Annotated in this window: 42 protein-coding genes (1 of these 42 running past the window's edge); 22 read left to right on the top strand and 20 right to left on the bottom strand. The window is 42.8% G+C overall.

What is annotated here, in order from left to right; genetic code table 11:
* From RMX69_RS24165 to RMX69_RS24150, 4 genes are all read left to right on the top strand, one after another.
* Positions 1–1,990: the 3' portion of a serine/threonine-protein kinase gene (locus RMX69_RS24165; protein ID WP_322638947.1), read on the top strand. Its footprint begins 71 nt before the window's first position; the window shows 1,990 of its 2,061 coding nt (coding positions 72–2,061); the start codon falls outside the window, past its left edge; the stop codon is at positions 1,988–1,990.
* Between the two features lie 389 nt (positions 1,991–2,379).
* Entirely contained in the window at positions 2,380–3,642 is a 1,263-nt protein-coding gene (locus RMX69_RS24160; protein WP_322638946.1) for an O-antigen ligase family protein, read from the top strand.
* Positions 3,639–4,784: a glycosyltransferase family 4 protein gene (locus RMX69_RS24155; RefSeq protein ID WP_322638945.1), complete on the top strand. Its 1,146-nt coding sequence runs from the start codon at positions 3,639–3,641 to the stop codon at positions 4,782–4,784. Before RMX69_RS24160 ends, RMX69_RS24155 begins: the two co-directional genes overlap by 4 nt.
* A gap of 310 nt (positions 4,785–5,094) precedes the next feature.
* Positions 5,095–5,610, top strand: a complete 516-nt coding sequence (locus tag RMX69_RS24150) for an ester cyclase (protein WP_322638944.1) — start codon at positions 5,095–5,097, stop codon at positions 5,608–5,610.
* Between the two features lie 179 nt (positions 5,611–5,789).
* Here the strand turns inward: RMX69_RS24150 and RMX69_RS24145 are convergent, their stop codons facing one another.
* The 5 genes from RMX69_RS24145 to RMX69_RS24125 form a co-directional block, all read right to left on the bottom strand.
* Positions 5,790–8,417: a chloride channel protein gene (locus RMX69_RS24145; RefSeq protein ID WP_322638943.1), complete on the bottom strand. Its 2,628-nt coding sequence runs from the start codon at positions 8,415–8,417 to the stop codon at positions 5,790–5,792.
* 220 nt (positions 8,418–8,637) lie between these two features.
* Positions 8,638–9,951, bottom strand: a complete 1,314-nt coding sequence (locus RMX69_RS24140) for a TldD/PmbA family protein (RefSeq protein ID WP_289797458.1) — start codon at positions 9,949–9,951, stop codon at positions 8,638–8,640.
* A gap of 351 nt (positions 9,952–10,302) precedes the next feature.
* Positions 10,303–11,163, bottom strand: coding sequence for a Tab2/Atab2 family RNA-binding protein (locus tag RMX69_RS24135; RefSeq protein ID WP_322638942.1), 861 nt, complete (start codon positions 11,161–11,163; stop codon positions 10,303–10,305).
* Positions 11,164–11,478: 315 nt separating this feature from the next.
* Positions 11,479–12,123 (bottom strand): HAD family hydrolase, encoded by a 645-nt coding sequence (locus RMX69_RS24130; RefSeq protein ID WP_322638941.1) that lies wholly within the window; start codon positions 12,121–12,123, stop codon positions 11,479–11,481.
* Positions 12,124–12,355: 232 nt separating this feature from the next.
* A complete protein-coding gene (locus RMX69_RS24125; protein WP_289797455.1) occupies positions 12,356–13,549 on the bottom strand; it encodes an NAD(P)/FAD-dependent oxidoreductase in 1,194 nt (397 codons plus the stop codon).
* Between the two features lie 196 nt (positions 13,550–13,745).
* On the opposite strand from RMX69_RS24125, the gene RMX69_RS24120 reads away from it, so the two are divergent.
* The gene (locus RMX69_RS24120; RefSeq protein WP_322638940.1) at positions 13,746–14,732 is read left to right on the top strand and encodes a methyltransferase domain-containing protein; all 987 of its coding nucleotides are present in this window, start codon (positions 13,746–13,748) and stop codon (positions 14,730–14,732) included.
* Positions 14,733–14,954: 222 nt separating this feature from the next.
* On the opposite strand, the gene RMX69_RS24115 is transcribed toward RMX69_RS24120, so the two are convergent.
* The 9 genes from RMX69_RS24115 to RMX69_RS24075 form a co-directional block, all read right to left on the bottom strand.
* Complete coding sequence (locus RMX69_RS24115) at positions 14,955–16,040, bottom strand: HAMP domain-containing protein (protein ID WP_322638939.1); 1,086 nt, start codon at positions 16,038–16,040, stop codon at positions 14,955–14,957.
* Between the two features lie 321 nt (positions 16,041–16,361).
* Positions 16,362–17,030, bottom strand: coding sequence for a response regulator transcription factor (locus RMX69_RS24110; RefSeq protein ID WP_322638938.1), 669 nt, complete (start codon positions 17,028–17,030; stop codon positions 16,362–16,364).
* Positions 17,008–18,612 (bottom strand): sensor histidine kinase, encoded by a 1,605-nt coding sequence (locus tag RMX69_RS24105; RefSeq protein ID WP_322638937.1) that lies wholly within the window; start codon positions 18,610–18,612, stop codon positions 17,008–17,010. Before RMX69_RS24105 ends, RMX69_RS24110 begins: the two co-directional genes overlap by 23 nt.
* Positions 18,613–18,962: 350 nt before the next feature.
* Complete coding sequence (locus RMX69_RS24100) at positions 18,963–20,990, bottom strand: serine/threonine-protein kinase (RefSeq protein WP_322638936.1); 2,028 nt, start codon at positions 20,988–20,990, stop codon at positions 18,963–18,965.
* A gap of 553 nt (positions 20,991–21,543) precedes the next feature.
* Entirely contained in the window at positions 21,544–22,638 is a 1,095-nt protein-coding gene (locus RMX69_RS24095) for a serine/threonine-protein kinase (RefSeq protein WP_322638935.1), read from the bottom strand.
* A 473-nt stretch (positions 22,639–23,111) separates the two neighbouring features.
* Positions 23,112–23,672: a hypothetical protein gene (locus tag RMX69_RS24090; protein ID WP_322638934.1), complete on the bottom strand. Its 561-nt coding sequence runs from the start codon at positions 23,670–23,672 to the stop codon at positions 23,112–23,114.
* Positions 23,673–23,799: 127 nt separating this feature from the next.
* Entirely contained in the window at positions 23,800–25,023 is a 1,224-nt protein-coding gene (locus tag RMX69_RS24085) for a type II secretion system F family protein (RefSeq protein ID WP_289797447.1), read from the bottom strand.
* 75 nt (positions 25,024–25,098) lie between these two features.
* A complete protein-coding gene (locus tag RMX69_RS24080) occupies positions 25,099–26,226 on the bottom strand; it encodes a type IV pilus twitching motility protein PilT (protein WP_322638933.1) in 1,128 nt (375 codons plus the stop codon).
* A gap of 103 nt (positions 26,227–26,329) precedes the next feature.
* Entirely contained in the window at positions 26,330–28,333 is a 2,004-nt protein-coding gene (locus RMX69_RS24075; RefSeq protein ID WP_322638932.1) for a GspE/PulE family protein, read from the bottom strand.
* A 369-nt stretch (positions 28,334–28,702) separates the two neighbouring features.
* On the opposite strand from RMX69_RS24075, the gene grpE reads away from it, so the two are divergent.
* Together grpE and dnaK are read left to right on the top strand one after the other, a co-directional pair.
* The gene (gene grpE / locus RMX69_RS24070; protein ID WP_289797444.1) at positions 28,703–29,449 is read left to right on the top strand and encodes a nucleotide exchange factor GrpE; all 747 of its coding nucleotides are present in this window, start codon (positions 28,703–28,705) and stop codon (positions 29,447–29,449) included.
* Between the two features lie 227 nt (positions 29,450–29,676).
* A complete protein-coding gene (dnaK, locus tag RMX69_RS24065; protein ID WP_289797443.1) occupies positions 29,677–31,635 on the top strand; it encodes a molecular chaperone DnaK in 1,959 nt (652 codons plus the stop codon).
* 254 nt (positions 31,636–31,889) lie between these two features.
* On the opposite strand, the gene RMX69_RS24060 is transcribed toward dnaK, so the two are convergent.
* Positions 31,890–32,168: a hypothetical protein gene (locus RMX69_RS24060; RefSeq protein WP_289797442.1), complete on the bottom strand. Its 279-nt coding sequence runs from the start codon at positions 32,166–32,168 to the stop codon at positions 31,890–31,892.
* Positions 32,169–32,335: 167 nt separating this feature from the next.
* Between RMX69_RS24060 and dnaJ the strand changes: the two genes are divergently transcribed.
* The 6 genes from dnaJ to RMX69_RS24030 all read left to right on the top strand — a co-directional run bounded on the left by dnaJ (position 32,336) and on the right by RMX69_RS24030 (position 38,530).
* Positions 32,336–33,466 (top strand): molecular chaperone DnaJ, encoded by a 1,131-nt coding sequence (gene dnaJ / locus RMX69_RS24055; protein ID WP_094347888.1) that lies wholly within the window; start codon positions 32,336–32,338, stop codon positions 33,464–33,466.
* Positions 33,466–33,723 (top strand): sulfurtransferase TusA family protein, encoded by a 258-nt coding sequence (locus RMX69_RS24050; RefSeq protein ID WP_289797440.1) that lies wholly within the window; start codon positions 33,466–33,468, stop codon positions 33,721–33,723. The genes dnaJ and RMX69_RS24050 overlap by 1 nt, the downstream gene beginning before the upstream one ends.
* Positions 33,720–34,934, top strand: coding sequence for a small ribosomal subunit biogenesis GTPase RsgA (gene rsgA / locus RMX69_RS24045; RefSeq protein WP_322638931.1), 1,215 nt, complete (start codon positions 33,720–33,722; stop codon positions 34,932–34,934). The genes RMX69_RS24050 and rsgA overlap by 4 nt, the downstream gene beginning before the upstream one ends.
* Positions 34,935–35,004: 70 nt before the next feature.
* Positions 35,005–35,724 (top strand): Uma2 family endonuclease, encoded by a 720-nt coding sequence (locus RMX69_RS24040; RefSeq protein WP_289797438.1) that lies wholly within the window; start codon positions 35,005–35,007, stop codon positions 35,722–35,724.
* A 43-nt stretch (positions 35,725–35,767) separates the two neighbouring features.
* Positions 35,768–36,337, top strand: coding sequence for a Uma2 family endonuclease (locus RMX69_RS24035; RefSeq protein ID WP_289797437.1), 570 nt, complete (start codon positions 35,768–35,770; stop codon positions 36,335–36,337).
* Between the two features lie 603 nt (positions 36,338–36,940).
* Positions 36,941–38,530: a glycoside hydrolase family 57 protein gene (locus RMX69_RS24030; RefSeq protein WP_289797436.1), complete on the top strand. Its 1,590-nt coding sequence runs from the start codon at positions 36,941–36,943 to the stop codon at positions 38,528–38,530.
* A 57-nt stretch (positions 38,531–38,587) separates the two neighbouring features.
* Here RMX69_RS24030 and RMX69_RS24025 read toward each other — a convergent pair whose 3' ends face one another.
* From RMX69_RS24025 to petC, 4 genes are all read right to left on the bottom strand, one after another.
* Positions 38,588–39,274, bottom strand: coding sequence for a Uma2 family endonuclease (locus RMX69_RS24025; protein WP_322638930.1), 687 nt, complete (start codon positions 39,272–39,274; stop codon positions 38,588–38,590).
* Between the two features lie 146 nt (positions 39,275–39,420).
* Positions 39,421–40,152 carry an RNA ligase family protein gene (locus RMX69_RS24020; protein WP_322638929.1) on the bottom strand — a complete coding sequence of 244 codons (732 nt, stop codon included), beginning with the start codon at positions 40,150–40,152 and terminating at the stop codon, positions 39,421–39,423.
* Positions 40,153–40,484: 332 nt separating this feature from the next.
* On the bottom strand, positions 40,485–41,486 hold the full coding sequence (petA, locus tag RMX69_RS24015; protein WP_181932931.1) for a cytochrome f: 1,002 nt from the start codon (positions 41,484–41,486) through the stop codon (positions 40,485–40,487).
* A gap of 98 nt (positions 41,487–41,584) precedes the next feature.
* Entirely contained in the window at positions 41,585–42,124 is a 540-nt protein-coding gene (gene petC / locus RMX69_RS24010; protein WP_289797433.1) for a cytochrome b6-f complex iron-sulfur subunit, read from the bottom strand.
* Between the two features lie 229 nt (positions 42,125–42,353).
* Here petC and RMX69_RS24005 point away from each other — a divergent pair, with 229 nt between their 5' ends.
* Positions 42,354–42,662, top strand: coding sequence for a DUF3067 family protein (locus RMX69_RS24005; RefSeq protein WP_289797432.1), 309 nt, complete (start codon positions 42,354–42,356; stop codon positions 42,660–42,662).
* Between the two features lie 135 nt (positions 42,663–42,797).
* On the top strand, positions 42,798–43,355 hold the full coding sequence (locus RMX69_RS24000) for a hypothetical protein (RefSeq protein ID WP_322638928.1): 558 nt from the start codon (positions 42,798–42,800) through the stop codon (positions 43,353–43,355).
* Positions 43,356–43,894: 539 nt separating this feature from the next.
* On the opposite strand, the gene tatC is transcribed toward RMX69_RS24000, so the two are convergent.
* Positions 43,895–44,689, bottom strand: a complete 795-nt coding sequence (tatC, locus tag RMX69_RS23995; protein ID WP_322638927.1) for a twin-arginine translocase subunit TatC — start codon at positions 44,687–44,689, stop codon at positions 43,895–43,897.
* 314 nt (positions 44,690–45,003) lie between these two features.
* On the opposite strand from tatC, the gene RMX69_RS23990 reads away from it, so the two are divergent.
* The 7 genes from RMX69_RS23990 to RMX69_RS23960 all read left to right on the top strand — a co-directional run bounded on the left by RMX69_RS23990 (position 45,004) and on the right by RMX69_RS23960 (position 57,651).
* A complete protein-coding gene (locus RMX69_RS23990) occupies positions 45,004–45,234 on the top strand; it encodes a hypothetical protein (protein ID WP_289797429.1) in 231 nt (76 codons plus the stop codon).
* 43 nt (positions 45,235–45,277) lie between these two features.
* The gene (locus RMX69_RS23985) at positions 45,278–46,135 is read left to right on the top strand and encodes an SDR family oxidoreductase (RefSeq protein WP_289797428.1); all 858 of its coding nucleotides are present in this window, start codon (positions 45,278–45,280) and stop codon (positions 46,133–46,135) included.
* Between the two features lie 580 nt (positions 46,136–46,715).
* Positions 46,716–47,465, top strand: a complete 750-nt coding sequence (locus RMX69_RS23980) for a PPC domain-containing protein (RefSeq protein WP_322638926.1) — start codon at positions 46,716–46,718, stop codon at positions 47,463–47,465.
* Positions 47,466–47,634: 169 nt separating this feature from the next.
* Positions 47,635–48,417, top strand: a complete 783-nt coding sequence (locus RMX69_RS23975) for a peptidylprolyl isomerase (protein ID WP_322638925.1) — start codon at positions 47,635–47,637, stop codon at positions 48,415–48,417.
* Between the two features lie 1,149 nt (positions 48,418–49,566).
* Positions 49,567–50,898, top strand: coding sequence for a P-loop NTPase fold protein (locus RMX69_RS23970; RefSeq protein ID WP_289797424.1), 1,332 nt, complete (start codon positions 49,567–49,569; stop codon positions 50,896–50,898).
* Complete coding sequence (locus RMX69_RS23965) at positions 50,874–56,144, top strand: eIF2A-related protein (protein ID WP_322638924.1); 5,271 nt, start codon at positions 50,874–50,876, stop codon at positions 56,142–56,144. The genes RMX69_RS23970 and RMX69_RS23965 overlap by 25 nt, the downstream gene beginning before the upstream one ends.
* Before the next feature lie 355 nt (positions 56,145–56,499).
* Complete coding sequence (locus tag RMX69_RS23960) at positions 56,500–57,651, top strand: IS4 family transposase (RefSeq protein ID WP_322638923.1); 1,152 nt, start codon at positions 56,500–56,502, stop codon at positions 57,649–57,651.
* The last annotated feature ends 20 nt before the right edge of the window (positions 57,652–57,671 follow it).

Here is a 57,671-nt window from a genome sequence, read left to right as displayed (position 1 = left end):
TAGAGCGGAATTGATACCCCTGCTAGGAGGTCGCTATCGTCCCACTCAGGTTTTATCAGACGAAGGCGGATTTGGTAGAACCTATCTAGCCAAAGATGTACACAAACTGAATGAATGCTGTGTTGTTAAGCAATTCGCGCCAAAACTTCAGGGAACTGGACCACTAACTAAGGCCGTTGAATTATTTAAACAAGAAGCGAGCCGACTGCAAGAACTGGCAGAACATCCACAAATTCCAACTTTATTGGCTTATTTTGAGCAGAATAGCTATCTCTTTTTGGTGCAGCAGTTTATCGATGGGCAAAACTTACTCAAAGAATCGGAAACGCGGGCAAACTATAACGAAACGGAGATTCGCCAACTTTTGCTAGATTTACTGCCGGTACTGAAGTTTATCCATCTGCGGGGAGTGATTCACCGGGATATCAAGCCACAGAATATTATTCGTCGTCAAAGTGATGGGCGATTAATCCTCATTGATTTTGGAGCTTCTAAGCTGCTGACAGCAACAGTACAAACTAAAATGGGCACTGTGATTGGCTCACACGGTTACACTGCACTTGAACAGATGCAAGATGGAAAAGCTTACCCAGCCAGTGATTTATTCAGTTTGGGGGCTACTTGTTTTCATCTCCTGACTGGGGTTCGCCCATCTCAACTGTGGATACAGCAGGGTTATGGTTGGGTTGCATCTTGGCGGCAACATTTAACCAGTTCAGGTAGAGAGGGGATTTCTATATCTGTAGAGTTGGGTGAAGTTTTGGATAAGCTGTTGCAACTAGACATCCAAAAGCGTTATCAATCGGCTGATGAAGTCATCAATGACTTGACACCTCAAATACCACCATTGTCATCAGTGCCCCCAACTATACTTACACCAACATTTGCAGCTACCCCAACAAACAAGGTGCCAGTTTCACCAAAATCAAATAACAATCTGAAAAGTCAACTGCTGTTAGTTTCTAGCATTTTAGTGTTGGGATTAGGGGGAGTTTGGTATTTTCAGTCTCGTCCCCAGACAGTCAGCGAGGCTCCTCAACCTATTTCTCAGCCTATTCAGCCCCAAAAAAACGTCTCAGAAAATTCTTATCTACCCAAACCCTTCAAGGGGCATTCTAGTGACGTGAATTCCGTAGCTTTCAGTCCTGATGGTACAACCCTTGGCAGTGCCAGTGATGATAAGACAATCAAGCTATGGAATCTGACAGGTGGGCAGGAAATCCGCACTTTAGAAGGACATTCCAATTGGATTTGGACTATAGCTTTCAGTCCTGATAGCAAAATCCTCGCTAGTGGCAGTGCGGACAAGACAATTAAACTGTGGAATCTGGAAACAGGAAAGTTAATCCGCACTTTGGAAGGAAATGGCGACGGAGTTACTTCCGTAGCTTTCAGTCCTGATAGCAAAACCCTTGCCAGTGGCAATGCTAGTAAGGATATGAAAATTAAAATATGGAATCTGGAGACAGGAAAGTTAATCCGCACCTTAGAGGGACATACCAATGGTATTGCATCTGTAGTTTTCAGTCCTGATGGTAAAACCCTTGCCAGTGGTAGCTGGGATAGAACAATTAAATTGTGGAATCTGGGAACAGGAAAGTTAATCCGCAGCTTAGAGGAAAGTCCAGAGTCGATTCTTTCAGTCGCTTTTGCTCCCAATGGCGTCATCCTTGCCAGTGGTAGTAAAGACAAGACAATTAAATTGTGGAATCTGAAAACAGGAAAGTTAATCCACACTTTAAAAGGACATAATGATAAGGTTAATTCTGTCGCCTTTTTGCCAAGGATAGGTTCAAATGCTATCACCCTTGTAAGTGGCAGTAGTGACAAGACAATCAAACTTTGGAACCCAGTCACCGGAAAGGAAATCCGCACTTTAGAGACAGGTTCTGGATATATTTATGCCGTTGCCATTAGCCCAGATGGACAAACCATTGCCGGTGGTGGAAGTGGTGAGAACATTCTCAAAATTTGGCAGATGATTAATTAAAAATATCTGATAGTGTACATTCGGAATAGATTGCGACTTTGTTGGGTTCTACCTCAGAAAGAATATTTAGCTGTGCAAAAATATCAAATTAATCATAGCTTCAAAAGATGATATTGGCGAAGACTGTATTATGGTAATATTCTCTACGTGTTCAGGATTATAGCTTGAAAAAAATATCAAAATCTATCCATAAACCTGCAAAAGTGGGTTTATATAGGTTTTATTCTGTCAAAAAAATATCGTAATAATTCAGGAGCCAGGAGCCAAAATAATTGTAAAATCAAGCGTATAATAACTTCTTGATTTTATTAAAATTATTAAGTTTGGGTATTAACGTCTTCTAACTTCTGGATTCTGAATTCTTACAAAATATCTTGAAATAAAAGTTTATGATTAATATATTTTTTCTACTCATACTATTTTCTTCACTTTTAGGCCGAATTAAATTTCCAGGAATAAATATTGGTATTCATTATTTATTACTTCCTGCATTTAGTTTTGGAATCATTAGTTTATCTTTCAAATCTCTACCAGAAGTTGTTAAGAAGCATAAAATAATTTTGATATCTATAAGTCTCATGTATTTGTGGATGTGGCTGTCCTCATTAATGAGCGAGTTTCCAAATATTGCTATTACTTATAGTCTAAAATACTCAAGTTATTATATATTGTTTTTTGCTTTTTTAATATTAACGTTTAAGAAGATAACACTACCATCTCTAACATTTTATTACCGTTGCATATTGCACTTACTACAGATAATTGCAGGTTTGGGTTTTTTAGAGGTTTTCCTTCCCAACAACTGGATTTTTAAATTCTTAAAGTTCCCTAGCTTTTATCCTGAGATTGGTTCCATTATGCAAAACCCTAATCAGTTTGGGGTCATAGTCGCCATTGGATTATGTTTAAGCCTGATTTTAGAAAAACAGAATAAAATTTCTAAAATTGAATTAAATATAAGCGAATTCATTTTTATAATTCCCTTAGCTTTGTCTGCCAGTGGGAATGGGTGGGTAATTTTTTTAATTGGGATATTTCTTTTGCTGATATATAAAATTATTAGTTTTAGAAAAATGATTTATCTAATAAGCCTGTTGTTTTTATTCATTGTAACTGCACCAGTTTCTACATGGAGACTTGGTTTAGCAGACAGTAAAATATTTCCATTAATTAATTTATTTTTAGAAAATTCAAATTCAGTAAATCCAAACGAAAAAAAGCCTCATACTCTTGTATTAACAGGTTTTTCAAGGTTTCAAATCTGGCAGGCAGCTATTAATGAAACTATTAAAAGACCACTTACTGGTATAGGTATAGGGGTTTTTCCAGACCAGATAGGAGTCAATGTTTGGGGAAAGAAAGGTTATCACGCACACAATATATTTTTAAATGTGTCGGCAGAACAAGGAATTCCTGGATTATTACTATTTACTAATTTTTTAGCGAAAATAGCATTTAAAGTTAAATATGCTAATCCTTTAATTACTGTTCCGATTATTATGTTTTTAGTGTCTCAAATTCTAGATTTTTTTGCTGAAGACTATACTTTTACAACTATTGAGTTTTATTTTATAGCAGCAGCTATCAATTTTAGAAAAGATGTTGTCACGCAATTACAACCTGAAATTATTGAAAATACCAAGAAACTATGAGTGCTAAACCTCGTCTTTACCTAATATTTCCGAATATATTTGATTTCAAGGGAGGTATTCAAGTTTACTCAAAATTTTTGCTGAAAGCTTTACAAGATATATATCCTGAAGCTGATTATGATGTGTTTCTCAAATATGATAAGTATAGTTTAAAACAACTAGATAAATTGCAGTTTTTAAATTCAACAAGATTTCATTATTTTGGAGATTTACCAAAATTATTACAACCAATTTTATTTGCCGCAAAAATAACTATTTTAGCTATTCTTCAACATCCCATTATAGTTATTTCTACTCATGTTAACTATGCGATTGTTTGTTATATTCTCAAATTTTTCACTGGAACTCCTTACTGGGTCGTTGCTCATGGCTTAGAAGTTTGGGATATCGAAAATAAGGCAACAAAATTCGCTTTAGAAAAAGCAGATAAAATCATTAGTGTTAGTAATTACACTCGCCAGCGCTTGCTTCAAGATACAAATATTGATTCAGAAAAAATAGTTATTTTACCTAATACATTTGATGCTAGTAAATTTTTAATAAATTCTAAACCTACCTACTTACTTAAGCGATATAACTTAACAGATGAACAGCCTGTAATTTTAACAGTAACGCGGCTAGGAAGCATGGCAAAATACAAGGGTTATGACCAAATCCTTCATGCTTTAATTAAAGTGCGATCGCATCTCCCTAATGTTCACTTCATTCTTGCAGGTAAAGGAGATGATATACCTCGAATTAAAGCTTTAGTTACCAACTTAAATCTACAAAATTGTGTGACAATTGCCGGCTTTGTTCCAGATCAAGAATTGTGCGATCATTACAATCTCTGTGATGTTTTTGCTCTGCCTAGTAAAGGAGAAGGATTTGGAATCGTTTTTCTAGAAGCTTTAGCTTGTGGTAAACCTGTATTGGCGGGTAATCAAGATGGTTCTATAGATCCCTTAGCTGACGGGAAGTTGGGATGTTTGGTCGATCCTGATAACGTTGAAGAAATTGCCGATAATCTAATTCAAATCCTGCAAGGTGATTGTGCTAATCCAATAATTTACCAACCAGAATATTTACAACAAAAAACTATTGAAGCTTTTGATTTTAGTCAGTTTCGCGCAAGTTTAGCAAAGTTAATTAGTGATAAATAGTTACAATTTAAGAAAATTTGGTAAAAATAATGGACGACTCAGTATTTGTTATATTTCTTGCCTTTGGATTTCTTTGGGTTTTGATGGGAGTTGTAGGTTGGATTGCGTTTCTCAAATCTGAGGGTGAGGAAATTAAGTTTGGTAAGTGGGGGCTTATAGTTGCTATTCCAATCTTAATACCAATAATTTTTACTCTGATTATTGGTGTATTTTATCATTAATAAAATGGGCGATCGCTGGGCAAAACAGCATAATAGACGGACAATGAATGGGACAATAAATTACTTAGATAAGCTATTTGTCAGATTGTATGTGTAGAGAAATAAGTCCAACTGAACAAAATAAAGATATCGTTCTTCAGTTCTATGGAGCTTTCGACAGGCGAAATATTAGCCAAGCCCTGGCGCTTCTGTCACCCAATTTTGTTGCTCATATGGCTGGTACACCTGCTCCTCTTGATGGTGAAGGTTTTAAACAGTTTGGCATGGCTTTTTACTTAGCCTTTACCAACGGTCAACATACATTTGATCAAGTACTTGTTGAAGGAGATAAAGTTGTTACTTGTGGAACATTTACAGCTAGGCATCTAGGTGAATTTCAAGGTCTTCCTGCAACAGGTAAAGAAATTAAGTTATCAATCATGCATATTGATCGCGTTGAAAACGGTAAAATTGTAGAGCATTGGGGGCAAGGCGATGCACTTGGATTAATGCAACAGTTGGGTATTATCTTTTTACCAGGGCCTGCCCTTTTTCCGCATATTTTGAAAAGTCTTTTATCCAAGCTGTTGAATAAGCCAATAGGAATTAATAACTTAGGAGTATGATGTTTATTCTTAACACCAATGTTATGAAACTACTAGTTTTGTAACAGCGATCGCAAGAAGGTATCAATTGAGCTATAGCAATCCTAATTGAGTTGTGAAAATGCGCGATGTCCAGATCCCCGACTTCTCGAAGAAGTCGGGGATCTAATTTTTCACGAATGATTTAGGATTGCTATAGTTTATTTTTGAATCGCACCCCTGACCAAAATCACTGTACTTTCGACACCAGAAGCGATCGCTTCGGGAATATTACCTTGAATCGCTTGCTGTAGCAATCCCTCGCGGGAAGCTCCCAAAACTACAACGTCGTAACCTTCGGTTTGCACTAGCTTAATCACACCTTCGGCGACTGAATTAGCTTGCACGGGGAGAGCAACTACAGTACTCGACAATTTGCGGCGACGCATTAAATGACGGATGGCTTGTTCTGAAATTGACATATCTGGCTTGAGTTCAGATGGCTTAAACACCTGTGTCAGGCGAATTTTCGGATCGTTTCCCAATGTAATTAAAGCCGGTAGCAATTTAATTGCCAGTGGTGAATTGGGGCCACCAGCCACTGGAACTAGCCAACGGTTAAAGGAGTGCTGAGTGGGGAGTGGGGAGTGGGAAGTAGTGCCTAATTTTACTAACACGACTTCGCAGGTGGCTTGGCGAATTATGGTGTCAACAACGTTACCAAAAATACGACCAGGGGTAGATGTGTTACCTTTCCATCCCATTAAAATTAGGTCGATGTGTTGTTCGTTGATTGTTTCCAAAATTGCCTGCGCCACATCGTGGGTAACTCGAATCTGCGTGTGCAAGGGAATTTTCCACTTTTTTGCTAAGACTTCTGCCTGTCGTAACAAGCGGCGACTTTTTGCTGTTCTTACCTGTGTTTCTGATGGGGAACTGTGGCGGGGTATCAGCATCACTTGCACGCAATCTATTTCATAATGGCGATCGCGGGCAATAGCTGCTGCCATTAGTAATAAAACACCTGCTGTTTCGGGATTTGCTACGGGTACTAATAATCTACCTCTACCAGTGCTGGGCGATCGCGTCTGGTAAACTATGTATGAAGGTTCTGGTCGCAGTTTCGGTGTCGCATTTTCACAATTGAGATGATCTGCCTCCGCCCGAATAATATCTGCACGAGTAATAATCCCAATCAGTTTTCGTCTATCTACCACCGGTAAGCGACTGATTTGATAGCGATCGAGTAAATATAGTACATTACTCAGGGTGTGAATTGGTGATACTGTCATCGGGACAGATGTCATAATTTCTTTTAAGAAAATATCGGCTAAATTGCGATCGCGCAGTGTGTGATTTGTACTCTCGCGGATTTTTAACAAATCTGATTGCGTTACAATCCCCACTAACTTGCTATCTTCTACCACAGGGAAACCGCGATGATGAGAATGAGCAAAAGCTTGCATTGCTTCTTCCAAGCTCATCTCTGCATCTAGAGTTTCTACCCGTTCTTGCATTACATCTTTGGCAGTTAACTTGCTTAATGCTCCTTCCATCGCAACTTCTTTGGTGAGAGTAATACCTTTTAACTCCAAAAGTTTCTCATAAAGCGAACCAGGCACTACCTTATCCGCAACCAGGTAAGCTGCGACAGAAACAATCATCAAAGGTAACACTAGGTTGAAATCTGTAGTCATCTCAAAGACAATCACAATTGCTGTGATTGGCACTTTCGAGACAGCACTAAAAAATCCACCCATACCCGCTAAGGCATAAGTAGTAGGAGAACCAGATCCAGTAATATATAACTCAGATACACCGATGATGTGTCCTAAGCAAGAACCCAAAATCAGACTGGGAGCGAATAATCCCCCCGGCGCTCCCGAACCAAATGCAATCAGTGTGAGGATGAACTGAGCCGCAAAGGCGATCGCGGCGACGCTAGGATGGGAACTTCCAGTAATTAATGACTCCCGTAGTCCCGTATTATCACGGAAGGATGGGGGGAGCATGGCCACGACAACACCAGAGATAAATCCAGCTAAAGCTACCTGCAACGGTAAGCTGATGTGTAATCTTCGATAAAATTTAATACTAAATATGATGCCGCGATTAAACAATGCACCAAACAAGCCTGCCAAAATACCTAACAGGATGAAAAAGGGAATTTCTGGAATGGAGAATTGGCTGGAAGATTTTACTAATTGCAAGTTAAGGTCAAGAGAGCCACCACCCAAAAGTCGGGATATCACGCCACCAATAAAAGAGGCGATAATGGCAGTCCCGAGAGTCAATCCTGATAAATCTTGGAGTAACTCTTCAACGATAAATAATACACCTGCGATCGGGGCATTGAAAGCAGCAGCCAAACCCGCACCCGCACCAGCTGCAATCATTTGCCGTCGATGATCTGGGGAAGTGGGAACCCAACGACTCATTCCTGCTGCCAAACCTGCCCCCACTTGGACAGTAGGGCCTTGCCGTCCCAGAGTCATGCCAGAACCAATGGCGATGATGGCACTGAGTAACTTCACACCTGCTACCCGCCAAGATAATGTCACAGGCACATTGGCAAGAGATGCTTTGACTTGTGGAATACCGCTACCAGAAGCCTCTGGTGCTAATCTATCCACCAACCATCCAGCTAGAAATCCCAGGACAAGACCAATTGCAGGTAGTACCAGCCATGCCGGCAAAAGGTGGGTAGTATGCACTCGCCATGTCCCCAACCATCCCGATCCTACTTTCAGGAATACCGCAGATAGAGCAGCAACCAGACCGATAATACAGGCTTCGGCGATCGCTAAACCTCTTCTAGGCTGCCACCAGGTGCGAAAACGCTGATTCATACCAGTTTTGGATTTTAAATTTTGGATTACAAATCTTTCCTAAAAAGCTGTTTAGTGGAATCTTAGAGGATGGTTTAAAAGTCTATATCAAGGCTCATATCCCCGACTTCTTAAAGAAGTCGGGGATATTATTATTCACAAATAATTTAGGATCGCTATACAAAAGCACTCTCCCCAATTACGAATTACGTTAGCGTAGCGGGGCGTAGCCCATTACGAATTAATTACTTCTCCCCGTAGTGGATAGCCCTTCTACTATCAGAGATGGAGTATAACAAGAACCATTCCAATCAACATCGTTGCCTAGTGTAACCAATTGCTTCAGGGCTGTGTAAACATTACCTGCAACCATAGTATCCTTAACACGCCCAATTACTTGACCATTTTGGACGCGATAGCCTAAATCGACATTGATCGAAAAATCTCCAGAAATACTGCCGCCACCACCCAACATTTGATCGACAATCAAGCCATCATCTAATTGTTGAATCAAATCTGGTAGCGATGCCGAACCTGGCTGGATGAGAAAATTAAATAAACCAGGGGTGGGATAGCTACCTAAACCAGGGCGAAAACCATTTCCAGTGGTGTTAGTACCCAGTTGAGAGCCGGTAGTGCGATCGCTATAGAAATGCTGTAAAGTCCCGTTTTGGATAAATACCAGAGATTGAGTCGGAGTCCCTTCATCATCAAAAGGGCAACTGTAAGGGCCAGCTTCTGGATCTTGGTACATGGTGAGACTGGGTGCAACTACTTCTTTACCCAAACGTTCTGCCCAAGGTGAAGCTGCTTCTAAAACTCGCTTGCCATTCAAAGCGGCTTGTACAGTACCCCAAAGCATATCGGCGGCTTTAGAAGTGAACAAAATCGGCACACGACCAGTAGGAGGTGAGATATTTTCTTTAGACCAAATTAACCGTTGTAAAATTTGGTTAGCTAATCTCTCTGGATCGAGTTCCCCCCGCTTAGTTTGACCATCAGCAACACTTAAAAAATCATCACCACGCACCCATTCTGCTGATATATAGCAGCTGAGGGTAGTGTCTGTATAGTGACAATCTAAACCTTTGGTGTTGACTAGTCTAGTGGTTTCAATATCACATTCCCAGTCACCATTGCATACAACATCGGGATAAGCATCACGGATGAGTGCGATCGCTTCTTTGCCCCAGTCCACCAAAACCTCTATCGGTAAACTTTCTCCTAAATCGGGGTAGTCAGGCTGAAAGTTAGAGCCTAATTCTACAGTTTCCGGTTGATTTAGTTGACTTAGAGCCAGAGCTTTTTCCACCATTACTTCGGCTAAGACAGAACCGTAAGCCACCGTTAGTCCCGGACGCCCATTTCGCCAAAGCCGTAGTGCTGTGCCTTCAGATTGGTTAGTTTCTAGCTGTTTGAGTCGGTTTGCCTCAAAAAACACTGGGCGAGAAAGCGATCGCGATTGATACACTTCAGCAGCTTCTGCTCCAGATTTTATAGCTAGTTCCAGCAACTGTTCGGCGAGTGTATCTTGTGACAAATTTTCAGAACCCATGACCCTTAGTGAATTGTGGATTTTGAACCGCATATCAACGCTGTCTCAACAGAAGTGCGATGTCTACGACGGGCTACGCCTACGCACTTTCCAGTGATGAACGCAGATAACTATCCAAAAATCATCAGTGTTTCTTTACAGTTACGATTTAAAACCGCAGATCCACACTGATGGACGCAGTTAATTATCCCAAATCATTGTCATGTCTCAACGGATCTAGTCATTTGTCATTCGTCATTCGTCATTGGGCACAAGATACAGAGGGAAAAAACTTACTGCAACTTCTCCTCGGTCACTGAGCGTTGGTCATTGAGCGTAGCCGAAATGAGCCGAAGTGCCCCCTGCCCATTTTCAAAGATTAACCTCTTGCAACAGCCAAAAACCAGCAAAAGATTCTGCTTTGGGATCGGACTGTACGCCGATAAAATGTACTCCATTCGCTTTTTGCTTGGCTGCTTCAAAACCTTTAGCTTCCGCTAAAATTTGAGGTTTTTTGATATTTGCCACAATCCAACTTTCAGTTACACCAGTTTCTAAAACCAATCTCGCCTCTTCGCTGGTGTCAAATCTTAAAAAAGCCAACTCCAAACCAGACATCCACCCAGCCAAGGGTAGCGCTCTCGATGAGAAAATCAAAATACCAGGAATACGGGCTTCGGGTGAAACTTTCGCCAACTCTAAAGGGAAAGCTTCACCAAAACCAATTTCCCACTCTGGCATATCAGCAAAATCCGCCGCATCTAAAGTAACAAATACCCACTGCTGTCCTTCCAAGGCATCCGGTAAACGTTGCGGCAAAGGTTTCTCTAAGCGGACTGAGGGATTAGTCCCCCCTTGATACCCCGCCTCTTGAGGATACACTTCTTCCATCCGCTGTTCTAACCATTGATTGAGAACCAAAGTACGGCGGCTAGGCTGGGCGGGAATGCCTATATCTTGGCAAGCTTTAGTAATCATATTGTTCATTTGGCGGCGGAAAAAGCGGATTTTAATTGGTGCTTTTCCAGCTTGGTCAATAGCCTCCTGCAATGCTGTCCGCAACCAGCCCGAATTTACCTGGGTACTGGGACAATATTGAGTATAGCGAAACAAAGAGTCTACTTTTGTGCCGATATCCAAGGGGCTTTCGCAGACTAAGACTTCCCAAACTTTTTTTTGATTAGCGTCCAAAATCGGACGAGAGTAAAAATCGATTTCCCAAATACTGCCCATGTTTTGCGGTAAAAATCTGGCTGTTATGTTTTCCTGATATGTTGATCATACGAGTGTTGGGGCAGCAGGGGAATAACGGAGTTGGGAGTGGGGAGTGGGGATAAGGGGTTTCTGAAGTGGATGTTTTAAATTTTAACTCTTCACCATCTCCCTTATTTCTCATTGTTTGAGCAGAACATAGGAAGTTTTTGGAGTAATAGGCTTGGCGATGACTGGGGAATTCATCAGGCGATCGCTCTTAACAAACCCTGTTAGTCTTATGATTGATGTGGGCTGAAACCACTATTTTTCCGAAGGTTTATCAAAGTTTGTGATCTAATGACGGTTAATCCAAACGCCTCTGAGTCCAGCTGCTTTAGCTGCATGATAGTCTTCTACAATGCTATCGCCGATATGCCATGCCGCCTCTGGGGAACATTTATGTTTATCTAAGGCAATGGCAAAAATTTGCGGGTCGGGTTTAGCTGCACGTACCTGCGTAGAAATGGTGACGGAGGTAAAAAACTCTCTCAATCCCAAACTTTGCAATACTGAGTAAATCCGAGAATCAAAATTAGACAGCACCCCCAGGCTAACTCCCAACCGCCGCCAGTTGATTAAAGCTGGTAAAACATCGGGATAGACAAACCACGGTTCGCCAGTGCCAAAGTGAATGTAAAGTTCGCTAAAAAAAGCCGAAAAGTCAGCAAATTCCTTAAGAACACCTGCACTTTCAAAAGTGTTCAGGGCAATTATCCGCCACCAATCAAACTCGCGCTGGGGAATATCTTGTAGTTCTGCATCTGGAAATATCGGTGGCGGCGCTGCTTTAAAGCTTTGGATGAAAGCTGTATTCAATGTTTCGGCTGAAACTGTAACGTCAAATTCCTGGGCTATCTGACTATAAACTTTGCCCACACTACCTTTGACATCGAAGAGTGTACCCACAGCATCTAAAAAAATAACTTTCGGTTGTTCCATTAAAGTTTGAAAATTTTGAATGTTGAATTTTAGATTTTGGCTTGTTAAGAGCTTCTGTGGGTAGAGTCTAGCATCTGCTAAGTAGATTGGCGGAAATTAAACAAATCATCGTAAATGTATTGGTTTTTTTACCAATGCCCCATACTTCGACTTCTCTTCGAGACGCTACGCGAACGCGGTAGTTGAGCGCAGTCGAAACTCAGTACAAGTGCCCAATTCCCAACCTTGAAAATTAACGAGAAAGTGTTTCTATAATCGGACGGAATAGCCAATTAAAACCAACTTTCAGCTGATGGTCTAAAGTTGGCAATCTATATAAATAAGCAGCACGACGAGCGACGTATGCCAAGGGACCATCTAGTTTAATTCCCAAACCAGTGAGAGTGGCGTTGTCTATTCCTAGTGCCATCATTTCTCCTAACTGTTGGTAGTGGAAGGGAAGGAGGGGGCGATTAGTCGAAGTTGCCCAGATATTCCAAGCAGTATAATCAGCTTGTTGAAAAGCGGCTTGTGCGGTGGCGGGAACTTGCTGTCCTTCAGCGTCATGACAGTCTGCTAAATCTCCCAAGGCAAAGATCTCTGGATGATCGAGGACTTGCAGATTGGATGTAGTGGTGATTTGACCACGCTGATTTTGCTTGAGAGCAAGAGAATTTACTACAGGCGCAACCCTAGTTCCCACAGTCCAAATTACCAAATCCACGGGAATCGTATCTAACTGGTTTTTGTACTCTAGGGAAATGCTATTTTGCTCGATTGATTCGATTTTGGTTTCTAAGTCAAGAAACACACCACGGGCATCTAAGGCTTTCTTTGCTGCTTCCCGATTAAACTCTGGGGAAGTTCGCAAAATTTGGTCGGCGATTTCAATTATCCGAAATCGTCCTCTTTCGCCTAGTCTGTCGGCTAACTTACAGGCTAACTCTACACCACTGTAGCCAGCCCCAACGATCGCTACCCGAATTTTATCAGCATCCGATTCTTCTAAAAATCGCAGGCGTTCTTCTAAACGATAGGCATCAGAGATTGTACGGAATGTGTAGGCGTAGGCTGCCGCACCAGGGACTAAATCTAGCGGTGTTTCACCTCCTAGCGCCAGCACTAATCGGTCGTAAGGGATTTCCGGGCCTTCTTGGATATTTACCCGTTGCTGGTCAATGTCAATTCCAGACACAACCCCTTGATAAAAACGCACCCCTGTGCCTTGTAAAAGTTCTTCAAAGGGTGGGGCAATTTCCCAGGTTTGCAGTTCGCCAGTGAGTAATTCGTAAAGTAAAGGAGAGAATAGGAAGCGATCGCTTTGATCTACTAGAACAATTTCGGGTTTTTGCGTAGATTCCCAAGGTAATTGGCTTAACCGCAGGGCTGTGTAGAGACCACCAAAGCCTCCACCAAGGATACAAATTCTAGAAGTTTGTTCAGTCATCTATTCTATGTTATGGAACAATCAATATTAATTAGGCAACTAACTTCAGGGTAACTGAAAGTTTAAGTTTCAAAACCCTCCATTTGTATGAATGGTTTTAACAGCGGTAACTCAACACTGCTTCGGTGAGAAAATTGGACAGCTTGCAGTCTAACAATTGGATAAACTTGTTAGAAAACGTTAAGGTTTTATTTCCATGAGTTGGTTTTTTTCGACGCTGGGAGTTTTCTTGGCACTAATGACGCTCTTGCTAGCGTTGTATCTGATTACTGCGAGGCCTTATCAATCATCTAACTCCGTAGCCAATTCCTATGACGAATGGACTGAAGACGGTATTTTGGAATTCTACTGGGGTGAACATATCCACTTAGGTCATTATGGTTCGCCACCACAACGAAAGGATTTTCTCACCGCTAAATCTGACTTTGTGCATGAAATGGTACGTTGGGGTGGTTTAGATAAATTACCCCCTGGCACTACTGTCTTAGATGTTGGCTGTGGAATTGGAGGTAGCAGTCGCATCTTGGCACGAGATTACGGTTTCGCAGTCACAGGTATTACCATTAGTCCCCAACAAGTCCAACGCGCCCAGCAGTTAACCCAAGAGGAACTTGATGTGCAGTTTCTTGTGGATGATGCTATGGCACTTTCTTTCCCAGATGCTAGTTTTGATGTAGTTTGGTCGATTGAAGCCGGGCCACACATGCCAGATAAAGCCATTTTTGCCAGAGAGTTGATCCGGGTGCTAAAACCCGGTGGAGTGATGGTTTTAGCCGACTGGAATCAGAGAGACGATCGCCAAAAACCGCTCAATTTTTGGGAGAAACGGGTAATGCGGCAACTATTAGATCAGTGGTCGCATCCGGCTTTTTCCAGTATTGAAGGCTTTTCCGAGCTTTTGGCAGCAACGGGATTAGTTGAGGGGGAAGTGATAACGACAGACTGGACGAAACAAACACTTCCTTCTTGGCTAGATTCCATCTGGCAAGGTGTGACTCGACCAGAGGGATTGGTGCGTTTTGGTCTATCTGGTTTCATTAAATCTCTGCGAGAAGTACCTACCCTCCTACTGATGCGGCTAGCATTCAGCGCGGGTCTGTGCCGATTCGGGATGTTCCGCGCAATCAGGGCTAACTCGTTGCAGAAATCAACTAAGCAGTATAGTTTGATTAGCAATTCCTGACAGCCTCGTTAGTTTTAGAGGACTAGTCCGAATGGCACTAACAAAAAACAAGATGATGGAGAACTCTTGAGCAAAGTGCTTTGTTGCAAACTCTTTCCCCTCTGCTCCTTTGCCCCTCTGCCCCTCTGCCCCTCTACAACCCTTACGCTGCCTACTATACGGCTTAACTTAGTGCCATTCAGGACTAGGGCTAGTCCTATGTTACAAAAATGTGGGTAATCCCTACTTACCTTGCTGATTTTCCACGATTTGTGCTTGGGTGTGACGCAGTTCCGCTAACGCCAATTCTAAGCGTTGATTTTTTTCATCTAACTCCTGCGTCCGTTCGCGTACTTTCTTTTCTAGAACCTGGCTATATACTTCTAGCTGTTCATTACTATCCTTTTGAGCTTTTATGAGTTGCTGAACTTCCTGGATAAGACGATTGAGGGAAGTAGCTAAGATGCCAACTTCATCATTAGTCGTGACGGGTGCTTGTAAATCGAAGTTAGATTCTTCTGTAACCTGTTGGGCAATATGGGTAACAGCTTGAATGGGACGAGCAATGGCGCGGCTGGTGTAAATTGCTAGTAATGTGGCGATCGCAATTGATAGTGACAGGCTACCGACGATAATGTATAAGTGCAATTTTTCTGCCGTTTGTAGTTCCTGTTTTGCTTGCTGATACTCCTCGGCTGTAACTTTCACAAGGTTGGTGATGTCATTGAGAAAGTCATCCATCAAAAAAACCGATGAGCCATGCATAAAATTAAACAATTGAGTTTGTGCTGTCTTAATCTTAATTGGTGATAAATTATTGGGATTATTCTCTTTAAAAAAAGCTTCTGTGCGTTGTAAATAAGCGCTAAAACCTTTATAATTCTGCAATAAAGGATAAACTCTTTTTTGCCCACTGACAAAACTATAATTTGGCTTATTAATAGTGTAATTCGCTGTTAATTCAAACCAAACTTGTCGGGCTTCGGCAACATACTCTAGTAATTCAGTGTAATTTTTTTTCCATAGCTTTGGTCTATCCATATAGAGAATCAGTTGGTGTTGAGTGGTGCGGACATAAAACACACTCGTTTTTAGCTGGGATACTTGATATAACTCTTCAAATGCAGCGTCTTCCCGTTTTTGTGCCTTATCCTTGTAATGATCTGCAATCAAAAAACCCATAGTAGTTCCCAGTACGGCGATACTGACAAGCAGTGCATATCCGATACCGATTTTTTGACCAACCTTCAAATAGCTAAACCAATGTCTAGAAATACTGTGATTTGATTGCTTAGAAGTTAGTGTATCGAACTTACTGTGCTGTTTCATACTCAACCACGACTTAGATGGATTTCAATTCGTTCCAGTAAGTCACGTCGCTTCTCTACGAGACGCCAAGGGCGAACGCTCCGAATTCAAAATTCAAAATTCAAAATTAATGATCCCGATAAATAAATTTAGGGGCTTGTATCCTTTTCGTTTTCGGTCACTGAAGCGAAATGGCTTGGTATATATAGTCATTTGCTCCATTTTTGAGTGCGATCGCTCGTTTGCGATCGTCTTTACGAACTGTGATGATGATAATCGTTAGTGTCTCTCCCTGTCTAGGAATTTCTCTTTATTAGCCAGGACTAATTGACATGATTGGTATTAGGTTCGCAAGCGATAACCCATCCCTCTAACGGTTTCAATGATGTTGCTGCCTAGTTTCTTGCGGAGATAACCAACATAGACATCAACAATATTAGAACCTGGATTATAGTCGTAACCCCAAACGAAATCTAGGAGTTGTTCTCGACTAATAACTTGTCCGGGATGACGACAAAACATTTCTGCCATTGTAAATTCACGAGCAGGTAATTCTACAAAGCGATCGCCTACTTTTACCTGTCGAGTTCGCAAATCAAGCACCACGTTACCCGCTTGGAGGAGAAACTCTTGGGCATCTCTTACGGGTCTAACACTTCGCAAACGCAATCTTACCCGCGCCAGAAGTTCTTCAAATCGGAAGGGTTTAGTGACATAATCATCTGCGCCCCCTTCTAGTCCAGCGACTTTATCGTGAATGTCACTGCGAGCCGAAAGGATAATTACAGGTAAATCTTCTCCCTGTCCGCGCAGTTCTTCGAGTACCTGAAAGCCATCTTTTCCAGGCAATCCCAAATCCAAAATTAGTAAGTCAAAGGTTCCACTCTGTGCTATGTCTATGATATGCAGACCATCGGCAACAGTTGTTGTTGTAAAACCTTGCGATCGCAATCCTTTCTCAATAAATAAGGCAATTCGGGGTTCATCTTCAGCGATGAGAATGTTGGGCATAAGCACTCATTTCCTGCGGGGAATCGAGGGGTAAAACGATGGTAAACATCGAACCTTTTCCTAGCTGACTCCGAAGCAATACTTTTCCAGCGTGGGCTTCGGCAATCGCTCTGACAATTGACAGCCCCAACCCCGCACCCTCGGAACGACGACGACTGTTAGAAGTTCGAGCAAAACGTTCAAAAATCCGTTTTTGATCGACAAGAGGAATGCCTTCTCCTGTATCGCGTACCCAAAAATGCACCTTTCCTTTAGCGATCGCACAACCTATGGAGATAGTATCATTCTTTGCTGTATGCTGAGTCGCATTCTGCGCCAGATTAATCACAGCCTCGGTAATTCTTTGACGGTCAACTATAATCTGACCCCTTGCCACCGCATCTATTTGCCAATCCCGCTCGGCTAGTGCCTGAGCTTTGACAAATAACTCTTGGGTTAAGTCTGCTACATTCACTGTCGCCAACTGCAAAAAGTCTAAACGTTCCGCCTTTGCCAGCAAAATCATGTCATCCACCAGACGGCTCATCCGGTCTAATTCTCCCATGACCAGCGCCAAGGTTTCCTGTTGCTCTTGGGGGTCATCTCCCATTAGTTCCAAATGGCCGCGAATGATGGTAATGGGAGTCCTGAGTTCATGACCCGCATCGTTGACAAATTCCTGCTGGGTAGCAAAAGCTGCCTCTAGTCTGTCCATCATTTCGTTGAATGTTCTTGCCAGTTCTGCCAGTTCTCCCTTACCTCGCGCAGGTAAGCGCTGGGTTAAATCTGACTCACTAATTGCATGGGCAATGGTGGTAATTGTTCGTAGGGGAGCTAGCACCCGTCCCGCCGCCAACCACGCCAGGATGAAGGACACCACAAACACTAAACTAGAAACCTCAATAATTACGGAAACAGCTTCTAGAGCTTCTGCCCGCTCCCCAGCTGCACTATGGGCAACAACGAAGACACCCTGCGTTTTTCCATTAATTTTAATCGGTTCCACCATATAAAGGATCTTACTAAGATCGGGATCGGAAAATTCTTTTTCTCCCTGTTCTGGTTTAGTTTGTTTTGCCCACCGTTCCATGAGGGGTGATTCCTTGGCAAGTGGCTTGGGACGCGCTCTAGGGCTAGATTTATAAAATTCACCATCAACAAACGTGATGAAGCAAGAGTCATCCTCTGGTAGTCGATACAACAGATAAGCTCTGAAAAGTCTGATCAAATCTTCTTTGGAAGCTGGAGGAGCGATTTGTTTTTTGCCAGCCAGCAACCATTTCAATTGCTCTGGCCCAATGGCTATGTCTTCTGGATCGTCCTCAGTCAGCGCATCATCTGGAGCCAAGGTTTCACCTTTAATTAACGCATTGAAAGCCGCCATGTCTTCTACCATATCTTGGCGAACCCGCTCATCAATGCGCTGGTCGAGCTTGTAGCGAAAGGCGGGAATGGCGATGAGAAATGTTATCCCCAAAATCAACAAGTACCAAAACAAAATCCGGGTGCGTGCTTCTCCAAATACTTGCTGCCAACCTAAAAACAGTTTCGTTATTTTAATCCCAGACGTGCGATCGCGGCAATGGTTGGTGATGCTGCTCATTTTTACCCCTCCCCATTTGAGAGACAGTTTATCGCAACTGGGGATTTGTCATTGGTCATTGGTCAACATAATTCGTAATTGTTACCCCACGACTTCAGTCGGGGGCTTGAAATATTGATGCTATGCATTTTAATTCTCCATTGATAAATCAAGGGGCTTGTACCTTTCTTTAATTACGAATTACGAACTTGTACTGAGTTTCGACTTCGCTCAACTACCGCGTAGCCGTAAAGCCTGCGGCATAGCTACGCTTCGGGCGCAGCCTCTCCAAGAGTTGTATTACGAATTACGAATTAGTAATTATTCGGTCATTTATCATTTGTCATTGGTTATTCTTCCACAGTTCCCAATCACTGAGACAACCGCCAAATCTTAATCGTGTTATCTTCACTACCGCTAACAAGGGTTTTGCCATCAGGAGTGAAGGTAACAGATGTGACGGTGTTGGTGTGCCCCGCCAATGTGAGAATTTCTTCTCCTGTTGCTGTATTCCACAGTTTGATAGTGCGATCGCGGCTACCACTAGCAATAATTTTACCATCGGCACTGAAGGCTACGGATGTGACAGTGTTCTTATGTCCCGCTAATGTGCGAATTTCTCTTCCGGTAGCTAAATTCCAAAGTTTGATGGTGCGATTGCGGCTAGCAGTGGCTAAGGTTTTACCATTTGGGCTAATAGCCACAGTTGTCACTGTTTGAGAATTTCCTTCTAGTGTGCGGATTGGGTATCCTTTTGCTAAATTCCAGATTTTGATCGTCTTGTCAAAACTGCCACTGGCCAGAATCACACCATTAGGACTGATAGCCACCGATCGCACCCAAAATGTATGCCCTGCTAGTGTGCGAATTTGCTCTCCTGTTGCCAAATCCCAGATTTTAATCGTGTTGTCATCACTAGCACTAACTAGAGTCTCGCTATCAGCACTGATGGCTAGGGCATGAATTGAGTCAGAATGCCCTATAAGAGTGCGAATTTGTTTGCGCGTTGCCAGATTCCAGATTTTAATGGTGTTGTCATCACTAGCACTAACCAGAAGTTTGCCATTTGGGCTAATCACTACGACATTCACCTGCTGAAAATGCCCGTTGAGTGAAGAGATTAGTTTTCCGGTTGCGAGATCCCAAAGTTTGATTGTGCGATCGTCGCCACTGCTGGCAATGGTTTTACCATCGGGACTGATGGCGACAGATAAAACTGAGTTTTCGTGTCCTTGGAGGGTGTTAGCTAAGGAAACCTTACCCAAGCTAATCTGACTCAAAATCGCGTCATTTTTACCAGGACTATTGTGTTGAATCAACCTAGAGACCAAACTGGTTTGAATCCGGCGAAAATTTTTATACCAAGATTCGCTGAATCCAAATAACAGAATGAAAGCACTTACTAAGATTAAAATTCTCAGTAAGGGATAACTTTTTGGTAAAACTGGTGCTTTAGTTGGTGGTAATTTCCCAGATGACTTACCCGCAGGTGGCAGGGCGAGGAGTTGTTTGGGAGTTAAGTCTCTCAAAACTTCTTCGGCTGACTGGTAACGTTCCTGGATATCTTTTTTTAAAAGCTTGTCGATGACAAAATCCAACTCAGGATTTATCGGACTCCGTAAATATTCTCGCCAATTACTTACCCAGGCGTACCCAGATTCCATCCACAACTGAAACGGCGAATTTCCCGTTAGCAGATGAAAGCAGGTAGCCCCCACACCGAACAAGTCGCTGGCGGGGAAAGCTTTGCCATCTCTAATTTGTTCTAGGGGAGAATAACCATGCGAACCAATGGATGTGCCAGATTTCTGCTGAACTTTGGCGGTAAATTGCTTTGAGGAGCCAAAATCAATCAGGCATAATCGCCCATCATTCTTATTGCGGATAATATTTTCTGGTTTGATGTCTCGATGAATAACTTTGCGATCGTGGATAAATTTTAGGATGGGTAGTAAATCTAGCAAAATAGATTGAATGTCTCTAGAGTTATAAGCCTTGCGCTGTTGCAACTCCTTTAACAAATTATCTCCATTAATAAACTGCTGCACCAAATATAGGCAGCCGTCTTGCTCAAAATAAGCTATCAAAGTCGGAATTTGAGGATGTTCCCCCAGGTCTTGTAATCGCTGCGCTTCTTCTGCAAACAACTCCATCGCCTTTTTTTGCGACCAAGTTCCTTGGAATTTTGGGGCTAATTGCTTGATAACACAGCGTTCATTGAGTTTATCTACGTCTTCTGATAGATAGGTTCTGCCAAATCCCCCCTCATCTGAAAGGACTCGGATGACACGAAAGCGATTTCTTAAAAGTGACACCAGCGGGGTGCTACAACTTTGGCAAAACTTCTTTCCATTGGGATTCAGGGGATTTGAGCAATCGGGATTTAAGCAGCAGATCATGATCTGACAGGCGCGACTGCATGACAACTTAGGCTAAGTTTGCCCCGAACTTTCCCTTAAGATAATTGACTCTCGCTTACTTGTGGTAGATAAACCCTGGTCTGGGGATTGGGGAATTACTTATATAGTTAGCTTTTGTAAATAGTAGTAAGTCTTCCTCATCTGTGGAAAACTACGAGAGCCATAAGATTAATTGTTCTATCGATTATATAATAATCTGAATAAAAATATTTTTTTGAATCTTTAAACCTAGTAATTTTGCTTGTATCTTGGCAAGTGACAACTGACTAAGTATTGAAGATAAACCCTGATTAATGAATCATTACTGACTATAAAATATAGTTAAAATGCTTACTAAATTTGTTTTGGCTATTTTAAATTGCCCATAATTAATTATTCATTTGATACTTCAGCTAAAAAGGCTGCAACTTACAACAGATTTCAAGGAAAGTGAGGTACACAAGCTAAGTCTGTTACCCAGGTATAAAGCGTGTTTTACTCCTGTTAGCGCAGCGGGGCGTAGCCCATTCTGAATTCTGAATTCTGCTGTATGTTATCTTGTTTCCTTGAATCTTGCTCTCCATTTCCGAATGGCACTAGCAGTTCTGGCTACAGGTGGCATGTATACATCATAATTTTCGTGTTGTGTAATTTCATGTTGTGTAATTTTATTTTGTGTAATTTCGTGTTGTGTAATACTTTTATTATTTAATTTTTGGGTAGTTAGACAGTTAGCCAAAGTAGGCAAATAACTTTCACTACTTAAAGCTTTCATCACATCATCGGCAGTCTTAAACCGATCCTCTAAGGTGATTTTCACCATTTTTCCTAAAATCTGGGCGAAACTTTTGCTGATATTTACCTGTTTTTGCCAAGATATTTCACCAGTATTTGGGTCGTAGTCCAATTCTAAAGGACTTTTAGCAGTCAACATATAAATACAAGTTACACCCAGTGCATAAATATCACTGGCATAAACTGGACGTAGAGAAAACTGTTCTGGTGGTGCAAATCCCCTAGTACCGATAAAGTTGGTATTTGCAGCTTGATTAATTGAGTTTTCACAAGCGTCAACTAATTTCTCTTTCACCGCACCAAAATCAATCAGCACTATGCGCCCATCATATTCACACCGCAATAAATTTTGAGGCTTAATATCCCGATGAATCACATGATGTTTATGAAGATACTGTAATACAGGTAATAATTCCTGTAAGAACTGCTTAACTGAGGCTTCACTTTTGGGCCCAGTTTGCCGCACTTCTCGCGCCAAAGTCAAACCCGGCACATATTCTTGAATTAAAAAGAACTCCCCATTTGCTTGAAAGTAGTCTAATAACATGGGAATTTGTGAATGACTACCGAGTTGCCCCAAAGTTCTTGCTTCTTTTTCAAAGCGCATACACGCCCTTTGCCAACTTTGGGGACTAGTCACTTTTGGACAAAGCTGTTTAATGACACATAGTGGATTCCCAGGTAATACGGCATTTTTGGCTAAAAAGGTCACACCAAAACCACCTCTACCTAAAATTTGCAGTATTTCATAGCGATCGCGAAATAGCTGTTTGGAACCACACATCTGACTCAACTGAGTTTGTTGTGAAATACTCTCTTGAGAATTCGTTGTTTTTTGAGGAAAACGATTCATTAGTATAAAATATCTGCTTTTAAATGTCTCTAATTTTATGACAATTCTTTATTGGCAACAGTAAGATTATTGAATCTTTGCCAAATCCTCATTACTCTTCAAAAAGTAACAATAAATTTTTGTAGAACTGGCCCTTTCACGGATGTGTAACGAGCTAATTTGTAGTTTGTTAGAGGTGAAAGTCTGTTGCGTGGCTACTTATAACAATTTTGTATGAAGATGCGCATAATAAAACCCCTCTAGTTTAGCAAAAGGGGAACGGCGTAGCCGGGGGTAAAAATATGTAGTTTCACGCTTAGTACATTTATAGAGATGCAAGTCTTTGCATTCTTACGTTCGCGGAGCGTCCCGCAGGGTGGGATGTTTTTTTGACTATACAGCAGATTTGAAACTAGTTAGGTACACAACGATTCGTCTGTTACCCAGGTATAAAGCGTATTTTACTTTTGAATTCTGAATTCTGCTGTAAGTACCTAAGCTGGTGGAGTTTGTGAAGAGAAAATATCTGTGAGATTCTCCTCAACCAGCAAATCTGGTGTTTGTATAATAAATGGGAGTTCGGCTCCCACAAGACCTCTTTGGATGCGTTCTAAAGTCTCACTAAAAACGATAAACAGAGGATATATAGCATTAGCTCCCTCACTCAAAATATGACTGTGACGGAGAGGCATCAACCACTCATAATCGTTGTCTAGATAAACTTGGGTTTGTCGCCAACGTCCTAACAAATCAGAAAAGTCTTCGTGAGCGCGATGAATAAAGACTAAAATTTCTGCTCCAGTTTTGATTTTCCACTCTGGATCGCACATCAAAATTGCCACATCACAGGGTAAGCAAATCGTTTGTGGGGCTGTTGTAGCAGGATTGCGAAGCCGGACAATTGGCAAAGGTATAGTGATGACACTTTCATCAGGACGGCGCAGACTGGGAATCATCTCCAAGTATGGCCGATATTGCTTTAGTAAGGCGATCGCAGCTAGATGATTGCTGTACTCTGCCAAACTTGCTTCGTACTGAGATTTTTGCACAGTCATAGTTTTTTAAATAGTGAGGAGTTAGGAGTTAGGAGTTAAGAATAAAATTAATCAGTTAGAAGCTAAAAGTTAGGAATAAAATTTTTAATTACTAACTCATAACTTCTAACTCTTAACTATTAGTCCTTTATCCCAGCTTTTCAAATACCGCAAACATCGGCAGATACATCGCTAGCAAAATGGTTCCCACCATTCCCCCTAGAACTACAATCATCACCGGTTCCAAAATACTGGTCATTGCTTTTACTGCTTGTTCGACTTCATCTTCATAGAAATCGGCAACTTTCATCAACATTGCATCTAATTCTCCAGTTTCTTCTCCGATGCTAATCATCTGAATTGCCATAGCCGGAAAAACGGCATCTTTTTGTAAAGCAATGCTAATCATGCCTCCTTGTTGAATCTCCATACGGGCTGCATCTATGGCATTAGCAATCACTTGGTTTCCTGATGTATCTCGGACAATTTCTAAGCAAGTTAAAATTGGTACACCTGAACGAGTCAAAGAACCAAAAGTCCGGCTAAAGCGGGCAACTGAAGATTTTTGAATTAAGTCACCAAACAATGGCATCTTGAGGGAAAAACGATCGATTGTGATGCGACCAACAGGAGTTTTACCGTATTGTGTAAAGGCAAATTTCAGTCCTATAAGAGCAGCAAGCAGGACGATAGCACCCGGACTTCTCAGAAATTTACTCGCATCCATCAAGAATTGCGTTAGAGGTGGTAATGTGATTCCAAGTTGTGTAAAAATTGTGGCGAAAATTGGAATAAGAAAAATAGTCATACCGAGAAAGATAGCAACTGCGATAAAACCTACGACCGTTGGATAAGACAGTGCTGATTTAATTTGGTTTTGTAAACGGGCAACATCTTCTAACAACTTAGCTAAACGATTTAATACTTCGTCTAGAACACCACCAACTTCACCAGCTTGAATCATACTTACGTATAATCCATCAAAACAGTCAGGATGCTTCCGCATTGCCTCGGAAAGATTCATTCCGCTTTGAACATCAGTACTAATCTCCACAAGAGCTTGTTTCAATTTAGTATTACTACACTGTTCGGAAAGCACCCCCAGACTTCTAACGATCGCAACTCCCGCATTCATCAAAACGGCAAATTGACGCGAAAAAACGGCTTTGTCTTTCACAGAAACCTTAACCAAGGAATTCTGGAAATTTTTGAAGGCAACATCTGGCTGAAATCCTTGAGATTGCTTGAGTTCTTGGATTACAAAACCTTGATCTCTGAGATTAGTCCGAGCTTGTACCAAGGATTCAGCAACAATTTTTTCTGTTCGAGATTTTCCTTGCGAATCCCGAACACGGGCAACGAAGTTTGGCATAAATAAATTCAAAATTCAAAATTCAAAATACTCAAGGGGATGAAATATTCTTCATCTCCCCTATCCCCCATTCTTTTAATGTGCTTTGGCAGCTGCACCGGGTTTAGCACCTGCTGCCTGTGGTGGTACAGAAGTACCGATGAGACGTTGAATTTCATCAGGCTTAGAAGTCTTAGACATCGCCGCTTCAAAAGAAATCGTTCCTGCTTTGTAAAAATCAGCTAAAACCTTCTCCAGGGTTTGCATTCCCAATTTGCCGCCAGTTTGAATCGCTGAGTAAATTTGAGATGTTTTGCCTTCTCGAATCAAGTTGGAAATAGCGGGAGTGACAATCAGAATTTCTTGAGCCATTACCCGACCATATTCATTGGGTTTAGGGTTTTTCTTGGACACTAAGGTTTGGCTAAATACCGCCACTAACGAGTTAGACAGTTGCACCCGCACTTGGGTTTGTCTTTCATGGGGGAAAACGTCAATAATCCGGTCAACCGTTTGTGCAGCGGAACTCGTGTGTAGCGTCCCAAATACCAAGTGTCCTGTTTCTGCTGCGGAAATCGCCAAGGAAATTGTTTCTAAATCGCGCATTTCCCCTACCAGAACAATATCTGGGTCTTCCCGCAAAGCTGCTTTCAAAGCATTAGCAAAGCTCTTAGTATCTTCACCCAGTTGCCGTTGGTGAACCAAGCTTTTAATTGGTTCGTAGACAAATTCAATTGGGTCTTCCACCGTCAAAATATGCTCTGCCTTGGTGCGGTTAATCAAGTCAATCATTGCCGCTAGGGTCGTTGTCTTACCAGAACCTGTAGGGCCTGTCACCAGAATTAGCCCTCTGGGCTTATCTGTCATTTCCCGCACGATATCTGGCAAACCTAACTTTTCAAAGTTAGGAATCTTAGAACTTAATGCCCGTAAACAAGCAGCATAAGAACCACGTTCTTTATAAACATTGACCCGAAAGCGAGCCAAACCCTTAACACCATAAGAACAATCTAACTCCCAGTTCTGCTCTAAGGTTTTACGCTGGGTGTTGTTGAGCATACTAAAAATCAGCCTTTGACACTGATCGGCTGTCAATACATGCTCACCTATAGGGGTAAGTTTGCCACTAATACGGAAGTAGGGAGGCAAACCTGCGGATAAGTGCATATCCGAGCCACCCAATTCAATCAACTGCTCCATCAAGTCTTCAATCATCATTTCCATAGTTCTGCTTCCTTTTAATGTTTTTTATTTGTCAGTTGTCAGTTGTTTAAAGTTATTAAGCATTCATCAATGACCAATGACTAATGACCAATGACTATTAGCCTTAAAACCGAGCTGTCATACAGTAAGGACAATCCAACCATTCTTGTTTCAATGTGGCATCGCAACTCCGACAGGTAAGACCAGTCTTGCGTTTGGCTTTTAACTCTGCTTCCAAGCCAGTATCAGTAAACGTCACTCGTTCTACTTCTTCTAAAGTGGTGGAACCTTCACGCACTAAGTCCAAACTGTAAGCCAGCAAGGTTTTCATGCCCTCTTCTATTGCCACTTCCTTGATGCGTTCTGTAGGTGCATCTTCGTTGATCAGAGTTTGCAGGTTTTCGGTGACTCGCATGACTTCATAAACACCACAACGCCCTTTGTAGCCGACACCATTACATTTTGGACAAAGGTGATTTTTGGCTTTGGCATCTGCGATCGCATCTAATGTCAAGGTGTTAGCTTTATAGAAGGTGACTCCCACATCAGAGGAAGCTGATAGACCATAACGACCCAATTCCTCGGTTGTGGGAGTGTAGGGAATACGACATTCAGAACATACACGCCGCACCAAACGTTGAGCTAAAACGCCAATCAGGGAACTAGAAACCATGAAAGGCTCAATCCCCATTTCTCCCAAACGAGCGATCGCTCCTGGGGCATCATTGGTATGTAAGGTAGTTAATACTAAGTGACCGGTCAAGGCAGCTTCAATCGCTGTTTTTGCCGTTTCCTTATCCCGCGTTTCACCCACCAGTAGCACATCTGGATCTTGCCGCAAGAAAGCCCGCAATGCAGTAGCAAAATCTAGCCCTTTTTCCCGAATCACCTGTACTTGAGTAATCCCTGGAAGACTGTACTCAATTGGGTCTTCTACGGTACTGATATTAATTCCGGGATCGTTCTTTTCAGAGAGTGCAGAATACAGCGAAGTTGTTTTTCCCGAACCAGTTGGCCCAGTTACCAAAATTAGCCCAAAGGGACGGCTAACCATATCCTTGACAATATTCAAAGTCTCTGGGTCGGTAATTAACTTATCTAATCCCAGTTGGGTAGAGGAGTTATCCAAAATCCGCAGTACCACCTTTTCCCCGTAGCGACTGGGCAAGGTATTCACCCGGAAGTCCACCTTACGTCCCTCAAACATCCGGCGGATACGTCCATCTTGGGGTAGACGGCGTTCAGCAATGTCTAGATTGGAGATGATTTTAAATCGGGCTGTCACCGCCGGGATGATTTTTTTCGGTAGGGGATCGAAAGCTTCGCGCAGTACCCCATCCTTCCGAAAGCGAATGCGTAAGTTTTCTTCTTGCGGTTCAATATGAATGTCAGAAACGCCCTCATGCAAGGCTTTAGCCAGGATTCTGTTGACTAGGTTGATGACTGGGGCATCCTCCGCACCCTTCATCGCTGCCCCTAAATCAGCCTCCATTTCTTCAGGAGCATCCGAAAGATCGAGATTTCCGAGGTTTTCTAAATCCTGATTAATATCTGTAAACTTTTCTTGTTCCAGGTGCTTCTGCTTAACAGCCATTTCATCCAAATATTGGTTGATTAGCTGCTGGTAATCTTCCTGGGTAATCACCATGCGCTGCAAGGCCAAACCTTGGGGGCGCAATATGCGGTTCAGGTCATCGGAAGCTTCTAGATTATCTGGAGCGACCATCGCCACTAAAACTGAGGGCGGGGTTTGGTCTTCGTGTTTCGACAGTGGTACTAAACGATGGCGACGGCAGATATCCACTGGGATGAGGGTTTCAATTAGGTTCCCCATCATCGTGTTGCCAACAGAATTGACTTCTGGATCGAGGAATTCAACTCCGTATAGTATTTTCAGTTCAAATAGTTGCTGTTTTTTGTATTGCCTGAGTAACTCAGGCGATAGTTGTTGCCCAGTAATTGACTCTAATACTTCCGTTAAGGGTCTGCCAGATTTGCGGCTTTCAATTAATGCCTGCCTCATCTGTTCGGTATTGACATAGCCAGATTGTACTAGCTTGTTGCCGAAGGGCGAAAACTCTGTTCTGGTAGTTAGAGCGGTACTGCGCCGTTGTGGTGACGAGTTCATAAATGAGCGAATGAGTAGGGGGAACCTCTGCTTAAAGTATTCCCCTACTGTGAGACAGAATTCTCATTTGCCAAAAAAGTCCTGAGTCACGTCGCTTTGCTCCGAATTCAAAATTCAAAATTCAAAATATTTTCAAATAAGATGAGGGGCGAGTCACATTCAGCGCTATTATTGCAAATTACTCGTTCGGGTTCCCGCCTTAGTGGTGTCTGGGCTAACGTGTTCACCATTTGTCACAATAAGAGGACGGTTATATCACTTCCAAGAACTTGTCGGCAATAAAATCAGCCTCAGTTGCAAGTCGTGGATGACGACGGTTGCAAGCTGTAGAGATACACTGCCATAAATAGCATCTGGAATGAATAGACAATGATCGATGAAAATAAACAGATAAACAATACAAGCCAGCAATTGGGTGAACCAACAGAGGTAAAGCAAGTAATGAAGAGTGACTTCCCAGCCCAAACTAATTTCAATGAATCTGGCAGCGAGGTGACAGAGCAAGTGGCAGCCCAAACAAATATATCAGGCGATACTGCTGTCAATTCAGAAAATAGCGTCGCTGCAACTGAAAAAACTGGAGTGGAAACAGCAGCTTTGGCAGAACTGACTCAACAAATCGAGTCCGTCAAAACGCAACTAGAAGAGCGTAGTACTCAATATATGCGGATTGCCGCTGATTTTGAGAATTACCGGAAACGCACTAGCAAAGAAAAAGAAGACCTAGAGTTACAGGTGAAGCGGAATACGATTTTGGAATTGCTACCAGTAGTCGATAATTTTGAGCGGGCGCGATCGCACCTCAAACCGCAATCTGATGGCGAAATGACCATGCACAAAAGTTACCAAGGCGTTTACAAACAATTAGTAGATAGCCTGAAGCGCTTGGGTGTATCACCAATGCGTCCCGAAGGTCAAGAATTCGATCCTAACCTGCACGAAGCAGTAATGCGGGAACCTACGGATGAACATCCTGAAGGAACAGTGTTAGAAGAGTTAGTGCGCGGATATTACTTGGGCGATCGCGTGCTACGCCATGCAATGGTCAAAGTAGCTGCTCCCAAGGAAGACACACCTTTTGCACCAGAAGATCAGTCGAGTTCAGCCAGCAGTTAAGCTGTAGTCGCTCGCCTCGCTGACCTCAAGTGCCTGGGTTATAGCAAGGACGAGCATCGCGTACCTCAAACTTGGACAAGGCTTTGGATAACTCTCTGTGTTTCAACTTCTTGATTGCTACCTGCAACAGGGGTTCCACAGACGTTATCCGCTAGCCTTTGTTCTTAGCAAAAAAGTTAGTCCGCGACATATTACAGCAGAAATATTCAGTAAAAATACTGGCAAATATGGGAAAAGTTATTGGGATCGACTTAGGCACTACTAACAGTTGCGTCGCAGTTTTGGAGGGTGGTCAACCACTTGTGATCTCCAATTCTGAAGGGGGACGAACTACTCCAAGTATTGTGGGATTTGGGAAGAGTGGCGATCGCTTGGTTGGTCAATTGGCAAAGCGCCAAGCCGTAACCAATGCTGAAAACACAATTTACAGTATTAAACGATTCATCGGGCGGCGTTGGGAAGATACTGAAATAGAACGCGATCGCGTCCCCTACAACTGTATCAAAGGTCGAGACGAGACCGTTGATGTCCAAATTCGCTCAAAAAATTACACGCCACAAGAATTATCCGCGATGATCCTGCAAAAGCTGAAGCAGGATGCGGAAAACTTTTTGGGTGAGGAGGTTACTCAAGCAGTGATCACCGTACCAGCATATTTCACAGATGCCCAAAGACAAGCAACTAAAGATGCTGGCACAATTGCAGGTTTAGAAGTCCTACGAATCATTAATGAACCAACAGCTGCGGCTTTAGCTTTCGGATTGGAAAAGCAAGACCAAGAGCAGCTAATTTTAGTATTTGACTTGGGAGGCGGTACTTTTGACGTATCGATCCTGCAACTTGGGGATGGCGTTTTTGAAGTGAAGGCGACTTGTGGTAACAACCACTTGGGTGGAGACGACTTTGATAATGCGATCGTCCTTTGGATGATGGAACGTTTCCAAGAACAAGAGAAAATCGACCTTTCCAAAGACAAAATGGCACTGCAACGCTTGCGGGAAGCTGCGGAAAAGGCAAAAATTGAACTCTCCAGTATGGTGAGTACCTCCATCAACTTGCCATTTATCACAGCGGATGACACCGGGCCAAAGCATCTGGAGATGGAACTCAGCCGCTCGAAATTTGAAGAACTCGCCGCGAAATTAATTGAAGCGACCATCGAACCACTAATCCAATCGCTCAAAGATGCGGATCTCAAACCAGAAGCCATAGATCGGATTATTTTGGTAGGTGGTTCTACCCGTATTCCCGCAGTCCAAAACGCCCTAATTAAGTTTTTCAACGGCAAAGCTCCCGATCGCTCCATTAACCCTGACGAAGCTGTAGCATTGGGAGCTGCTATTCAAGCAGGTGTATTGGGTGGCGAAGTCGATAATCTTTTACTATTGGATGTGACCCCTCTGTCCTTGGGAATTGAAACTTTAGGTGAAGTGTTCACCAAAATCATTGAACGCAACACCACAATTCCTACGAGTCGGTCACAAGTTTTTTCCACCGCAGTTGATGGACAAACCTCAGTGGAAATTCACATCCTCCAAGGTGAACGAGCGATGTCACGAGATAACAAAAGTCTCGGCAAGTTTTTGCTAGCAGGAATTCCCCCATCTCCCCGTGGCGTACCGCAAATTGAAGTATCCTTTGAAATCGATGTCAACGGCATCCTGAAGGTTTCTGCTCAAGATAAAGGTACAGGTAGAGAACAGAGTATCAGGATTACCAATACAGGTGGTTTGAGTAGCAACGAAGTCGAACGGATGCGTCAAGAGGCCGAACTGTTTGCCGAAGAAGATAGAAGACGTAAAGAACTGGTTGAACTCAAAAACCAAGCAGATAATTTGTTGTTCAGTTATGAATCCACCATCAAGGATAATAGCAACTTTATCGGCGACCAGATGAAAACCTTGGCCAGTGAAAAAGTTGAACAACTCCAAGCAGCAATGATTGACTCCAGCATTTCCACAGTGGAATTTAAGCAGCGCTTAGACGACTTCCAACAAACCTTGTTTGCAATTGGTGCTGATGTTTACAATCGAGCTAACAGCCAAACTGATGAGATTGAGGGGGGTTCATCTGGTCACTTTACCCCAGAAGTAGACTCACCAATGAATGGGACGCTAATACCACAATTCAATTTTGATTTTGACGAAGAAAGTACCGCTCAGGCTGATTATGAGGCGATAGATTAGGGGTTGGGCATCCCTTCTCTGCGAGACGCTACGCGTAGCTTGCTTCCCTGGAGGGGTACGGCTTCGCTCAGGGCAAGTGGGTATTGGGTATAAGAGGCAGAGGGGCAGAGGGGAAAAACTTACTGCAACTTCTCCTCTGCTCCCACTCCCTAAATTGAAAATTTTTATTAAGACATTTTAATATATCTAAATATTTAGCGAAGTTTCACAAGACCCCAGCGGTTTGCTAGATTGTAGAAGCAAATTACTTTGGGCTAGGCAATGTGCAAGTTCAGAGCCACTTCCATTGCATAAGGGTGGTTTTCCACACCTAATGGTGCGGCTAGCCCCTCTGGTTGATGGGCGAGGTTTTCCTCTCCTACGTAGCACAATTGTAAAAGAGACAGCCGACTCGGCAGTGAGAAGTCTGAGCAGAGGCTTCCCCTGTTCCTAACTTCTATAGCTTTTGTCGTCTCCCACGAGGAAAGCATCTGTTGCTCAAGATTTGTCGGTGATTTTTGTAAAAGGTAAAGGGTAAAATCAATTATTAACAAAAATTAATTTTATCTTCTGCCTGCCTTCCGGCAAGCCACCCTCTAACAGGATAATGTGTTGCTCTTGCATATCTGTAAGCAAAATACTTATCCATAGAGTAGCAAGTGACCGTGAATGACGTTCTACTGACTTCTGCTTTCTTCCTTCTAACTTTTACCTTTGCTATATGGCCCGCGACTATTATGAAATCCTGGGTGTCTCTCGTGACACTGACAAAGAAGAAATCAAACAAGCCTATCGCCGTCTAGCCCGGAAGTATCACCCAGATGTGAACAAAGAACCGGGGGCGGAGGATCGCTTTAAAGAAATTAACCGCGCTTATGAGGTACTCTCAGAACCCGAAACCCGCGCTCGTTACGATCGCTTTGGTCCAGAGGGTGTATCGGGTGCTGCTGGCGCGGGCTTTCAAGATGTCGGCGATATGGGTGGTTTTGCCGATATCTTTGAAAGCATTTTTAGTGGCTTTGCTGGCGGTATGGGTAATCCCACCCAACAAAGACGCCGCAGTGGACCTGCGAGGGGTGATGACCTGCGGCTAGACCTGAAGTTAGACTTTCGGGAAGCGATATTTGGCGGCGAAAAAGAAATTCGCATTTCCCATCTAGAAAATTGTGAAGTTTGTAGCGGTTCTGGTGCTAAACCTGGAACCCGCCCTCGGACTTGTTCGACTTGTGGCGGTTCGGCTCAAGTACGCCGTGTGACTAGAACACCCTTTGGCAGTTTCACCCAAGTCTCAACTTGTCCCACCTGTAATGGAACAGGGATGGTAATTGAAGATAAGTGTGACGCGTGTGATGGTAAGGGCGCAAATCAAGTTACAAAGAAACTCAAAATTACCATTCCAGCTGGGGTGGATAATGGCACACGTTTGCGGATTTCTAGTGAAGGAGATGCTGGTCAACGTAGTGGCCCTCCTGGGGATTTATACGTTTACTTGTTCGTGAATGAGGATGAGGAATTCCAACGGGATGGGATTAATATTCTCTCGGAAATCAAAGTTAGCTACCTGCAAGCGATTTTAGGTTGTCGGTTAGAGGTAGACACAGTAGATGGCCCAGTAGAACTAATTATTCCAGCTGGAACTCAGCCGAATACAGTGATGAAGTTGGAAAATCGCGGCGTACCCCGCTTGGGTAATCCCGTAAGTCGTGGGGATCATATGCTGAACGTATTAATTGATATTCCCAATAAAATCACCCCAGAGGAGAGGGAACTGCTGGAGAAGCTAGCTAAAATTAAGGGCGATCGCACTGGTAAAGGCGGTCTAGAAGGATTCTTGGGAAATTTATTTAAGTGATGATGCCCTCTTCTGTTTTAACTCCCGATGCTCAACTTGATTTACGCGGCACCCCTTGCCCGATTAATTTCGTGCGGACAAAACTACGTCTGGAGAAAATGCCATTGGGAGGTTTGCTAGAAGTCTGGTTAGACCCTGGTGAGCCGATTGAGCAGGTTCCTGATAGTTTGACAATGGCAGGTTATCAGGTGGAACAAATTACAGACTGTACTGGTTATTTTTCTCTGTTAGTGCGCCGTCCAGTTGCTAGCCAATGACAGGGGAAATTTGTGACGCAACTGGACAGTTATTGGGTACGGTGGTGGCTGTACAGGCTAATTTTTACCGAGTACAACTGGATCAAGAGGCAGGGGAGCAGAGGAGCGGCACTTCTCTACGAGAGGCTTCTCTTTCAGAGACGCTAACGCGAACGCCAACGGCTACGCCCTTCGGCTACGCTCAGGACAAGCTCAGTGAGCGGGGAGCAGAGGAGAAACTGGATTTAAATGCCTCTTTGCCCTCGCCTCCTCTGCTGCTTTGTACTCGGCGAACACGTCTGAAAAAAATTGGACAACAGGTGATGGTAGGCGATCGCGTTGTGGTAGAAGAACCAGATTGGGCTGGGGGACGGGGTGCGATCGCTGATGTCTTACCCCGTCAAAGCGAATTAGATCGTCCCGCGATCGCCAATGTGAACCAAATTCTCTTGGTATTTGCCGTTGCCGATCCACCTTTGGAACCTTATCAACTAAGTCGATTTCTGATTAAGGCTGAGTCTACTGGTTTGGATGTGCTTTTATGTTTGAATAAAAGTGATTTAATTTCATCGCAGGAACAACAACAAGTTAGCGATCACCTGCTCGGTTGGGGTTATGAACCAATATTTATCAGCGTTAAAGATGGTATCAATACTGACCAAGCAGCCAAATACCTGAGCAATAAAATTACCGTCATTGCTGGGCCTTCCGGCGTTGGTAAATCCAGCTTGATTAATACGCTGATTGACTCTGCAAAGCTGCGAGTCGGAGAAGTTTCTGGTAAACTGGCTCGTGGTCGTCATACCACTCGCCATATAGAATTATTTGAGTTGCCTAGCGGTGGTTTACTGGCAGACACTCCCGGTTTTAATCAGCCGGACATGGATTGTGTACCAGAAGAATTAATCCATTATTTCCCAGAAGCCAGAAAGCGGTTAGCAGTTGCTAGCTGTCGCTTTAGTGATTGTCTGCATCGAGATGAGCCTGAGTGTGTGGTGCGGGGAGAGTGGGAACGATATGAACATTATTTAGAATTTTTGGATGCTGCGATCGCTCATCAAACTCAGCTGCACCAACAAGCCGATCCAGAATCTACCATGAAGTTAAAAAGCAAAAGCAAAGGCAAAGGGCAGAGTCAATACGAACCCAAGCTAGAAAGTAAAAAATATCGCCGGATTTCCCGAAAGACTCAGTTACAGGACTTGCAAGAGTTATATCGGGATGAGGAATAAGGAGTGTGAGCGCATTTCTATGCAAAGGTTGGTCACGATAGCATAGATACAAACATAAAAACTATCTTCTATGTCTCAGCCCCTTGCTGCCACCCCTAGTTTAGAAGATGTCACTGAGAGTATAATTTTCCCACCAGGTGATATCTATAGTGACGAACCCCCATTGGAATCTGACTTACACCGCGAACAAATAGATTTACTTATCCGTCTGATTAAATGGTGGTGGCGCGATCGTCAGGATTTTTATGCTACGGGCAATCTGACAATCTACTTCAGTCCCAACCAGAAAAAGTCAGAAGAATTTCGAGGCCCTGATTTCTTTGTGGTTTTAGATGCAGAAAAAAAAGACCGCAAAAGCTGGGTTGTATGGCAAGAAGACGGCAAATACCCCAATGTGATTATTGAGCTATTATCTAATTCCACTGCCTCGGTTGATAAAGGTTTGAAAAAACAAATCTACCAAAATACATTTCGCACTCCAGATTACTTTTGGTTTGACCCAAACAACCTAGAATTACAGGGATTTCACTTAGTTGATGGGCAATATCAAGACCTTGTACCCACTGAGTCAGGTTGGTTGTGGAGTCAGCAGTTAGGGCTGTATTTGGCAGTATATTTGGGCAAATTACGCTTTTTTACACCAGATAAGCAGTTGGTGATGTTGCCAGAAGAAGAAGCAAATCAACAGTTAGAGCAAGCAAACCAACAACTAGAACAAGAACGTCAACGGGCTGCAATCTTGGCAGAACGCTTACGAGCCGCAGGTATTGATCCTGAGCAAATATTCTAAAAATAGAATTTTATCTCTAAACCAGGTATAGGAAAATAATGCTATGAACCAAACAATATCTGATCAAGTCCGTTGGACAACCTCAGACTTAGAATTACTCACAACTGACGAATGGAAGCGCTATGAGATTATTGACGGAGAGCTATTTGTGACTAGAGCGCCTCACTGGAAACATCAAGGGACTGCGGGCAATATATGCTTAGAATTACAACTTTGGTCTCGCTCTAGTGGGCTAGGGGAAACCCGTCAAACTCCCGGCATAATTTTTACAGAAGCCGATAATGTCATACCCGATGTAGTTTGGATTAGTCATGAGCGTTTAGCACAATTACTAGATGAAGAAGGGCATTTGAGAGGAGCGCCAGAACTCATTGTGGAAGTGCTTTCTCCTGGGACAACTAACGAACGTCGAGATCGAGAAGCCAAGCTGAAACTATACTCATCCACAGGAGTCCAAGAATATTGGATTGCAAATTGGCAATTACAGCAACTAGAAGTTTATCGCCGAGAAGCTGCCCAATTAAAACTGATCGCAACCTTGTTGGCTGATGACGAAATCACATCACCATTGTTACCAGGCTTCGGCGTTCGAGTTCAGCGTTTTTTTGGATAATTCTGGCGTAGGCGTAGCCCAACCTAGGCATAGCTCATCAAACTCAGCTGCACCAACAAGCTAGGCAAAGGTCAGAGTCAGTACAAACCCAAGTTAGAAAGTAAAAAATACTGCCAGATTTCTCAGAAGACTCAAGTTATAAATGACGTTTTTTTAAACCAACGTGAGTCTCCTATATAAGCGCACATTAAGCCAGAATATTGCCGGGAGAAGAAGCAAACCCGCAATTGAGTTAAGTCGGTGATCAAAATTCAATATATGTGAAGAAATATAAACTTGAAGTAGGGTGTGTTACGCCGTAGGCTAATGCACCTTGAATTGTTGAGGTGAGTTAGGTGAAAAATTGACAGAACGCCTACGAGCCAAAGGTCTTGTACCGGAATAAATATTTTCAGTGCAGGATTATACAATAAACAAATAGGCAGATTTTACAACTAGTTAACAACAAAAGGCGATGGAGGCATAACAAATGTTGTGCCCTCACAAGCACTGTAATTAACTCAATTGAAAACTATTCTTACGATCCCCATAAAGTCTTAAAATATTGTTAATTTCAGCCAAACCTCTCGACCTTCAACTTACAAGTATCACCCCAAAATCACTATGGCTATCGGCTACGTCGCGCTTGTACTCCACGCACATCTACCCTTCGTTCGTCACCCGGAAAGTGACTACGTGCTGGAGGAAGAATGGCTCTATGAAGCCATCACAGAAACCTACATCCCCTTATTGAAAGTATTTGAAGGCTTAAAGCGAGACGGTATCGACTTTAAAATCACGATGAGTATGACACCCCCTTTAGTGTCGATGCTCCGCGATCCTTTGCTTCAAGAACGCTACGAAGCCCACTTAGCCCAACTAGAAGAACTCATAGCACTAGAAGCAGAACATAATGTCAACAACGGGCATCTTCGTTATTTAGCCGAGCATTACATTACTGAGTTTAGCGAAGCGCGTCAGCTATGGGAACGCTACGGCGGGGACTTGGTGACAGCTTTTAAGAAGTTCCAAGACAGTAACAACCTGGAAATCATCACTTGCGGCGCTACTCACGGCTATTTACCGTTGATGAAAATGTATCCGCAAGCAGTGTGGGCGCAAATTCAGGTAGCCTGCGAACATTACGAACAAACTTTTGGAAAAGCACCCAGAGGCATTTGGTTGCCGGAATGTGCCTACTATGAAGGTTTAGAGCGGATGCTAGCCGATGCTGGGTTACGCTACTTCCTTACTGATGGGCATGGCATTCTTTACGCCCGTCCCCGTCCGCGCTTTGGCACTTATGCCCCAATTTATACGGAAACTGGTGTTGCTGTCTTCGGTCGAGATCATGAATCCTCCCAACAGGTATGGTCTTCTGAGGTGGGCTATCCTGGAGCGGCGGAATACCGAGAATTTTACAAAGATTTGGGTTGGGAAGCAGAATATGAGTACATCAAGCCCTACATCATGCCCAATGGTCAGCGGAAAAATACGGGCATTAAGTATCACAAAATTACGGGTCGTGGCTTAGGTCTATCAGATAAGGCGCTCTACGATCCTTATTGGGCTAGAGAAAAAGCAGCAGAACATGCTGATAACTTTATGTATAACCGAGAGAGGCAATCTGAGCATCTCTATGGTATAATGCAACGCCCGCCAATTATCGTTTCGCCTTATGACGCAGAGTTATTTGGACATTGGTGGTATGAAGGCCCCTGGTTCATCGATTACCTATTCCGCAAATCGTGGTATGACCAAAAAACATATCAAATGACCCATTTAGCAGACTATTTGCGAGATCAGCCAACTCAGCAAGTGTGTCGTCCTTCGCAGTCGAGTTGGGGTTTCAAGGGTTTCCATGAGTATTGGTTGAATGAAACGAACGCCTGGGTTTATCCGCATTTGCACAAAGCTGCTGAACGGATGATTGAAATCTCGCAACTGGAACCAGAGGATGAGTTGGGGTGGAGAGCATTAAACCAAGCAGCGCGGGAATTATTATTAGCACAATCTTCCGACTGGGCATTTATTATGCGGACGGGAACGATGGTACCCTATGCAGTTAGACGGACGCGATCGCACCTAATGCGGTTTAATAAGCTCTATGAAGACGTTAAAGTTGGCAAAATTGATAGTGGTTGGCTGGAAAAAGTCGAGTTAATGGATAATATCTTCCCCGAAATCAACTATCGCGTCTACCGTCCGCTATAGTCTCACAAAAAATAATTAACAGCAGTAGGGTGGGCATTGCTCACCCTATATTATTAGCTAAAGGCTATCTGGATCAATATTTAATTCTCGGAGTTTAGCAGCTAATCTTTGCGCTTTCTCTTCTGCGGCTTGTCGTGCAAATGCTTCTTCTTCATGAGTTAGCAGCGTTTGACTGGTAGTTGGATTGTAAAAACGCAGTTTTTCTGCTTCTAGGCGTAACTCTAGCCCCAAAACTTCACTGGGTAGGGATACTGTACCATCTGGCAGGGTATTGGCTGACACTGGGAAATAATTACCATCGACCAAGTGTAAACCCTGGAGTTGGGGATTGAGATAATCGCCTGTAGGATCATATTGGAAATATTCACGCACTCCCAGAAAGGCGTAAATTCCTTTCTTTGCACCTTGGTCTTTGCTACGGGTGGCTTTTGAGGTAATTTCTAGGACAAAATCTGGGGTTTGATTATTTTCTTCCCAGGTTTTGTAAGAGCGTCTGTCACGGTTTTCCACTTCAAATACCACAAATACATCTGGTGCGACAACCGATTCTGGATAACCTATTTCGTAGTAAATAAATACATTACCAGCGACGTATACATCTAGGTGATTTTGGAAATAAATCTGTAGCGTATTTATTCCATAAGCCAAGTAACTGAACTGGATATCTCCTTCAGCCAGCGGCTTACCATCCTCATCTGGATACTCAATCGGGGTAACGGGGATATACTCTGCTGAGGCTGTCATGAGTAGTACCTCAACTCAACTAGGGCTAGATTAAATACTATCGTTCAAAATTCTATCGCCATGACTTGAAGGCTGTGAAATCACCAAAAATTCTAAATCAGAGTCACTTTCATTGAGCATCTGATGAGGAACATTAGGCGGAACTTCTACACCTTCGTGTTGAGAAAGCACTTGGCGGCATGGCGTTCATAATCTTCAAATCTCAGCTTTGCGATCGCACTTCTGGAAATTGTTCTAGCAACAATTCCCTCTGCTCGACCCTTTGCGCCTTCATCAAGAGCAACATTAGTTTTAGGAATTATCTTTTTGAGAAATTCGTGTGTTTCCTGGATACTTATTGGCAAAGCAGGAATTGTTGTAATTCGTGGTGTTAGTTCAAATCCATAATCAATTGCTGCTTTACTTAGTTCCTCTTCGTTGAGAAACACCTGACCTCCATTGTCACGCCACGCTGCCAATTGCTGTACAACCTTGGTGAATAGAATTTCAATATTTGTAAGAACTGCAACATCAAATAACCGCCAATTGACATTTTGTTGTGCCGTGTATTGTTTACTTGCAGCGGTGATTTTCCCACCATAGAGTTCGAGATATGCAACAGTGATGCTGTTTTGCACTTGAGGTAGTGAGTCTGCAACACCTTTAAGAGCATCTACGATACCAAGTGCAGGATTGCCAATGAGATCGCCTTTAGCAAACAATAACTCTTCTCTGCTACCTAAAACAAAGTTTCCATCGGGCAGGAGAATTATCCGAGAATTAGTACCATCTATCTTTTCAGTGAGGATGACTTCACCATCAAACTTAACCGTTTCTTCTAGCAAAGTACCCTTATCTCCTAGAGAATGATAGGTAGGGATACTGGGGTACTTAGTCATGGAGTTGAGCTTATTTAGCTGACAACTTCGTAGTGAAAAGTTATAGCTCATTGTTTTAAAAATATACTTTAAGTACTACAATTGTAGTGTTTAAAAACTAATTTCGCTAGGTTAGATTTTTTCAATAATTAGAAGTTAGGTATACAGTTCAGTTAATAAAAATTGTAGGTTGGGTTAAGCAAAGGACAAGCCAACAAAGCCCAGGAAATGTTTGGTTTCGTTCCTCAACCCAACCTACACAATTTAAGGTTTCTGACACTAACTGAACTGTATTGACATATAAAAAAGACAGGCTTGTTGCCTGTCTTGTAAATAATGATTTAGCAAAGAATTTAGAAATTCATCTCAGCAGCTTGAACTTTTTCAACCTGCTTCTTCTTCAGCACCAGCATAACTTGAGCCAACATTACAAGAGCGATGAACGCAATCATCCATTTGACTCTGGAAGCGTCTTGCAATACGATTTCTGCATCTATTTGACCGAATCCACCGACGTTCGGGTTGCTGGTCAAAGCATCACCAGTCTTAACTGCTTGCCCTTCGGAAACAAGTAGGTCTGGGCCTAAAGGAATCGTATCAACGACAACATCACCCGATTCAGGTTGGATGTTAACTAGATATTTAACGTTACCGTCTCCATCTTCCTCTTTGGCAATCTTGGTAATTGTGCCAGTAGCGGAAGCGTTGTAAACGGCGTTGTTGCTCTTTTCGCCTGTGGGATAAACTTGTCCGCGTCCCCGATTACCACCTACGTGAACTGAATATTTACCGAAGTGGATGTTTTTGTCGGTTGCGGGGTTGGGAGAAAGAACTGGGAAGACGATTTCCTGATACTGTTCACCGGGTAAAGGACCGACGATGACGACGTTATCTTTGCCTTCGCTGTAGGGTTGGTAGAAAGTGTCGCCAACTTCTTCTTTAAGTTCTTCGGAAAGACGGTCTTCAGGAGCAATCTTAAAGCCTTCGGGTAGCATCAGTACTGCACCGACGTTCAAGCCAACCTTAGAACCATCGGCACCAACCTGCTGGGCGCTCAGATCGTAGGGGATTTTCACCACTGCTTTGAATACAGTGTCAGGTAGCACCGATTGGGGAACTTCCACTTCTGTAACCTTGGCGGCTAGGTGACAGTTGGCACAAACAATTCGCCCTGTTGGTTCGCGGGGGGTTTCGGGATAGGTTTGCTGTGCCCAAAAGGGATAGGCGGCAGCTGATTGGGGAAGAGCTAGATCGCTGGTGAAGTAAAATGTCACAGTGGCGATCGCTATGAGCAATGTTTTGACGATCGCTCTAGCACTGCGAGTTAACCTCGCTGTTAGGAAAACATTTCTCATCTCTATAAGGGCGACAATTGAATTAGTCATTAGTCATTGGTCATTAGTCATTAGTCATTAAGCCCTGAACAAAGGACAAATGACTAAGGACAAAATTATTAACCCCACCAAGGTGCATCACCTGTGCGGAAGTCGGTTTCAGTCCAAGGGGTTAAAACGATCTTGTCGTCGTTGACGCTGGTATGGGCTAAAGCCAGAGACAGAGGTGCTGGGCCCCGAACAACTTTACCAGTTTCGTCATACTGAGAACCATGACAAGGACACTTGAATTTGTTCTCAGCAACGTTCCAGGGGACGACACAACCTAAATGGGTACAGATGGCGTTAATGCCATAATCTTTGATCGCCTCTTTGCTGTCTACCACAATATAGGTAGGATCTCCCTTTAGTCCTTGGACTAGGTTGCGATCGCCTGCATTCCGGTTTTCGAGAAATTTAGTGACGCTAACATCATTACCTAGCTCGTCTTTTGCTGTTGTACCGCCACCAGCGCCACCTGCTGCTGGTGGAATAAAGTACTTGACAACGGGATACAATGCACCCAGAGCTACTCCAGTGACAGTCCCAAAAGTGAGCAGATTCATGAACTGACGACGCCCCATATCGGGCACGTCTGCTGATTCAGAAAATTGAGCCATAATCTACGCGCTCTTTGTGTATTTTGTTAAGCATTTTGACAAAAGTACTAATACTTGAGCAACTCTTGTCTAAGTCGAAATGCTAGCGCTCACAACGATGCCATAATTCTTTGTTCCAAGAGATATTTAGCATCTTTTCTGTTAGCATTACATTTCTTTATATCCTTATCATACTGGAGTCACGGAACTTAACATCATAACTAAATGTAAAATCTGATTGAGAAAAGCTATGACAGGACAGGAATTACGCCAGATGTTGCTTGATAAGTGGGGATATTCTTATGATGTCCAGTTTCGACGGGCACAGGGAAAGATATTTTTGCAAGTAATGTGGAAATATCTGGAGCAAGCTTCTTTTCCCTTGAGCGAGGCGGAGTACCAAGAACATCTCGATACCATTGCCAATTATCTTCATGCCTTGGGTGGGTCAACACAGGTACAAACTTTTATTGCCCAAACACGCGATCGCCCTAGGCTCGGCAAAGCTGTTAGCATCCCTCTAGACTTGGGCGAACGTTCTTCGGAATGGATATTGTAACCGATTATTGCATTAACATTAATTAATTTCTGAGTAATTACAGTATTTTTTATTCAAAAATACTATAACGTCCTGTATAACCCTTTCACCTATTGGTAAGGTAAGAAAAAATACACGTTTTTAAGGAAAAAACAAATGGCTTTTATCTCAACATTTGAAATTCTTCTTAAGCCTCAACTTCCAAAAAAGCTTACAGATAAAGAACCTGAACTTAGCCCACTAGCAAGAAAAGTTCTCCAAGGCTATTTCCTGACGATTGCCAATGTCACTAATGAACTCGTATTTCTTTCCCTTGTAGTTACCACCAGAACACCCGGACTAGATCCTAAAAAAATCCTCACCGTTTTGGATACCACTGGTGTAGATGGCCCTGTAAGCAGTGTTTTTGAGGGCGTAGGAGGTATACAGAAATCACGCTTTACATTTCCTATCAATGCTAATGATACAGGCTTATTTATTCTGCAACCAGATGCTACTAATAAAAAACTTCGAGAAGAGGCAAATTTTGAGTTGCGGGGTTATGTCGAGATATCCATTAGTTCCGTATCAACTCCAAAAACAACTCAATTGCTAATCACTCCTGAGCATCGAGGTACATTTTTTGGCACAGATAAAGCCGAGCTAGGTGAGATTGCTTATGTTTTGCCTCTTGCTAATGGGAAAAGTCTATTTGAGTTAAGTAAAGATGGTTAACTCTATTTGATAAATAGTTACCTACAGCGCTTTGCAACTAAATGAGGTACAGAACCAAGGATTCACAAATCAAATTATTCTTCTGCCTCCTGCCTTCTGCCTCCTGCCTCAAAACCAGTGACTTTGTGCCTCATGTAACAGAAAACTGCTGTAATTATCATCTCTGGCATACATTAACAATTCGTAATTCGTAATTACGTTATGGATAAATATTTAGACTCCATTGCCCATAACGGTACAATCTTTAAAATTCGGGGACTTTGACCCGACGCTCAAATAGTCGCTAATGCTGCACTATCGGTTGAATTACGAACTTGTACTGAGCGTAGTCGTTGGCGTGGTAACAGAGCGTAGTCGTTCGCGGAGCGTCTCGTAGAGAAGTGCAGCCTCTCGTAGAGAAGTATTACGAACTTGTACTGAGCGACTTGTGCCGAGCGGAGCCGAGGTAAGCCGAAGTATTACGAATTACGAATCATTGGGGCTTAGATAAAGATTTGCTCACAAACTAAGATTGAAAATCTTTTTACTTCTTTCCTATGTCATTTTCCCGTGAGCTTTACCAATCCAACACCACCGAAATAAAGCGCTAAAACTGCTCCAGCTAAAAGACTTTGAGTCAAGGGGTCAGTAGAAGGCGTCAGGACGGCTCCTAAAACTACTGCTCCCATAATCACGTAACGCCAACCAGAAACCATCCGTTCTGACGAGACAATGTTTAAATTACCGAGCAACAGTTGAATAATGGGAATTTGAAATGCTAAACCAGTGCTGAATAACAGTAGCAACACAAATTCAAAATATTTATCAATTGACCAAAGTTGTTCGACTACATCTGCTCCGTAGCTAATGAAAAATTTCAAGGCTGCGGGGATAAGGAGTAAATAGGCAAATACTAAACCAGCTCCAAACAGCACACTGGAACCCAAAACCACAGGCCCCAGTAAACGGCGTTCGCGGCGAGTCAGTCCTGGAAGCACAAACTGGATAATCTGGTAAAGAATGAAAGGACTAGTAAGTACGATGCCAGTGTAGGCTGCAACTTTCAGGGAGACAAAGAAATATTCTCCAGGTGCAAGTTGGAGAAATTTTACTCCTTGTGCTGGAACCTCAAGTAGCTGGACAATCGGCTTAACGGCAAAGAAACAGCCAATAATGCCCACTGCTACGGCAATCAACGAATAGAAAATTCGTTGCCGCAACTCTTCTAGGTGGTCGAAAAGGGACATTTCGATTTCACCAGGCAACTCATCAAGAGGATCGGTGTCTGAGTTGCCATATCCTTCGGGGTCGAGGTTAGGAACGTTTACAGTATCTACGTCTTGTGAAGGCGTCATGAGTCAACTAGTAGGCAACATTTGTTAACTATTTTATCTGGGGAATGCAGCTACTAAGATATGTTTATTAGGTGCTGTCGGTTTTTTGTCCTGTTTTTTGGGTTTGCATCTGCATAAGTTAGTAGGAAGCCATCTTTTAGGCAATGCCTCACCTAAAAAAAGCGGAACCGATAATTTAAAAATTACGTCTCTGCGGCTAGTAGCGCTGCATAAATCCACACAACATTAACATTTAATACTCAGTTTTAAAAATCCGGTTCATTAAGGTGTCATTTATACATAGCTTAATCGGAAATTGTTAGCTGAGGTTGGATATGAACCGGATAATTTGCATTGCCCTCGTGGCATTGCCTGTTTATTTTTACAATGTTGAGCTAGGCAATACTTCTAGTAGTGATGTGACAATTGTCAAAAACCAGTATCTCACAATAGCTGCTCTAATTGCTTACAGTACAAATTCTCAGTTACGCATCTTGCCGTGGCAAATATCGGCTAGAGATGACCAAACCGAAGATTGCCTTCGGTTTGGTACTTGCAAAGATTGATACTAATTCGTAATTACGGCAGCCCCATCATCAAAGAAAATTAATGGTTGTAGAAAATCAACGTACAGTAGTGGTTACAGGAGCCTCAACAGGAATTGGTCAGGCGTGTGCTTTGCTTCTAGACCAATTGGGCTTCTCGGTTTTTGCTGGAGTACGTCAAGATGTTGATGCTCAGACACTTAAACAGAAAGGGTCACAAAGGCTGATTCCAATTTTTTTAGATGTTACTGATGCTGAATCGATCGCAGCTGCGGTTGATATGGTAACAAATGCAGTTGGTGGTGCGGGGATTTTAGGTTTAGTGAATAATGCCGGAATTGCTGTTCCTGGGCCGTTAGAATTATTAGCGATCGCAGAATTTCAACACCAGATGCAGGTTAATGTCACTGGACAATTAGCTGTGACACAAGCATTTCTTGGTCTTTTACGCCAAAGTCGGGGTCGAATTATCAATATGGGTTCCATTGCTGGTAGGAGTCCAACGCCGTTTTTGGGCGCTTATAATGCTTCTAAATTTGCCTTGGAAGCACTCACTGATGTAATGCGGATGGAGTTACGACCTTGGGGAATCTCGGTTTCAATTATTGAACCTGGTTCTATTGCGACCCCAATTTGGGAAAAGTCTCTTAGTCAATCGGAAATAGCACAGCACGACTTACCACAATCGGCACAAAATCTCTACGGTCAAGCGATGAATATTGTCCGCAAGAAAATGCAGATTCTCGCATCTAAGGGAATTTCTGCGGATATTGTCGCTCAAGTTGTTGTCCATGCGCTGACTGCAAAGCAACCTAAGACGCGCTATCTTGTTGGACAAGATGCCAAAATTGGAGCGCTGATCAAGCATATTTTGCCTGACAAGCTACATGACCGTCTAATTCTATATTCGATGGGTTTGTAGATGACTTCCGGTTTTTCAGAGCTAGTCTCAATTTACATTAGACTTCTGCCTTGAAAATAAGGCAGGAGGAAAAGACATTTTGGGGTTGCATATTTGTGGGATGGGCAACATGAGCGTCCCTTGTATTTCCGGGCGGGCAGGATGCCCACCCCACAAGAATCATCCCTTAATTCAGCAACACAGACATTTTCATTGTTCCTTGTGAGCGCAGCTCATGGAGTCTCTTGCAAAAGTCATAATTTTAGAGTTTTTCTCTGCACCTGTGCGCCCACTGTTCGCGCATAAAGTTAAGTTCGGAAATAACTGAAATCATTTCTGTGTCTAGCTTGGAGAGACCGAAGTTAAGAAGTTAAGAAGTTTGTAAATTCGTTCTTAAGTTCGTCAACTTCGGTTGAGTTGAATGGGTTGAAATGACACAATCAATCTATAAAAGTTTTTTAGGGATCAAGAAATAATTCAGCATAAAAAATTGCTTATTACGCATAAGCAATGACTAAAGCTCTATGGCTTTAAACTCTCACTGATGCATCTGCTGAGTTTAACTTGACCAAATCATTATCAACAACAAAAGGAGTAAAAAATGACTGTCTACGATGATATCGGTGTTCTGTCTGCTACCCCTGTTACCCGCAATTACTACAATTTAAATGAACTTGATCCCACTGATGTCTTTGAGTTCAGCATCAACGAGACCAAAAACATAAATCTGTCTGTGACAGGTATTAGTGCTAGTGATGATGCTGACTTGTACCTTTATCAAGATAACGGTAACGGTTTCTTTGACACAGGCGACCAACTAGTTACTTCTTCTGGTCGTGGGGGTAACGTAGATGACTTGCTTAATCTTCGAGCAAACGCAGGTACTTATTTTGCCGAAGTTCGTCGCTTTAGCAGCGGCTCATCAGGCGACGTAAGTTATGATTTAGCGTTATCTGCAACTACACCCAATTCGACACTTAGTTACAGCGATCTTTTGCCTAGAGAGTTTGAACTTGGCGACTTGTCAGCTGATGTTATCCGCTCTGGTACAATAAGTGATACCAACACCACAGATACTTACCAATTCTCTCTAGACTTCTATGAGGGTGTGGACATTACATTGAGCGGACTCCAAAGTGATGCTGACATCCGACTGATTGCGGACTATAACAACAATCGTATTGTTGATGTAGGTGAGGAAGTTGCACGCTCTAATAGTGGTGGTACTCTATCAGATGTAATTTCTAACACTGTAGATTCTGGTACTTACTTCTTGCAGGTCAATCAATATAGTAGTATACAGACTGCTTACACCTTAACTTTTGACCACTTCACCACCACCTATGTTTAAGTTGAGGCATTGGAAGTGGTTAGCGGTAATTGAAAGCATTGTAGGGTAATGCTCTCAAGGGTACGCAAATGTTGCAAGCGGCAGAGAATCATATCTGAACTTTGCCGCTTTGTTGAAAAAAGGATCACTACATTATTTATTAAATATTTCAACAAAATAGTATTTAAATATGACTAAAGCTTTACAAATAGGCGATGTCTACGACGGGCGTAGCTACATCTCGGACTTACCTACAGAAATTATACCCTTTTTAGCTAGTTATAACCTGATTGGGCAATTTTTATCTCAGAGTATTATCGAATCTGCGATGTCTACGACGGGCTACGCCAACGCACCAATCACCTGCACACAAGCAGAAATATCTCATGCTCTCAAGCAATTTTATCAGCATTGGGATTTGACAACCGAGCAAAAAATCCAAGATTGGTGTTTACGTTACTGTCTGACTGAAAAACAATTAGAACTTTTCGTAACCAGAAAGCTCAGATTTGAAAAATTCAAGCAAATAACTTGGGGGCATCAATTAGAATCTTATTTTCTCAAACGTAAAAGATATTTGGATCAAGTCATTTATTCTTTGATTCGGACTGAAAACAGAGGAATAGCCAACGAACTATTTTTCCGAATTACAGAAGGAGAACAGTCATTTGCTGAACTCGCGCGTGAATATTCTCAAGGGACAGAAGCTAATACAAATGGAATCATCGGGCCAGTGGAACTTGGTACTATCACTCCCAATTTTGCCAAGTTACTTTGTACAAGGCAAGTGGGTATAGTTCAAGGACCCTTACCCTTTGGAGAATCATGGATAATTTTACGTGTGGAAAAGTTTATAACTGCACAGTTGGACAATTTTATGCGCCAACGATTACTGCAAGAAAATTTTGAAACTTGGTTTCAACAACAACTCAATCAACTATCGCCGGAAGAAAAAGCCTGGATGGGAATGTGAATTTTACACATCCTATAAAAAGTCAGATCAAAAATTGAGTGACTAAATTGAATTTCATAAATATAGCAACGGACAGGGAGCTTAGGACAGCAATAAAATCACAAAGTACGCTGTTGAAGACGCGTTTCCCGCAAACTGTCCTAACGGCTTTGGCGACTGCTATAAAATTAATTATTTAATGCGTTATAGATTGCATTCCACAACATTAGATTGCGAACACCCAAAAGGATTCCAAGCAGCAACGGCATGTTCACTATTGATACCAATAGAAGTAGTAACAATCGACACAATTCTAACTGATGCAAGAGCCTTTAATAATTTCATAGGCTAAAAGCTTTAGACGCGTTAGAAGTAAATTCATCCACGACTGCGATCGTGCAAGTCATCTCATCGCCTCCCTAACCTTCGAGAACACTTCATGAACGGGTAGGCGAGATGCTTCTTACTGTTAGGACTTACGCAAAACTACACGCTGTAGAGGCAGTTCATGCACATTGGTGTCAACTTAACGTGAAAGCCAGCTTAGACTGAGCTTTGAGAGATTGCCTTGTTCCCAGTCGGAGAATGGGAATGGTGTCCTAGAGGCTGCGCCTCCTTTACTGGCGGCAGCAGCCCAACGATTAGCATTTCCAGCCTCTGGCTGGAAACCAGGTTTTAAAAGAGTTTTTGCTTAAGTTGACACCAATGCAAGGCTTTGCGCCCCTACGAAAATCTGTACCTCGCCTTGGCGTAGCCTCTTAGCCTCTGTCTGCGACATGCTGCGCGTTCGCGTAAGCGTCCCGCAGGGAACGTAGAGAAGTTGGAATCTGCTATAAATAGTAGTCAACTTGGGACGACTCTTGTCATCTCAAAATGAGCGAACAGACAGATTGTACTTAAAAGTACCTTTTTTGGTCTGGGATATTTTTAATATTCATAAGAGTACCTTATTCCATATGAGATATTTCTGCCATTTATACTTATAGAAGTATTTCTACTTAGTTAAAATCGAATGTCACCATTGCGGTGTGCTATATAAAACGTAGATATGAAAAATCAACCAGAATGCTGTTAATTTAGTTAGTAATTAAGGCAGATGTACTTAAATTGACAGATCAATTGCCGAAAAAAATTTTGTCATCTTTTATTCTTAAATGAACTCCATTAGTTATGCTCCTAGATTTAGAAAGATTTTATCAGGCTTGCAATCCGAGCAGACCTCTAATTATAGGAAACCCTAGCGATCGCAGGTACTATATCGATTTTGCTGCGGTGCGGGGTGGCAAAATTATCGAAGCTTTGCAGCGGACGATCGCTAAAATATCGCCGGATATCCCAACCTGTCAACTATTTACCGGACATCTCGGCTGTGGAAAATCAACGGAGTTATTGCGCCTGAAAGCTGAGTTAGAAGTGCAGCAATTTCATGTAGTTTATTTTGAGTCTACCCATGTCTTAGAAATGGCCGATGTGGATGTGACTGATATTTTGTTAGCGATCGCTGGACAGGTGAGTGAAAGCCTAGAACCGATGAAAATTAGGCTCAAGCCTCGCTACTTTAGCAAGTTGTTTGGTGAAGTTGTGGATTTCTTGCAGACGCCAATTGACGTTGGGGTAGAAGCAGAGTTGTCTGTAGGGATTGCCAAAATTACAGCTAAAACAAAAGAAAGTCCCCAATTGCGGCGGCGGTTAAGAGATTATCTAGAACCACGAACCGCAAATATTTTACAGTCAATTAATCAAGAATTACTAGAACCTGCCACCAAGGAACTGAAAGCCAGGGGTAAAAGAGGATTGGTGGTAATTGTTGATAACTTGGATCGAGTCGCAATTCGACCTTTACCATCAGGGCGATCGCTGCCAGAATATTTATTTATTCAACGGGGCGAACAATTACGCAAACTGAATTGTCATGTAGTCTACACTATTCCCCTAGCCTTGACTTTCTCCAACGATAGCGCCGAACTTCAGCATCGTTTAGGCGGTGGAGTCGCACCAAAAGTTTTACCGATGATACCTGTGCGTTTGCGCTCTGGCGAGATTTTTCCGCAAGGGCTAGCAATGATGCGGCAAATGGTGCTAGCTAGAGCTTTTCCAGACATTTTACCTAGCGATCGGTTAGGCTTAATTACAGAGGTGTTTGATAGTTTAGAAACCTTAGATCGATTGTGCCTAATGAGTGGTGGTCATGTCCGCGACTTACTAGGTTTACTGTTTGACTGTCTGCGAGAACAAGATCCACCCTTTGAGCGGGAATGTGTCGAACTGGTGATCCGAAGACAGCGCGATTACCGAGCTAACGCTATCGACCCCCATGAGTGGGAACTAATCTTTCAGGTGGTGCAACAGCAACGAGTTAGAGGTGATATAGAATACCATACCCTTTTGCGAAGTCTATTTGTATTTGAATACCGCGATCATCAGGGAGCTTGGTTTGCCGTCAACCCAGTTTTAGCAGAGACGGAAAAATTTAAATCATGGTTGAACGACACTCACAAGTAGATATAACAGCAGCTAATGAGCGGGCTTTACGGAGTTTGGGGAGAGCAATTACCCTTTCTAGCGGTCAATTTTCCTTGGTTTTGGTGTGCTGCAATTATCGAGTTTTGCAAGAACTTATGCTGCAACGACTCGAAGAAATCTCTTCAGGAGTACACCACATTCAAAAGGTAATTCTGCCGCATAATGCCAGAAGTCTTTATACAAGTATTCATTTACAACTACTAACCGAAGCTAATCCACCATCGGCGTTGATGATTTTGGGTTTAGAGTCAGTAGATGGACTCGACGATTTTCTGAGGTCTGTTAATCATATTCGGGATGAATTTCGCAAACGCCACCCATTTCCGATGATTGTCTGGATGAATGAGGAAGTGTTGCAAAAGGTAGTCCGTTTAGCACCAGATTTTGCTAGTTGGGCGGCGACACCGATTCGGTTTGAAATGACAACTCAATCACTGCTGGAATTTCTGCAACAGGAAACTGACTCTTTATTTGCTACGGTGTTAGCAAACGATGCTGCACAACACCAACCTCCTCAACTTGCAAAGCATTATTCCACTGTCGAGCAAGTCTGGGAACATAGCTATGAACTCCACTTTGCGATAAAAGAGTTGCACAATCGTGGTATTACCTTAGAGCCAGAATTACACGCTAGTTTAGAATTTGTTTTTGGTCTAGATAATTATATTAGCGATCGCATCAATACAGGTTTAAGCCATTTTCAGCAAAGCTTGCAAGTTTGGCAAAAGTTGGCAGAGACGGTGGGAGCAGCACTTCGGCTACGCTCAGTGACCGGGGAGCAGGGGAGCAGCACTTCGGCTACGCTCAGTGACCGGGGAGCAGGGGAGCATACTTCTCTACGAGAGGCTGCGCCAACGACTACGCTCAGTAACCGAGGGAGCGGGGGAGATGAGGGGGTATTCTCTTCGTCTACGCCTCCTAATCGTCCATCTCCCCTACTGCTGCGACAGGGAATTTTGCTGTTTTATATTGGGTTGTGTTATTGCCGTTTTGCAGAGCAAAATCAAACAGAAAACCGCCGCCATTGGTACACTGCTAAATCTTATTTTCAGCAATGCTTGCATATCTTACAGGTGGCTGGGCGTTTAGATATAGTTGCTGGATTTATTAATCAACTCGCTGAGGTTTTGCAATATCTGCAAGAGTGGGAAGAATTGCAGACAGTTGCTCAAAAGTCTTTGGAATTACATCAAACTTATGGTACTCAAATCCAATTAGCTTGTGACTACGGTTTTCTGGCACAGGTGGCTGTGGAGCAGTCGCGGTGGGTACAGGCGAGTATCTTAGCACACGTATCGCTACTAAAATTAGGGGAGGCGCAAAAGCAGAACGACCCTTATAACTGCTTATTTCCATTATTATTGGCGCAAACTTACTATTTAGTATTGGCGAAAGCACAGCGAAATATCGGTGAGCTAGTAATCGCTCGTGAATACTTAGATAAGGCGACAAAAGAACTACCAGCAGCATTAGAAAACAGTGCCCATCAATACGATGCCCATCGTTATATTCGCTTATTGCGGAGACTGCGATCGCTCTACTTTGAAGAAGGACGATATTTAGAAGCCTATTACATTCGACAGAAACGGCGTTCTGTTGAGCAGCAGTATGGTTTTCGGGCTTTTATTGGGGCAGGACGTTTGCAACCCCAAAGACAGGCGACAAACCCAGCATTAATGTCACCTTCTGGAAGTAGCAGTGTTGCTCTAGAAATTGCGGCTTCTGGTCGAGAGCGTGATATTAATAACTTAATTGGCAGAATTAGCCGCGCCGATCAAAAATTGACGGTGATTCACGGTCAATCGGGGGTAGGTAAGAGTTCCACCGTAACGGCGGGTTTAGTTCCAGCACTGCAAAATCGAGCCATTGGCGATCAAATAGCCGTGCCTGTGGTACTGCAAGTTTATACCGATTGGGCACGGGAATTAGGGAAATCTTTAAGTGAAGCGATGTCTAGTGATGCATCCCTGGCGATTTACGCTGATATTGAGCTAGAAGCAACCATTGAACCGGAGGCTTTGCCTTACTCTGGCACACCGTTCACCATTGGTGGAATTTTACAACAACTCCAAGAGAATGCCGATCGCCATTTGATCACAGTTTTAATTTTTGACCAGTTTGAAGAATTTTTCTTTGGTTATAGCGATCGCAATCAAAAGCAAGAGTTTGATAAATTTATCAGCGATTGTCTCAATATACCCTTTGTCAAAGTCATCCTTTCCTTGCGAGAAGATTATTTACATCGTTTATTAGATTTTAAACATCTTTCGGCACTGGAAGCGATTAACAATAATATTCTCGACAAGCATATTCGCTATCAGTTAAATAATTTTTCGCCGGAATATGCCAAAGCAATTATCCAAAAATTGACAGAGCGATCGCAGTTTAATTTAGAACCCGCTCTAATTGATGCCTTAATCGAAGATTTATCCACAGAATTTGGAGAAGTCCGCCCCATTGAATTACAAGTTGTGGGCGCACAAATTCAAGATGAACGCATTACTACCTTAGAAGAATATCAACCATATAGACCCAACAAACTGATCGAGAGATATCTTAAGGAACTGATTAAAGACTGCGGCCCAGAAAATGAACGAGCCGCGTTACTCGTCTTATACTTATTAACAGATGAAAGTAACAACCGACCTTTTAAAACTCGTGCTGAGTTAGCGGCGCAGCTATCAGAATTAGAAGATGCTGACAAATTAGAGTTAGTCTTAGAAATTTTAGTTAGCTCCGGTTTAGTGGTACTATTCCCTGATGTACCAGAACGCTATCAACTGATTCACGATTATTTAGTAGACTTGATTCGCTACCTGCAACAACAAGAATCGAGCTTACAGGTACAACTAAATCAGTTGCGCTACAAAGTAGAACAAAGTAAAGCTGAGATTGAGCGGCTGAAAAGCGAACTTAGTCAAAATAAGCAGCGTTCCAAATTGGTAGCTCCTCATCCGCAACAGGGATTAGACTTATTAACGGAATTGCGAGAATTACACAAACGGGAAGAATTAAGTCAGTTAGAAATTGAGCAATTACGAGCTGAACTTAAAGAAAAAGAGTTAACAGCTAAACTTGCAGAAAGTCAAAAGAAACAAAGACTTAGTGAAGCTCAATTAAATCGTTCGCTGAAAATTGCCCTCACAGCTTCCGTTCTCGCCATCTTGGGATTAAGTGTTTCTATCGTCACAGCAGTAGATAGCGAAATTAAAACCCTCAGCGCATCCAGTGAAGCCCTCTTTGCTTCGCAAAAAGGTATTGATGCTTTAAAAGAAAGTTTAAAAGCAGGGAGAAAATTACAACAAACAGTCTGGGTAGATTCCTATACAAGAGAGCAAGTACAGACGGCACTTTATCAAGCAGTTTCAGGGGTCAGAGAATATAACCGTTTGGACGGGCATATATCTGGGGTAAATAGTGCTACATTCAGTCTCGATCGCTCCTTAATTGCCTCAGCCAGTGCGGATAATACAATTAAACTCTGGCTTCCTGATGGTAGCTTAGTTAAAACCTTGTCGGGGCATGAGGATGTAGTTAATAGCGTCAGTTTCAGCCCAGATAGTCAAATCATTGCTTCCGCCAGTCAAGACAAGACGATAAAACTTTGGAGTCGAGAGGGTCAACTGCTTGCTACCTTATTAGGGCATCAGGGTGTGGTGAATAGTGTGAGTTTCAGCCCAGATGGCCAGATTATTGCTTCAGCGAGTACAGACAAAACAGTGAAACTGTGGAGTCGCGATGGTAAGCTGCTCAAAACCTTGCAGGGACATAATGGTGCAGTCTTGAGTGTCGCTTGGTCAAATGATGGTCAAACCTTAGCTTCTGGGAGTGCTGACAAGACGGCGAAACTGTGGAGTCGCGATGGTAAACTGCTCAAAACCTTGCAGGGACATGAGGATGCAGTTAAAAGTGTCGCTTGGTCGCCCGATGGGAAAATAATTGCTTCTGCTAGTTTAGACCAGACAATCAAGCTGTGGAATGTTGAGGGGAAGCTACTGCGAACCTTATCGGGCCATAGTGCTGGAGTTACCAGCGTCAGTTTTAGCCGTGATGGTAACACGATGCCTACGGCGGGCTACGCCTACGCTTCCGCAAGTACTGATGAGACAATCAAACTCTGGAGTTCTGAGGGTGTGTTGCTGGGAACCCTGAAGGGACATAATAATTGGGTTAACAGTGTCAGCTTCAGCCCAGATGGTCGCACCCTGATTTCCGCCAGTCGGGACAAAACTATTAAACTTTGGCATTGGGACGATGTGTTACTGCGAAAGCCCAAAGCCGATAATGATGACTGGGTAACTAGCATCAGTTTTAGCCCAGGCGATCGCATCTTAGCAGCCGCAAGCCGAGACAAAACTGTAAAACTTTTCAGTCGAGACGGTCAATTACTCCGTATATTAACGGGGCATCAGGGTCAAGTTTGGGGTGTAGATTGGTCGCCCGATGGTCAAGTAATTGCCTCGGCCAGTAAAGATAAAACAGTAAAACTTTGGAGTGGTGACGGTCAACTGCTCAACACCTTACAGAGTCATAATGATACCGTCTTGAGTGTAGCTTGGTCGCCCGATGGTCAAGTAATTGCCTCGGCTAGTAAAGATAAAACAGTAAAACTTTGGAGTCGCAACGGTAAACTACTTAACACCTTGCAGGGACATCAAGAAGCGGTGAATTGGGTAAGTTTTAGCCCAGATGGCAAGTTGTTAGCCTCAGCCAGCGATGATAAAACCGTGAAAATTTGGAGTCTAGATGGTAAATTGCTATACACATTAACTGGTCATAGCCGCCGGGTAAATGGGGTTGCTTGGTCGCCTGATGGTCAAAGCATTGCCTCAGTGAGTATTGATAGCACAGTGAAGATTTGGAATCGAGACGGGAAACTGTTAAATAATCTTGCGGGCAATGGCGATAGTTTTATCAGTGTCAGTTTTAGCCCCGATGGCAAGACTCTGGCAGCTAGCAGTGATGACAAAGTGAGGATTTGGAACCGAGAAGGAACGTTGCTGATAGCTTTGAAAGGTGATAAAGATGAGTTAACCAGCGTCAGTTTCAGCCATGACAGCAAGACTCTGGCTGCGGGTAGTGGTAATGGCACAGTAATTTTCCGAGATTTAGCAGATATCCAACTGGATAAATTACTGGCACGGGGTTGCGATTTGCTACATGATTATTTGCAGACTAACCAGAAGGTAATTAAGAGCGATCGCGCCTTGTGTTCTGGTAGGTGATGGCGTATTTGATTATTAGACATAGGAACAATGTAGAGACCGTAAATTTACGGTCTCTACAAGTGTTATAGATAACGCATATTTAATTTCACCAGATGTCTATTGAATTTGATGTGATAGACTGCACCTATGCCGTCAAGTATGCAACATATGAACACTAGTAAACATTCGTACTTATATCCACAACTGGCACTTGGTACTTTTCTAGCTATCTTCTTTAACGTGTCTGCTATGGCTTGTCCAGAAAGGAATCAAGCTGACGGGGTGACAAAGCAGCTGAAGCAAAGACAGGAGAAGAGTGTGACCGTTTTGGGGTAAAAAAGATAGGTCAGGTATTCTCAACAAGACCTATCAAATGATAATGTTACCTAAATTCTACCAAAACTGCGCTCAAAATGTACTGACACCTACGCAGTACAAGATGCTAGAAATCTTAGTGATGGTGTTACAGTTTCATAAAACTGTAACGATAGAAAAGCTCTCATCTATATTTCCACAACCAATAAAATTTGAGAGTAGACGAAGGAGCATACAAAGATTTTTATTAATTCCCCAATTATCAATTCAATACCTGTGGTTTCCCCTAATAAAAAGATGGGTAAGAAACAGCCATATACGCGGACAGAAAAAACTGATATTCGCCATTGATAGAACCCAATGGCGGTCAGAAAACGTATTTGTAATCAGCTTAATTGAACAGAAAAGAGCAATACCTGTGTACTGGCTATTGTTACCCAAAAGAGGATGTAGTAATTTAGGTGAGCAAAAAGAGTTAATTCGACCACTGCTGCGGTTATTTAAAGGATATCAAATACTGATATTAGGCGATAGAGAATTTCATAGCATCAAACTAGCGAATTGGTTAGATAGCAAGGGAATTACCTTTGTGTTGCGTCAAAAACAAGGTACTTATATTCGGCAAGATAATCAATCATATCAACGGTTACAATCTTTGGGATTAAAGCCAGGTATCTCATTGTTTTTGTCGTCAATTCAAGCTACTAAACAAAAAGGTTTTGCTAAGTTTAATTTGGCCGGATATTACAAGCGTAAATATCGTGGTAAGCTTGAGCCTGCTGGCTGGTTTTTACTAACAAATCTTGATAGTCTCGCAGATGCGATTAAAGCATTTAAGTTGCGAAGTGGCATCGAAGCTATGTTTAAAGATTGTAAAACTGGTGGTTATAATTTGGAATCAACGTACGCAACTGGACAACGATTAATTGCACTAATTTTATTGATTGCAATCGCCTACACAATTGCAGTTTTCGCTGGTCGCAACTGCCGAAAAATGGGACTACAACAATATGTTGGTCGGCTTCAAGAATTAAAGCGTTATGCACGCCGACATAGTGCTTTTTGGGTTGGATTATATGGGTGTTTATGGGTAGGTGCTATGGAGTTTTGGTCAGATTTGGCGATCGCACTTGTGCGTCTCAAGCCCGGTAAACTACACTATTTTCAAAGGGGTCTACGTGCTATGGCCCTTATTCAATCAGCGCTCTAGCCTCTTTGTCACCCCGTCAG

Source organism: Nostoc sp. EspVER01, from assembly GCF_034530635.1.
GTDB lineage: Bacteria > Cyanobacteriota > Cyanobacteriia > Cyanobacteriales > Nostocaceae > Nostoc.
The sequence above is the reverse complement of the archived record's forward strand: the minus strand, read 5'-3'. Positions and strand labels throughout refer to the sequence as shown.

What these genes read in the sequence shown, in the direction of transcription:
- petC (WP_289797433.1), bottom strand. Translation starts at nt 42,124, where the DNA reads ATGGCTCAATTTTCTGAATCAGCAGACGTGCCCGATATGGGGCGTCGT.
- grpE (WP_289797444.1), top strand. Translation starts at nt 28,703, where the DNA reads ATGATCGATGAAAATAAACAGATAAACAATACAAGCCAGCAATTGGGT.
- RMX69_RS23990 (WP_289797429.1), top strand. Translation starts at nt 45,004, where the DNA reads ATGAACCGGATAATTTGCATTGCCCTCGTGGCATTGCCTGTTTATTTT.
- RMX69_RS23970 (WP_289797424.1), top strand. Translation starts at nt 49,567, where the DNA reads ATGCTCCTAGATTTAGAAAGATTTTATCAGGCTTGCAATCCGAGCAGA.
- RMX69_RS24155 (WP_322638945.1), top strand. Translation starts at nt 3,639, where the DNA reads ATGAGTGCTAAACCTCGTCTTTACCTAATATTTCCGAATATATTTGAT.
- RMX69_RS24005 (WP_289797432.1), top strand. Translation starts at nt 42,354, where the DNA reads ATGACAGGACAGGAATTACGCCAGATGTTGCTTGATAAGTGGGGATAT.
- RMX69_RS24105 (WP_322638937.1), bottom strand. Translation starts at nt 18,612, where the DNA reads ATGAGCAGCATCACCAACCATTGCCGCGATCGCACGTCTGGGATTAAA.
- RMX69_RS24100 (WP_322638936.1), bottom strand. Translation starts at nt 20,990, where the DNA reads ATGATCTGCTGCTTAAATCCCGATTGCTCAAATCCCCTGAATCCCAAT.
- RMX69_RS24160 (WP_322638946.1), top strand. Translation starts at nt 2,380, where the DNA reads ATGATTAATATATTTTTTCTACTCATACTATTTTCTTCACTTTTAGGC.
- RMX69_RS24020 (WP_322638929.1), bottom strand. Translation starts at nt 40,152, where the DNA reads ATGACTAAGTACCCCAGTATCCCTACCTATCATTCTCTAGGAGATAAG.
- RMX69_RS24025 (WP_322638930.1), bottom strand. Translation starts at nt 39,274, where the DNA reads ATGACAGCCTCAGCAGAGTATATCCCCGTTACCCCGATTGAGTATCCA.
- RMX69_RS24050 (WP_289797440.1), top strand. Translation starts at nt 33,466, where the DNA reads ATGATGCCCTCTTCTGTTTTAACTCCCGATGCTCAACTTGATTTACGC.
- RMX69_RS24030 (WP_289797436.1), top strand. Translation starts at nt 36,941, where the DNA reads ATGGCTATCGGCTACGTCGCGCTTGTACTCCACGCACATCTACCCTTC.
- RMX69_RS24120 (WP_322638940.1), top strand. Translation starts at nt 13,746, where the DNA reads ATGAGTTGGTTTTTTTCGACGCTGGGAGTTTTCTTGGCACTAATGACG.
- RMX69_RS24125 (WP_289797455.1), bottom strand. Translation starts at nt 13,549, where the DNA reads ATGACTGAACAAACTTCTAGAATTTGTATCCTTGGTGGAGGCTTTGGT.
- RMX69_RS23965 (WP_322638924.1), top strand. Translation starts at nt 50,874, where the DNA reads ATGGTTGAACGACACTCACAAGTAGATATAACAGCAGCTAATGAGCGG.
- RMX69_RS24135 (WP_322638942.1), bottom strand. Translation starts at nt 11,163, where the DNA reads ATGGGCAGTATTTGGGAAATCGATTTTTACTCTCGTCCGATTTTGGAC.
- RMX69_RS24130 (WP_322638941.1), bottom strand. Translation starts at nt 12,123, where the DNA reads ATGGAACAACCGAAAGTTATTTTTTTAGATGCTGTGGGTACACTCTTC.
- RMX69_RS24035 (WP_289797437.1), top strand. Translation starts at nt 35,768, where the DNA reads ATGAACCAAACAATATCTGATCAAGTCCGTTGGACAACCTCAGACTTA.
- RMX69_RS23975 (WP_322638925.1), top strand. Translation starts at nt 47,635, where the DNA reads ATGACTAAAGCTTTACAAATAGGCGATGTCTACGACGGGCGTAGCTAC.
- RMX69_RS24150 (WP_322638944.1), top strand. Translation starts at nt 5,095, where the DNA reads ATGTGTAGAGAAATAAGTCCAACTGAACAAAATAAAGATATCGTTCTT.
- RMX69_RS23960 (WP_322638923.1), top strand. Translation starts at nt 56,500, where the DNA reads ATGATAATGTTACCTAAATTCTACCAAAACTGCGCTCAAAATGTACTG.
- RMX69_RS24075 (WP_322638932.1), bottom strand. Translation starts at nt 28,333, where the DNA reads ATGAACTCGTCACCACAACGGCGCAGTACCGCTCTAACTACCAGAACA.
- RMX69_RS24040 (WP_289797438.1), top strand. Translation starts at nt 35,005, where the DNA reads ATGTCTCAGCCCCTTGCTGCCACCCCTAGTTTAGAAGATGTCACTGAG.
- rsgA (WP_322638931.1), top strand. Translation starts at nt 33,720, where the DNA reads ATGACAGGGGAAATTTGTGACGCAACTGGACAGTTATTGGGTACGGTG.
- RMX69_RS24080 (WP_322638933.1), bottom strand. Translation starts at nt 26,226, where the DNA reads ATGGAAATGATGATTGAAGACTTGATGGAGCAGTTGATTGAATTGGGT.
- RMX69_RS24110 (WP_322638938.1), bottom strand. Translation starts at nt 17,030, where the DNA reads ATGCCCAACATTCTCATCGCTGAAGATGAACCCCGAATTGCCTTATTT.
- RMX69_RS24145 (WP_322638943.1), bottom strand. Translation starts at nt 8,417, where the DNA reads ATGAATCAGCGTTTTCGCACCTGGTGGCAGCCTAGAAGAGGTTTAGCG.
- dnaJ (WP_094347888.1), top strand. Translation starts at nt 32,336, where the DNA reads ATGGCCCGCGACTATTATGAAATCCTGGGTGTCTCTCGTGACACTGAC.
- petA (WP_181932931.1), bottom strand. Translation starts at nt 41,486, where the DNA reads ATGAGAAATGTTTTCCTAACAGCGAGGTTAACTCGCAGTGCTAGAGCG.
- RMX69_RS24095 (WP_322638935.1), bottom strand. Translation starts at nt 22,638, where the DNA reads ATGAATCGTTTTCCTCAAAAAACAACGAATTCTCAAGAGAGTATTTCA.
- tatC (WP_322638927.1), bottom strand. Translation starts at nt 44,689, where the DNA reads ATGACGCCTTCACAAGACGTAGATACTGTAAACGTTCCTAACCTCGAC.
- RMX69_RS23980 (WP_322638926.1), top strand. Translation starts at nt 46,716, where the DNA reads ATGACTGTCTACGATGATATCGGTGTTCTGTCTGCTACCCCTGTTACC.
- RMX69_RS24090 (WP_322638934.1), bottom strand. Translation starts at nt 23,672, where the DNA reads ATGACTGTGCAAAAATCTCAGTACGAAGCAAGTTTGGCAGAGTACAGC.
- RMX69_RS24000 (WP_322638928.1), top strand. Translation starts at nt 42,798, where the DNA reads ATGGCTTTTATCTCAACATTTGAAATTCTTCTTAAGCCTCAACTTCCA.
- RMX69_RS24140 (WP_289797458.1), bottom strand. Translation starts at nt 9,951, where the DNA reads ATGGGTTCTGAAAATTTGTCACAAGATACACTCGCCGAACAGTTGCTG.
- RMX69_RS24115 (WP_322638939.1), bottom strand. Translation starts at nt 16,040, where the DNA reads ATGAAACAGCACAGTAAGTTCGATACACTAACTTCTAAGCAATCAAAT.
- dnaK (WP_289797443.1), top strand. Translation starts at nt 29,677, where the DNA reads ATGGGAAAAGTTATTGGGATCGACTTAGGCACTACTAACAGTTGCGTC.
- RMX69_RS23985 (WP_289797428.1), top strand. Translation starts at nt 45,278, where the DNA reads ATGGTTGTAGAAAATCAACGTACAGTAGTGGTTACAGGAGCCTCAACA.
- RMX69_RS24085 (WP_289797447.1), bottom strand. Translation starts at nt 25,023, where the DNA reads ATGCCAAACTTCGTTGCCCGTGTTCGGGATTCGCAAGGAAAATCTCGA.